The organism is Nonomuraea angiospora, from assembly GCF_014873145.1.
Lineage (GTDB): Bacteria > Actinomycetota > Actinomycetes > Streptosporangiales > Streptosporangiaceae > Nonomuraea > Nonomuraea angiospora.
In genome coordinates, this window is record NZ_JADBEK010000001.1 from 10305441 (window position 1) to 10362851 (window position 57411).

Here is a 57411-nt window from a genome sequence, read left to right on the forward strand (position 1 = left end):
AACTTTGCCTCCCTTCCGGCCAGACCGAGCAGCATCAAAGTTCGCAGAATGTACGGCGACCACCTCACCCCACCCCCTGGCGCAACATCACCATCGCCACCCTCATCTGCGCGGCCGCCGCCTCGACGTCGATCGCCCTCAGAGTTCACGCCCTGACCACCGGCCCAGCAGCCGACTTGGCCAAGAAGAACACCTCCATCAAGGCCCAGATCGCCCTGACGGACGACCCCAAGCGCCGACAACCCAGAAGCGGTCACTTCAACCAAGAGAGCTACGTGACCCCAGCCACCCTGGAGATCATCCAAACGGCCGGCAACCGGCAGGCCGTCAGCGTCCCCATCACCGTTTTCGCCAACGGACACGACTGGAGCGCCCTGCTCCCCAGCCAGCACGTCGAAGTCACCGGCCGCCTGGCCAAGCCAACCCCAGGCGACCTCGTAGCGGCCATCCTCCTGGTGCAAGGTCCACCGCGAGTCCTGACACCCCCGTCCCCGCTCCAAACAGCGGCAGGCAGCCTCAGATCGGGCCTCCGGGCAGCCTCTGCCACCCTGCCGACCGACCAGCAAGGCCTCCTGCCGGGTTTGGTCGTCGGCGACGTCTCACGAATGGATCCCCAGGTCTCGTCCGACCTCAAGGAGGCGGGCCTGAGCCACTTGAACGCGGTAAGCGGAGCAAACCTCGCAATCGTGGCCGGCGCCGCCCTCGCCCTCTCCCGCCTCATCGGGCTCTCCCTCCCGGTGAGGGCCGTCTTCGCTGCCATCGCGATGCTCGCGTTCGCCGTGGTTGCCCGCCCCTCCCCGAGCGTTCTACGCGCCCTCCTGATGGGCCTTGCCGCCGCCATCGCACTGGGCACAGGCCGAGCTAAGGACGGCCTCGCGGCCCTGTCGGCAACGGTCCTCCTCCTGGTGCTGTTCGCCCCAGAACTAGCCCGTTCGTACGGCTTCGCCCTCTCCGTAGCAGCCACCGCCGGGATCCTCATCCTCGCCCCACGCTGGCGCGACCGCCTGTCATCCCCAAAAGCCGAGGACGACACCGACGATCAGAACAACACAAAGGTGCCGTACCGGTTCCCGCGTTGGATGGCTGAGGCTCTTGCTGTGCCGGTGGCCGCCCAGGTGGCGGTGACGCCCATTCTGGTGCTGATGTCGGGGCAGTTGACGCCCGTCGCCGTGATCGCCAACCTGCTCGTCGCCCCAGCGGTGGCCCCCGCGACGTTGCTCGGTTTCGGCGCCGCCCTGGTGGCACCCGTATGGCCCGGCGGTGCGGAGCTTCTCGTCGTCCCGGCCGGATACGCGGTCGGGTGGATCATCATCGTCGCCCGCTGGGCAGTGAACCTGCCTTTCGCCACCGTGCCATGGCCCGGCGGACTTCCGGGATTGGGCTTGCTGCTGCTCGCGGTGGCGGTCGTCGTGCCGATCCTGCGGCGCAGGGCATGGAGAGCCGTGGCGGTGACCGTGGCCGGGGCGGCCTTGGTCGCCGTACTGGTGATCCGGCCGATCGTCGGCTCCTGGCCACCCAAAGGGTGGCTGATGGTGATGTGCGACGTCGGTCAGGGGGACGGGCTCGTCGTGGCGGCCGGACCGGGAAGAGGGATCGTGGTCGACACGGGCCCCGATCCGATCATCATGGATCGGTGCCTACGCAGGCTCGGCGTCGACGACGTACCCCTCCTGATCCTCACCCACCCGCACGCCGACCATGTGAACGGCCTCCCCGGCGTACTCCGCAACCGGCGCGTCGGCGCCGTGGTCGTCAGCCCGCAGCGCACGAGCGCACGAGCCATCGCGCATCTCTCGGCCACGCTGGAACGCCGTGGGATACCGGAATGGACGGCCTCACCCGGAACTCGGTGGCGCTTCGGCCCGTCAGAGCTGACCGTGCTCAGTCCCGACCCCACCTTGGGCGAGATGAACGGGCAAGGAGAGGGCAGCGCCATCAACAACTCCAGCGTGGTCGTCCACGTACGCTGGCGGTCCGGATCCGTTCTGCTCAGTGGTGATCTGGAGACGGAGGCACAGGACGAACTGTTGCGCCGGACAGCGGTACAGGCCGACATCCTCAAGACCCCGCACCATGGATCCAACCGGCAATCCCCGGCCTTTTTGGCGGCTGTCGGCGCACGGGCGGCCTTGATCAGCGTGGGCGCCGACAACGACTACGGCCATCCCGCCTTGTCCACGCTTGCCGCCTTGCGTCGGCTGGGAGCCAGCGTTTACCGGACCGACCAGTCCGGCGACCTCGCCATCGTGGAGCGGGAGGGGCGGATGGCAGTAGTTCCGCGCGGCCCGTAACCCCACACCGTCCGTAGCCCATACCGTCCCGACGCAGCTCCGCAAGTCCCGCCATCCGCACCGCGCACTCCCGCAAAGCCTGCAGCCTCACGGCCTCACGGCCTCACGGCCTCACGGCCTCACGGCCTCACGGCCTCACGGCCTCACGGCCCGCAGTCCGCACACGGCCCGTCCCGACACGGCGGGCAGTGGGCCGTCTAGGGCTGGACCGCAGGGCGCTCAGATGAGCGCGGCCCGTAACCTCACACCGTCCGTAGCCCATACGGTCCCGCAGCAGCTCCGCAAGTCCCGCCATCCGCACCGCGCACTCCTGTACCACACAGAGCCCCACAAAGCCCGCAGCCCGCAGCCCACAGCCACGCAGCCCCGCAGTCCGCACACGGCCGGTCCCGACACGGCCCCGTCCCGACACGGCCCCGTCCCGGCAGGGCGTGCGCTCCGAGTACCGGGTTGTCGGTGACGCATGGCATGCTGCCTGACATGGCGGGAACCGATCCAGCACCTGTGACCCTGGTCCTCGGCGATGAGGAGCTGCTGGCCGAGCGGGCCGTGAGCACTGTCGTCGCGGCGGCGCGGGCCGGCGACCCGCAAGCTGAGGTGCATGACCTCATGGGCGGGAAGGTCGCGGTCGGTGAGCTGACGCAGCTGACCTCTCCGTCGCTCTTCGGCGATCGTTCCGTGGTGGTGATCCGATCGGCCCAGGATCTTTCCAAGGACGTCACCGCCGAGGTCGTCACCTATGCCAAGCAGCCCTCCGACGACACCGTGCTCATTCTGTCGCATCCGGGCGGGGTGAAGGGGAAGGCGCTGGTCGACGGAGTGAAGAAGGCCGGGGCCCAGGTGGTCACGGTCAACAAGGTCACCAAGGCGGGGGAGCGGCTCGACTTCATCAAGGGGGAGTTCAAGCGGGCCGGACGAGGGATCTCCGGGGACGCGGCCCAGGCGTTGCTCGACGCCGTGGGCAACGACCTGCGGGAGCTGGCGGCGGCGTGCAGCCAGCTGGTGTTCGACACGGAGGACAAGACGATCAGCGCGGCCGCCGTGGCCCGCTATCACAAGGGCCGGGCCGAGGTCACCGGGTTCAACGTGGCCGACTCCGCTGTCGAGGGCCGGTTGGCGGACGCGCTGGAGCAACTGCGGTGGGCTCTCGGCACTGGGGTCGCCCCCGTGCTGCTGGTGAGTGCGCTGGCCGGGGGCTTGCGATCGCTGGCCAAGGTCGGCAGCGCACCGCGCAACCTCCGAGGTGGGCAGCTGGCCAGCCATGTCGGCATGCCGCCGTGGAAGGTCGATCGGGTGAAGCGGCAGCTGAACGGGTGGGGGCCTGAAGGGCTGTCCAGGGCGATCCAGGCTGTGGCGAGTGCGGATGAGCAGGTCAAGGGTGGGGGAGCGGACCCGGCGTACGCATTGGAGCACGCGGTGCAGGTGATCGTGGCCAGCCGCACGGGGCGGTAGCCGGCGGTCGACGCCCCGCTAGGGGTGTCGGTTGGCGCCAGGCCGGAGAGGCCCATACGGACTGGCCGTACTGTACCGGGCCGTCGGGCTCGGGCTCGGGCATCGGCTCGGCGTATTGGGTGGTCCGGTGAGCGGCGCTGGTTGGGCATGCGGCCGGTGGTGCAAAGAAGGAGCGGCTTGGGTTGTTGCCCAACCGTCAAGGGCACAAGTGCCTTATCAGGCAACGATTGCCCTGTAGCTTGCGACGCGCCGGTCGGGATCCGTGCTCGGTCGGCGCGTTCTCCATCCCCAGCGCCTCACACCGCAACGCTCTCCCGCGTAGGTGGAGTGGCGCCAGCGACCGCCCAAGCCGCTTCGATCATGCGGAAGATCTCGTCCACCGCGGTTTGCGGGTCGTCCGTTTCGCGGGCGACCGAGAAGGCATCGACCACGAAGCGTGCGATTGCGCTGCAGGTCGGCGTGGTCTGCGGCAAGTCCAGGTCGGTGGCGATGGCCGTTGCCAGCGACCGGGCGTGGCGCTGTCTCATCGACTCCTCGTACTGCCGCAGCGCCGGTGATTCCTCGATCATGCGCCACAGCGGGGCGGCGCCGTCCGCCGTGCAGTGCTGCACCATGGCGTGGATCTCGCGGCGCAGAGCGGGGATGAGCGCCTCGTGCGGCTGCCGGTCGGTGACCGCCCGCATGAGGCGCTGCTCGAAGTCCTCGTCCTGCTCGAAGACCAGGGCTTCCTTCGAGCTGAAGTGGGAGAAGACCGTGGTCACGGCCACGTCGGCCTCGGCGGCTACCTCGCGGATGCCCACCGCATCGTAGCCGCGCTCGGCGAACAGGTGCAGGGCAGTGTCGGCGATCTTCTGGCGGGTTGCGGCCTTTTTGCGCTCGCGGCGTCCGGGCTGCTCGGTCATGGGTTAACACTACCAGGTGTGAAAGCATGACCGTTTCAAAAAACTAACCGTTAGTGTTATGGTCTGCCGCATGAAGAAAGTGAACTTCACCGAGTTCGGCGGTCCGGACGTCCTGCACATCATTGAGGCCGAGGAACCCCACGCGGGCCCCGGCCAGGTACGCATAGCGGTGCGGGCAGCAGGCGTGAACCCCGTCGACTGGAGAATTCGTGAAGGTCAGATTCTGAAGGCCCATCCGATCCGGCTGCCGGCCGGAGTCGGACTGGACGCCTCAGGAGTGGTCGACGAGATCGGGGAGGGCGTCGAAGGGTTCGAAATCGGCGACCGCGTGTTCGGCGAGGGCACTGACACCTACGCCGAGTTCGCCGTGCTCTCGGCCTGGGCTCGGATGCCGGACGGCCTGTCCTTCGAAGAGGCGGCCGGGTATCCCTCCGTGGTCGAGACCGCGCTGCGCATCATCGGCCAGGTCGGCGTCCAGCCCGGGCAGACGCTCCTGGTCAGTGGCGCCTCCGGCGGAGTCGGGTCCGCGGTGCTGCAGATCGCCCGCGACCGTGGCATCACGGTGATCGGCACAGCCGGGGCGGCGAACCAGGACTATCTGCGCAGCCTCGGTGCTCTCGCCACGACATACGGCTCCGGCTGGGTCGACAGAGTGCGCCGGCTCGGTCCCATCGACGCGGCCCTCGATCTCGCCGGCTCCGGCGTGATTCCCGAACTCCTGGAGCTGACCCGGGACCCGCAGAAGGTCGTCTCCATCGCCGACCTCAGCGCGCCGCAGTTCGGCGTCCGATTCTCCGGCGAGGCCGGAAGCGTGCCGGAAGCACTCGCCGAGGCCGCCGCGCTCATCGCGCGGGGGAAGCTCCACATCCCGGTCGACAAGACCTACACGCTGGCCGAAGCCGCAAAGGCGCACATCGACAGCCGCGCCGGCCACACCCGCGGCCGCCGCGTCATCCTCGTCTAGTGCCGCCTCAGGCGACGTTCGCCCTGGTCACGATCTGACGGAGGCGGACGTCGTCTGCATGCCGGTTCCGCCAGGTGATGTAGCGGCGGATCGTGCTGCCCTGTTCTTCGTGGCTGGCATGGTCGGTCCCGTCCAGCGCGAAGTAGCGCAAGGCGGTGAACTGCGCCTTGATGCGGTTGAGCCACGAGGAGTTGGTCAGGGGGTTGGGCGTAGAGGGCGGAAGAACGTCGTCAGCTCCATGTGCATCAGCGCAGGCTCCTCCAGGGCCAGGAAATGGCCCCCGCGGCCGGGTTCACTCCAGTGGCGCAGGTCGGTGCAGGCGCGTTCGGCGATCGAGCGGGGGATGCCGGACATGCATGGTTCGTGGCTGAGGGTGATGGCTGTGGGCACCGTGATGGCTGGGCGGGGGGTGTTGTGGTCCCAGTCGTAGTACTGCCTGAATGACGTGCCGATCGAGCCGGTCGCCCAGTACAGGGTCAGGATCGTGAGCAGGGTGTCGCGGTCGAAGCGGGACTCCAGGTCGCCGTGGCAGTCGCTCCAATCCCGGTATTTGTCGACTATCCAGGCGGCGAGTCCGGCGGGTGAGTCGATCAGGGCGGCTGCGATGGTGTCGGGCCGGGTTCCCATGATGGCGCTGTAGCCGCCGTCGAGCTCGTCGTACGCCTCCTCGGCAGCCACGAACGCCTGCTCGTCCGCCGACATCGGAGGATCGTCGAACGACGCGGGGAACGGGGGATGGATCAGGTGGATGCCGATCACCTCCTCCGGGTAGAGAGCGGCCAGCCATTGGGTGGCCGCCCCGCCGATGTCGCCGCCGAAGGCGGCGTACCGGTCGTAGCCGAGGGTCTCGGTCATCAGCGTGTGAAGCATTCGCGCCATCGCGGCCCGGGTGAGCGGCTCCGGCGGCAGATCGGAGTAGAGGAAGCCCGGCATGGACGGGATGATGACGTCGAACGCGTCGGCGGGGTCGCCGCCGTGGCGGGCGGGATCGGCGAGGCGGGCCGCCAGGGGCAGCATCTCCAGGAAGCTGCTCGGCCATCCGTGGCAGAGGAGGATGGGCATGGGCGCGGGGCCGACTCCGGCGATCCGGACGAAATGCAGGCCCTGCTCGTGGTGGTGCGGCAGCGCGTTGAGCTCGGCCTCCCGGGCGCGGTAGTCGAAGTCCTCCGCCCAGTACGTCACCAGTTCCCGCAGGTACGTGGGGTCGGCGCCGGCCTGCCAGGCCTTGGCGCCGGTGCGGTCCGTGAACCTGGTCGCGCGTAGTCGAGCTCGCAGGTCGTCCAGCACGTCGCCGGGTACCTCGATGCGGAACGGCGGAAGAGTCACGCATGTCTCCGATCAGCTGAAATGTCCCACTGGCCTACCACCGGTCGGCGATCGGAGCAAACCGAGGGCTGAGGGTGGGTCAGGTGAGGGCCGGTTCGTGGATGATGCCGTCGCTGATCTCCAGGACCCGGTCGGCCAGCGTGATCAAGCTGGGGTCGTGGGTGGCGACCAGGGCCGTGACCCCCTCACTCCGTACGAGGGCCCGCAGCAGCTCCATGATCTGCCGCCCGGTCTGCGAGTCCAGTTGCCCCGTGGGCTCGTCGGCCACCAGCAGCCGGGGCCGGTTCGCCAGGGATCTGGCGATGGCCACCCGCTGCCGCTGCCCCCCGGACAGCTCGTACGGCCGCTGGTTGGCATGCTGCTCCAACCCCACCAGCGCCAGCAGGAGACGTACGCGGGCCTCGCGCTCCTCCGCCGGCGTCCGGAGCAGCCGCATCGGCACCCCCACGTTCTCGGCCGCGGACAGCACCGGGATCAGCCCGAACGACTGGAACACGAATCCCACCACGTCGCGGCGCAGGGCCAGCAGGTCGTCCTCGGACATGGCGGTGACCTCGTGCCCGGCGACGACCACCCGGCCGGCGTCCGGTTTGTCCAGGCCGCCGATCTGGTTGAGCAGGGTCGTCTTCCCGGACCCCGAGCGCCCGCGGACCGCGACGAGCTCTCCGGGGAACACCGAGAACGACACGTCCCGCAGCGCCACGACCTCCTTGGGCCCGGTCCGGTAGACCTTGCGCAGCCCTTCCACCACGACCAGGGGCGAGTCAGTCATCAGAGGGCTCCTCCCGGGCGGGCCACACGCCGATGTGGTCGGATTCGAGCTCGAGGCGCACCCGCCGCTCCATCTCGAGCGCGTTCATGAAGTCGCGCGGCAGCTGCAGCCGCCCGACCCGGTCCAGCACGGCGTACTCCTCGGCGACGATCTGCCCCTCGGCGCCCTCGCGCCGCAGCGTCTCGCTGCTGGTACGCCCGTCGCGGATGCCCACCGTACGGTCCACCTGCTCCGACACCAGCGGGTCGTGCGTCACGACGACCACGGTCACCCCCAGCTCCCTGTTGGCCTTGCGCAGCGCGTCGAACACCTGCTCCGAGGTCTCGCTGTCCAGCTCGCCGGTGGGTTCGTCGGCGAGGATGAGCTGCGGGGAGTTGGCGAGCGCGACGGCGATGGCGACCCGCTGCTGCTCGCCGCCCGACATTTCGGGAATCTTGCGGTCTGCGCAGTAGCCGACGCCCAGCAGCTCCAGCAGCTCCAGCGCGCGACCCCCGCGGCGACCTGCCAGCTTCATCGGCAGCTCGACGTTCTCCCTGGCGGACAGGTACGGCAGCAGGTTGCGCGCGGTCTGCTGCCAGATGAAGCCCACCACGGACCGCCGGTACCGCAGCCGGTCGCGGGCGTTCATCGACAGCAGGTCCATCCCCGCCACCCTGGCCACCCCGGCCGTCGGCACGTCCAGCCCGGACAGCACGTTGAGCAGGGTCGACTTGCCCGACCCCGAGGCGCCCACGATGGCCACCAGCTCGCCCTTGTCGATCACCAGGTCGAGCCCCTGCAGCGCGACGACCTCCACGCCCTCGGTCTTGTAGATGCGGACGAGGTTGTCGCACACGATGTGCGCGTCGCCGCCGAACGCGGCCTTCTCCCGCGTGGCCCTGGCTTCCAGCTCGGACAGGGTCGGATTCAAGACAGATCCCCCACTCGAAGGACGGCGCCGAGGTTACGGCGGCGGCTGATGGCGGTGTGCGCGTACGCGCCGAGCACGGCGACGGCGGTGAGCCCGCCCGCCAGCAGCACGGGCACGAACAGGTCGAGCGAGTAGTCGCCGACCGGCAGGCCGCCGGCGTACGACGACAGGTCCACGCCGGCCCCGAGCGCGAACGGCAGGCCGAGGCCCAGGCCGAGCCCGACCAGGGCGGTGACGACGATCATGGGCAGGATCTCCAGCACGGTCAGCCGCTGCGCCTGCCGGTCCGACAGCCCGAGCGTGCGCAGGAACGACAGCGCGCCGGCGCGCTCGGCCGCGCCGATCACCAGCGCCAGCACGACGGCGACGAGCGCGTACGAGCCGAGCGCCACCGTCACCACGACCAGCGTCCGGCGCACGGTGCTGGTGAGCGGGTCGTCCTGGATGGCGCTCAGCGCCCCCTCCTGCGACTCCACGGTCGCGGACGGGACCAGCCGCGCCAGCACCTCGGGGGAGACGTCGCCCTTGATCAGCAGGGTGTTCGGGGCGGGCCGGGTCAGCACGCCCAGCGGCACCACCATGAACTTCCCCGAGGTGAAGAAACTGGGCACCGACTCGACCACGCCCCGCGTGGCGAGCTTCACCCGCGACTGCCACCCGATCTCGAACGTCCCCCGTCCCCGCAGCTCAGGGGAGACCAGCGCGCCGTCGGACACCGGGGGCACGCTGATCGGGGCGCCGTCCAGGATCTGGCGCCACTGCGCCACGTCCACGGCGAGCGCCTCGGCCCGCTCCGCGCCGTACCCGACCTGCACCCGTCCGGTCTGCGCGATCACCACCTGCTCGACCCCGGGCGTCGCCCGTATCCGGTCGATCGAGGCGGCGGGGATCTCGATGTCCGACCTCACCTTGATCGGCGCGCCCACCTGCTGCCAGGACGCCAGCCGCTGCGTGTCCGCGATCCCGCCGGAGATCACCGCGGCGAACACCGACACGCCCAGCGCGGGCAGCAGGATCAGCACGGGCAGCACGCCGGCGGAGCGCGCCCTGGCCGCCCTGGTCAGCCCCAGGAACGGCACGGCCGCCCGGCCGCGCGCGGCCAGCCGTACGAACAGCCGCAAGGGGTACGGATAGCAGCGCAAGGTGATCAACGCCGCAGCCAGCGTCAGCCCGACGGGCACCAGCAGCAGGAACGGGTCCTGCGAGGCGCCACGGGCCCGCAGCAGGTACGCGCCGACCAGCGCGAGCACCACCACCAGCACCTCCAGCGTGACCCGCCGGGCGGAGGGCCGGCCGGCGGACACGTCGTCGCGGCGCTCGTGCAGCGGCGTGCGATGGACCAGGGCCAGCCGCGTCCCGGCGAACCCGACGGCCGCCACGACGACGACCAAGGGCCCCAGGTGCACGATGGGCAGCACGGGACCGGGCACGAGGAACGACAGCCCGTACCCGGCCAGCGCGGCGGGCAGCACCGCGACGCCGGTCAGCAGCGCCCCGGTCCCGGCCACCTGCCGCAGCGACCCGCCCCGCGCCCGCGCCAGGGACAGCGTGTGATCGAGACGGTTGCCCAGCAGCAGCACGACCAGCGCGATCACGCCGAGCGCCACCGCCAGCAGCCCGCCGAGCACCAGGTACATCACGGTCTGCGCGGTGCCCACGGCAGAGAGGAATTCGGCGAGCAGCTTGGACAGCCCGGTGTCCAGACGGTACGGGCTGCCCGTCGACTGGAGCGCGGCCACCCGCCCGAACTCGGCGACCGCAGCCTGGATGTCGGGCGCGGCCAGCGCGCTCGCGCCGCGGGCGTCGATCGGCAGGACCCAGTGGTAGGACAGGTTGCGCCCCTCGCCACTGAGCGCGGTCAGCCCCTCCTCGGGGATCAGCGTCGTGACGTGCTTCTCGAGCTCGTCGCTGCCCGGCGTCTGCGCCTTGATGACCTGGAGGAGGTCGACGTTGTGCGACCAGTAGCGGTCATGGGGGTCCTTGGCCTTGAAGGCGCCGACGATCTTCAGGGCGGCGTAGTCGTTCTCGCCGACCATCTTGGTCTGGCCCACCTCGAAGCCCAGCTCGGGCAGGGCGTCCGCGACGATCCCCACCTCGAAGACCGGGATCGTCGCGCCCTCGTACCGCATGGTCGAGGGCTTGCCGGGCGCCCGCCCCTGGACCCAGTCCACGCGCCGGTCCGCGTCGGAGAGCCAGCCCAGGTTCATGTGGGTGTGGCCGCGGGTCCCGGTCACGGGCGTCAAGGTGGTCTTGGCGCTCATGTGGCCCGCGCCGGTCGCCAGCGGGCGCAGCGCCGGCGGCAGGATCTGGCGCCAGCGGCGGTCGCGGGCGTCGAACTGGCCGCGTTCGTGCAGGTCCTCCTCGGACGAACGCGACTCCACGGACACCGTCAGGTCGGCCTGCACCGCGGGGGCGCTGACCAGCGAACGCCGCAGCGCCTCGTCGAACGACGCCTGCATCGCCCTGGGCAACCCCGCGACCAGCAGGCAGGCGCTCAGCGCCAGCACGAAGAGCACGGCCATCGTGCCCAGGTGCACGCGGGCGAGCAGGGCGATCCTCACCGTTCCTCCACGAGTTGCCCGTGTTGCCCGCGCAGGCGGCGGGCCAGCCCGGCCACGATGGCGAGCAGCACCGCGGCCACCAGCGCCAGCATCGCCGCGGTGGCCGCCCACGGGATGTCGAGCACCACGCCGGGGGTGACGGCCGAGGCCTGCCCGGTCAGCACGATGTGCGGCACCACCAGCACGCCGACGACCACGGCGAGCCCGGTGCCCGCGACGAGCGACAGCCCGATGACGAACGCCTGCTCGACCGCCAGCACCCCGAACATCTGCCTGGAGCTCACCCCGAGCGCCCGCAGGATCGCGAACTCGCCCATGCGCTCCCGGGCCGCGACGGTCGCGTTCACCAGGAACCCGAGCGTCGCGAAGACCAGCGCCGCCGCGAACCCGAGCATCAGCGCCCCCTGCAACCCGCTGGCCAGGGGGTCGTCCCGCAGCTCGGTCGCGAGCCTGCGCTGGTCGAGCGCGGTCACGTCCCACTCGGGCCGCGTCTGGAGCGCCTTCACCGCGGGCGCGGTGTCACCGGCCGCGAGCCACCATTCGGTGGCGGGCCTGGGCAGCTGCCCGGCGGCCAGCTCGTACGTCTGCAGCGTCCCCCAGTCGGCGAGCACCGCCTTCTGCCCCGCGGGGGTGGTCGGCATGCTGTCCACGACCCCCACCACCTTCACCTGGAGCACCCTGCGGTCGATGCTGGCCGCCCCGACCTGGCCGACGGCCAGCTTGAGCGAGGCGGCCAGGTCGGCGGTGAGCACCACCGGCAGCGGCCCCGGCTTCGGCAGCGGCGCGAGGCCGGCGGCCGCGGGCCGCGTCACCTTCATGGACACCGGCGGCGTCGCCACCTCGCGGCCGTCGGCGCTGAGGCCGGTCAGGGTCAGGTTCGCGGGGCTCTGGGGGGCGCCCGCGACGAGGCCGCGCAGCGACAGCGGATAGGTGATCTTCCCGGTACGCCCGGCCAGCGCCCGGAGGTCGACGTCGATCCGGTTCTCACCCTTGCGCAGCACGCCGAGCGACACGTCGCGCCACACGCCGAGCGCGTCGGAGAGCACCAGCCGCAGCGGCAGGTCGCCGTCCGCCTCCGCCCGCAGCGTGAGCGCCGACGGCTGCCCGGGAAGGTCCAGCTTGCCCGCCAGATCTCCCACCAGCGCCCGCGACAGCTCCCCGACCGGCTGCGCGGACAGGTCGGCACGCAGGTGGAACAGCTCGCCGAGCTTGCCCGCGTCCAGGCCGAGCAGCAGCGCGCTCTCGCCGCTCACCTCGGTCTGCCCGCGAAACCCCGGCGAGTACGCCGTGACACCGGGCAGCGCGGTGAACGCCGTCCCGCGCCCGAGCGCCCCCAGCTCCGGCCCGTCAGGGGGACCGGACAGCCGCAGGTCGGCCCCGGCCTGGTGGCGGGCCTGGTCGGCCTGCGAGGCCCGCCAGGTGGAGGCGGTGGCCATGGAGACGATGCCGATCGCGATGGCCATGGTCAGCAGCAGCGCCGGGCCCGCGTACTTGAGCGGCCGCCGGCTCACCTGCCAGGCCCCCAGCGCGGGGGCGAGCGCCGGCCGCCTGGACGTCACCCGCTCGGCCAGCTTCGAGACGCGCGGCACCAGCCGCAGCCCCAGCATGCCGCCCGTGAGCAGGGCCAGGGCCGGCCCGGAGATGATCAGCGGGTCGATGCCGAGCCCGCCGGCGGTCGTGGCGGTCACGGGCGCGCCGTAGCGCTGGAGCTGCCAGATCGCCAGCCCGGCCACGACCAGCAGCGCCAGGTCGGCGCCCGCCCGCTCGATCAGCCCGCGCCCGCCGCGCCCGCGCGCCGCCTGCTCCTCCACGTACGTGCGCCGCGCGCCCGCCAGCGCCGGCAGCACCAGCAGGGCGGCCGCGGCCAGGGCCACGCCGAACGACACGAGGAACGTCCCGAGATCGGCCGAGGGCGCCAGCCGTACCCCTGACGCCCTGATCCAGGGCAGCAGGTTGACCAGCGCGAGCAGCGGCGGGCCCAGGAACGGCGCGACCACCGCGCACGGCACCGCCACCAGCAGCGCCTCGCCGCCCGCCAGCGCGGCCAGCCGCACCGTGCCCGCGCCGCGCGAACGCAGCAGCGCCACCTCCATGCGGCGGTGGTCGGCGAGCAGGCGGGCGGTGAGCATCAGCGCGTACGCGGCCAGCAACAGCAGCTGCAGCACCGGGATCAGCATCGTCGAACGCGCGACCAGGGACGCGGTGTCGAGCTGGGTCAGGATCTCGGGCAGGCGGCTGGCGGCCACGCAACTGCCGCAGCCGTCCGCCTTCAGCCGCGCGCCCAGCTGGTCGATCGCTCCGGCCAGCGGGCGCAGCTGGGCGGGCGTGAGCGCGCGCAGGTCGGGTACGGCGGTCCAGGTCGCGTTCACGCTCGTGGCGAAGCGGGCGACGAACGTCTCGCGCGCCACCATCAGCGGCCCGTACGTGGTGAACTCGCCGCGCTCCACACCCCGGCTGAGCAGCTGCTCACCCGCCCACCGCTCGCCGAAGGGGTCGTTGAGCTGGAACACGCCCACGATGCGGACCGTGACCGGGCGCGGGTCGAGGCGGCCCTTCGTGGTGAACTCCTGCCCCGCCTTGAACCCGGTCGCCGAGGCCGCCGACAGCGAGATCGCGGCCTCCACCCGCTCCCCGCCGGCGTGCGGCCAGGAGCCGGAGACGAGCCTGGCGTGCCGGTCGAGCTCGTCGTAACTGCCGAACCTGAGCAGCTCGGGCCGCTCCTGGGCGTCCTGGCCGGGCATGACGTAGGAGTCGGAGCGGAAGCTGGTGGTGACGGCGGGCGGCCGGGTGTAGGCCCTGGCGAACTCGGCGCGTACCGACCGGTCGAACTTCGGGAACGTCTCGGCCGTCACGGGGGCGCTGACGGTGGCGGCGGTCTGGCGGTAGGAGGCCGTCTCCATCGTCCGGCGGACACCGGCGTCCGCGATGGAGGAGGCGTACATGGTCAGCGCGACCAGCGTGGTCGTGGCCAGGAGGATCGAGCCGAAGGCGGCCAGGAGGAGCAGCGGCTCGCTGAGCGCCCGTTTGACGACCAACGGCCCCCGCATGTGTCCCCCTTCGCCCCGTTTTAGTGCACCTTCTGGCAGGTCTGGGCGGCGGGGCAAGGCGATCTTTGGAACGGTGACGCACCCGATACGGGCATGTGATATCGAAACTGTGACAAAAGGGCGCGAAAACGAGAACGCCGCACCCCCGGAGGGAGTGCGGCGTTTCCTGTGCCAGGCGTTCTGCCCGGCGGCCGGCTTACTTGGCGGCCAGCGCCGCGGCCTGCTTGGCGATCGCGGACTTGCGGTTGGCGGCCTGGTTCTTGTGGATGACGCCCTTGCTGACGGCCTTGTCGAGCTGGCGGGCGGCGGCCCGCTGCAGCACGGCGGCCTGCTCGGTGTCGCCCTGCTCGGCGGCCTCGCGGAACTTGCGGACAGCCGTCTTCAGAGAGGACTTGACCGCCTTGTTGCGCAGGCGAGCCTTCTCGTTCTGCTTGTTGCGCTTGATCTGGGACTTGATGTTCGCCACGAAGAAGCCTCGGTGAAAGTCTGAGTGATGGATGGGGCGCGCGGGCTCGAGAGAGGGCGCGCCACACGCAGTTGAACAGGATACCAATAACTCAGGTCGGCTCTCAAATCAACGCGTAGTTGAGCATCGGCGTTTCGGATGCTCGGCGCTCGCTCGGCGCGGGAACCCTAGGTTAGCCGATCAGCCAGCGTGTGGCGTACTCGTGCCAGTCCTCCTCCGTGGCGGCGAAGTCCACGTAGAGGGCCAGGCCGAAGCGCTCGCGGCGGCCGTGCTCCGACAGCGCGAGCCGGGCGCCCTCGGCGGCCATGGCGACGCTCTCGGCGTTGTCCGCCCAGGCCACGCCGTGGTCGTGGTAGGCCGGGGCGCCGATGTAGAGGGCCTTGGCGGCGGGCACCAGGTCCAGGGCCAGCTCGGCCTGGCGGGCCACGTAGCCGCCGTAGAGGGACTGCAGGGGGGTGAAGGAGTCGTACGTCATGACGGCGACCTGGTCCACGCGGTCCGCGACCTGCTTGAAGTAGCCCTGCGACCAGTACTTGTCGTGCGACAGCAGGGCCCTGGCGGTCAGGCGCAGGCCCGGGTACGGCTCGATCTGCGGGGTGGAGGTGGACAGCAGGCTGGTATGCCGGCGGGTGCGCTCCAGCAGCTCCAGGAACTCGGTGTCGCCGTCGCCGATCGGCTCGAAGTTGTAGTGGATGCCGTCGTAGCCCTGTTTCATGATGGCGGCGACGCCGGACAGGATGTTCTCGCGGGCCTTGGGGTCGTCGAGGTCGAGGCCGTTCTTGACGGCCTGGCCGAGCCAGGCGGAGATGCGGACGGCGGGGAGGCGCTCGCGTAACCACTTCACGAAATTTCCGGCGTTGGGGTATTTGTCGGGACTTAAGGTGCCGTCCCAGTTGAAAGGGCCGGAGTGGACGTACACGTCCTTGATCCCCGTGGCGCGCAGCCGTACCGCCAGCTGCTCGACGTCGCGCTCCGTGCGGCGGCCGTCCACCCACGCGTGGCCCAGCCAGAGCGCGTCGTTGCCCGTGCTCTTCGCCCAGGCCGCCGGTGCACCGGTAAACTGGAGACGGAGCGCGGCGGCGAGGAGGCCGACCAGCGCGAGCACGATGGCCAAGGCAAGCGTGAGCAGGCGCAGGCCGTGGCGGATGACGGTTCGGGCATTCACCCGGGCATGTCACCATGAAAGACTGCTCGACCTCAACCCTGTCGAAACGGACTTCGGTGCGCACTCAGCCTGGCCAGACCGACCCCGCGTTGATCCGCAACTTCTGCATCATCGCGCACATCGACCATGGCAAGTCGACCCTTGCCGACCGGATGCTGCAGATCACCGGCGTGGTCGACGACCGCTCCATGCGTGCCCAATACCTCGACAGGATGGACATCGAGCGCGAACGGGGCATCACGATCAAGTCGCAGGCCGTGCGGCTGCCGTGGGACGGTCACGTGCTCAACATGATCGACACGCCCGGCCACGTCGACTTCACCTACGAGGTGTCCAGGTCGCTGCAGGCGTGCGAGGGCGCGATCCTGCTGGTCGACGCGGCCCAGGGCATCGAGGCGCAGACGCTGGCCAACCTCTACCTGGCCATGAACGCCGACCTGCACATCATCCCCGTCCTCAACAAGATCGACCTGCCGGCGGCGCAGCCGGAGAAGTTCGCCGAGGAGCTGGCGGGGCTGATCGGCTGCGACCCGTCCGACGTGCTCAGGGTGTCCGGCAAGACCGGCGAGGGCGTGCGCGAGCTGCTCGACCACGTGGTCCGGGAGATCCCCGCCCCCGTGGGCGACGCCGACGCGGCGGCCCGGGCGCTGATCTTCGACTCCGTCTACGACACCTACCGTGGCGTCGTCACGTACGTGCGAGTCGTGGACGGCCACCTGAGCAAGCGCGAGCGCATCCTCATGATGTCCACCGCCGCCACCCACGAGACGCTCGAGATCGGCGTCATCTCGCCCGAGCCCAAGGTCTCCGAGCGGGGGCTGGGCGTCGGTGAGGTGGGCTACCTGATCACCGGCGTCAAGGACGTGCGCCAGTCGCGCGTGGGTGACACGGTCACCTCGTCGGCCAAGCCGGCCAAGGAGATGCTGGCGGGCTACGAGCACCCCAAGCCGATGGTGTTCTCCGGGCTCTATCCGATCGACGGCGACGAATACCCCGAGCTGCGCGAGGCCCTCGACAAGCTGCAGCTCAACGACGCGGCGCTGGTCTACGAGCCGGAGACGTCGGCGGCGCTCGGGTTCGGGTTCCGGGTCGGGTTCCTGGGGCTGCTGCACATGGAGATCGTGCGGGAGCGGCTGGAGCGCGAGTTCGGCCTGTCGCTGATCTCCACGGCGCCCAACGTGGTCTACCGCGTGGTCATGGAGGACGGCAAGGAGCTCACGGTCACCAACCCGTCGGAGTTCCCCACGGGCGGGAAGATCGGGCAGGTCTTCGAGCCGGTCACCAAGTCGACGATCCTGGCGCCGTCCGAGTTCATCGGGGCGATCATGGAGATCTGCCAGGGGCGGCGCGGCCAGCTCCTCGGCATGGACTACCTGTCGGAGGACCGGGTCGAGATCCGCTACACGCTGCCGCTGGGCGAGATCATCTTCGACTTCTTCGACCAGCTCAAGTCGCGCACCCGCGGCTACGCCTCGCTCGACTACGAGCCCGCCGGCGAGCAGGAGGCCGAGCTGGTCAAGGTGGACATCCTGCTGCAGGGTGAGCCGGTCGACGCGTTCAGCGCCATCGTCCACAAGGACAAGGCCTACACCTACGGCGTCGACATGGCGAAGAAGCTGCGCGAACTGATCCCCAGGCAGCAGTTCGAGGTGCCGATCCAGGCCGCCATCGGGGCCCGGGTCATCGCCCGCGAGAACATCCGCGCCATCCGCAAGGACGTCCTGGCCAAGTGCTACGGCGGTGACATCTCCCGTAAGCGGAAGCTGCTGGAGAAGCAGAAGGAAGGCAAGAAGCGGATGAAGATGGTCGGGCGCGTGGAGGTGCCCCAGGAGGCCTTCGTCGCCGCGCTGTCCACCGAGTCGTCCGCCGACAAGAAGAAGTAGGGCTTTCGGGGTAGGCGACTACCCTGAAAGCATGGAAGTGGTGCAAACCGCGCGCATGGTCCTTTCTCGGGTCACGCTCGACGATCTGACCGCTGTCCATGAGCTTCACTCCGACCCCCGTACGAATGTGTACAACCCCGGGGGCCCCAGCGTCGACCTGGTGTCCAGCCGCGCCATGCTGGACCTGTGGCTCGCCGACTGGGCCGAGCGCGGCATCGGCTACTGGGCCGCGCGGGCGATCGGCGGATCGGAGGTGCTCGGGTTCGGGGGGCTGCGCCGCGCGATGGTCGGCGGGGACGAGGTGCTCAACCTTTACTACCGGTTCCGGCCGTCCGCCTGGGGTCACGGGTACGCGGGGGAGCTCGTGGAGGCGGCGCTGCGGGTCGGCAAGGGGCTCGGGACCGTCGTCGCGGTCATCCGGCCCGACAACCTGGCGTCGCTGAAGGTCGCGGAGCGGGCGGGCATGCGCAGGGATCGGACGATCCCGTACGGGGGCGTCGAGAGCTTCGTGTACGTGGCCTGAGCGCCCTACCCGCGGTTGCGGACCACGTACCCCACCAGCACCAGAGCGCCCGCGGCGGCCTGCGCGGCCAGGAAACCGCCCAGCGGGCCCGCCGGGGACAGCAGCGCGGCGACGGCGGGCAGGCACCCGAGCAGGGCCAGGTCCACCCCGGTGAGCGCCCAGCGCAGCGGCCCGGTCGGGATCGCGCCGCCCGGGGTGTCGATGATCGGCATGGAGTGGTCGACCGGACCCCTCCTGGCCATCCGCAGCGCGGCCGCGGCCAGCGCGGGGGCCGCCGGCGGCCCGAACAGCCACCACGCCCCCGGCAGCGCGCCGCTCGCGCTCAGGGCGGCCAGCCCCAGGGTCGCCCACGCGCCGCTCAGCAGCATGGGCAGCACCGCGCGGGCCGCGAGCGCCTGGCGACGGTCCACGCCGAGCAGCCTGGACAGCGCCGGATTGTCGCCGTCCCTGCGCGCCCCCGACACGCTCACCGCCGCCACGGCCAGCGAACCCGCCAGCACGGCCGCTCCGAGCGCCACCGGAGCACCGCCCGCCTGCGCCAGCACGGCCGGCAACGCGGACATCGCGAACATGGCCCCCAGCCGCCCCGGCCTGCGGCCCACCCGGCGCCAGTCGTGCCAGGCCAGCGCCAGGGGCGCGGGCAGCGACGGCCACCGCCGCGAGCTGAGCTTCCTGGCCCGCCAGTGGTTGTCCTCCGCGATCCAGGTGAGCGCGTCGGGGTCGAGGCCGAGGGCCGCGTTCGCGACGTGGCCCGCCCTCGTCGAGGCGGTGACGAGGGTACGGGTGGGGATCCGGTCGAGCGACGCCCACGCGTGGCGTACCAGCAGGGCGGAGGACGCCGCCGCGACGGCCGCGGCGACGGCCACCGCCGACAGCGGAGCGCTCGCGGCGACGGCGAGCACCGTGCGCAGCTGCCCGCTGACGGTCACGACGGCGATCACCAGCAGCGCGACCGTCGCGGCCGTCAGCCAGACCTGCCACGACTGGGACGCCTGACCGAGCACGGCCAGGGCCATCCCGCCCGCGCTCGCCGAGACGCCCACCACCAGCGCGCCGAGCAGGCGCCACACGAGCTGGTCGGGGGCGCCCAGCACGGCGACCAGCCCCAGCCCGAGCAGCAGCCCGGCCGCCACCGCCACCGCGAACAGCACCCTGGCGGTGCGTCCGAGCAGGTGCCGCCGGTTCAGCGGCGAGGGCAGCAGCCAGGAGGCGTCGGCGGCGGGCAGCATCACGGGTCCCGCCGCGCGGGCTGCGGCCAGGAAACCGGCCAGCGCCAGCGCGAGCAGGGCCGCTCCCGCGCTCACGCGAGCGGGGTCGGCGGCTCCGGCCAGCCCCTGGAGCACGGTGGTGAGCGGGTGGCCGAGCACGGCGGCCAGCATCGCCAGCCCGAACCCGGCGACGTACCGATCGAGCAGGCTTCCGCGGGCGGGGCCACGTGAGCGGAGATACGCCCGCACCACCCGCACACTGCCTCCGGCCCCGCTCGCGTCTCCACTCCCGGCCCCGCTCACGCCTCCGCCCCCGGCCCCGCTCATGCGGTCACCCCCGATCCCGCTCATGCGGTCACCCCCGATCCCGCTCATGCGGTCACCTCCGGCGGCGGGACCAGGTCGGGTACGCCGGCTCGGCTCATGCGTCCACCCCAGACGGTGAGACCTGGCGGGCGCGGCCGGCCAGGCCGTGATCGTGCGTGGCCATCACCACGGTGCCTCCCTCGCCCGCGTACTCCTCGAGCAGATCGGCCAGCCGGGCACGGAAACCGGCGTCCAGACCGCGTTCCGGCTCGTCGAGCAGCAGCAACGTGCTCGGCCTGAGCAGCGCGGAGGCCAGGGAGAGGCGTTGGCGCTGCCCGGTGGACAGGTTCAGCGGCGGCGCGTCCGCCCGCTCCACCAGCGCGAACACCTCCAGCGCCGCCTCCACCTCCATCCGGGCCTCGGCGTGCACGGCGCCCATCAGCTCCAGGTGTTCGCGGGCGGTGAGCCCCGGGTACCAGGTGGGCTCGTCGCCCAGCATCGCCACCCGGCGCCAGAAGGCGGCGTCGTCAGCCGGCGGCTCCCCGAACACCCGGACCTGGCCGGAGGTGGCGGGCTGGAGCCCGGCCAGGCAGCGCAGGAGGGTCGACTTGCCGCTCCCGTTCGGGCCGACGACCGCCACGATCTCGCCCGGTGACACGGTCAGCTCCATGTCCCGCAGCACGGGATTGCCGCCGAGTTCGACCGTGAGGTCGTGAACGCTGATGATCGAGTCGTACACGGAGTCGAGCCTAGCCAGCCGAGCGCGCGGATGATCGCGGCGATTTTCTGTCGGTGCCATCGCCTACCTTCTATTCCGAACACCAGTGCGACTGGAGGGTGACGTGATTGCTTCTGAGCGATTCGAGCGTGCCGCCGTGTTGGGGGTGGCTGTGGCTGAGGAGACTCGACGGCTGCTGAGGCTCCACCTGGTTCCGGGGGAGGAGGCAGCCGACGGCACCGCGCTCGTCGACGTGCCCTATCCCGACGCGGCCGTGGTGGCGGCGCTGCTCGACGTGGCGGCGGAGTGTTTCGGCGAACGGGGTGACTCGGTCGAGGAGAGCAGGCAGGCGGCGTTGGAGACGTTGTTACAACTGGCCGGATTCGACGGCGAGTCCCAGCTCAGGCGTTCCTGATCAGGTGTTTCTGATCGGCCGGCTCGCTGCTCAGGCGTTCCTGATCGGCCGGCTCACTGAGGGTGCGCCACCCCGTGCCGGAAGGCGTAGGAGACCGCCTGGGCGCGGTCCCGCAGCCCCGCCTTGGCGAAGAGGTTGTTGATGTGGGTCTTGACGGTGGCCTCCGAGATGTAGAGGCGGGCGGCGATCTCGGTGTTCGAGAGGCCGTCGGCGATGAGCGCCAGCACCTCGCCCTCGCGCGGGGTCAGCCCGTCGGGGAGCCGGTCGGGGAGCCCGTCACGGACGATTTCAGGAGGAGGAGGGGTGTTTCCGGTTGTGGCCGTGGTCTGCCTCATGGGCGCCGACATGGTGTCCAGGAGGCGCCGTTGGACGGTGGGGTCGAGTTGGGCGTCGCCGCGCTTCACCGTGGCGATGGCCTTGGAGATGTCGTCGGCGTCCGCGTCCTTGGTGAGGAAGCCGCGCGCGCCCGCTCTCAGCGCCGCGAAGACGGACTCGTCGTCGGAGTACGTGGTGAGCACCACGACCTGCGTGTCCGGAAACTCGGCGCGGATGCGGCCGCTGGCCTCCACGCCGTCCATGCGGGGCATGCGCAGGTCCATGAGCACCACGTCGGGCCGCCGTTCCTCGACCAGCCGCAGCGCCGCCTCGCCGTCGCCGGCCGAGCCGACCACCTCGATGTCCGGCAGCAGCCCGAGGAGCAGCACCAGGCCCTCGCGCACCACGGCCTGGTCGTCCACCACGATGACCCTGGTCATCCGGGCGCCCTCGGTCATGCCGGCACCTTCAGGTGCACCTGGAAGCCGCCGTCGCGTTCGCCTGCCGACAGCGTCCCGCCGAGCAGCTCGGCCCGTTCGCGCATGCCCACGAGCCCGTAGCCGCCCCCGGGCGAGCCCTTCTCGGCGGAGGCCGGGTTGGTGATGCGCAACTGGCACCAGAGCCGGTCAAACTCGAGCTCGACCGTGGCGGGGCTGCCGGGGGCGTGGCGGCGTACGTTCGTGAGGGCTTCCTGGGCGGTGCGCACCAGGGCGAGCTCCGTCTCCGGCGGCAGGCGGTGCTCGGGGCCGGAGACGCGCAGCGTACAGGCCTGGTGGGCGGTGCTCTCGAAGTCGTCCGCCAGCGTGCGCAGCGCCACGGGGAGCGCGGGCGGGTCCTCGCGCAGCGCCTGCACCGCGCGCCTGGCCTCGTCGAGCCCCGACTTGGCCAGGTCGCGGGCCTGGGTGACCCGGTCGAGCGCGTCGGCCGTGCGCTCGGCGCGCAGCAGCAGCTTGGCGCCCTCCAGGTGGACGAGCTGGGCCGAGAGGGAGTGGGCGAGGATGTCGTGGATCTCCCTGGCGATCCTGGCCCGTTCCGCGAGCACGGCCTCTCGCGCCTCGGCGGCCCTGGTGGCCTTGCGCTGCCTGGCCGCATATGAGAGCAGGAAGATCAGGCAGGTGCTGAGGACGAGGGGGAGGTCCCGAGCCGGGTTGCCGACGCTCGCACCGGCCACGACCAGCCCCCCGACGGCCAGCAGGCCGATGGGCAGCGCCTGGCGCAGGGTGAAGCGGGTCGCGGCCAGGCTGATGCAGATGAGCAGAGCCCCGATCGCGGCGCCGCCGTCGGTCAGGGTGCTGAGGACGATGGAGAGGATCACGGCCAGGGCGAGGGCGATCAGCGCGACAGGCACCCCGAAGACCTGTACGGCCCGCAACTCCCCCAACCTCGCCCCCGCCGGCTCACCACCCGGCATCCACCGGCTCCTCGACACCGCCGACCCCGGCTGCATCGGGCCACCGGGCGCCGACGACGCTAGGCCGCCGGGTGCCGCTGCCCCTGAGGGGGTCGGGGTGACGGGTTTCGGTGATCCCGGTGGTGTCGCCCCGCCGGTTGCTGTCGGCCCTGACGGCGTCGGGCTGCCTGGTGCCTGGGGCTCTGGCTGCGGTTGGTTGCCCGGCATCGAGGGCTCCGGCTGTCGTTGGTTGCTCGGTACCGGCGGTGCTGACTGCGGTGGGCCGCTTGGCGCCAGTGCTTCCAGTCGCGGTCGGTTGCCTGGCGCCGGTGCTTCCGGTTGCGGTCGGTTGCCTGGTTCCGGTGCTCGTGGGGCCGTCCGGCTGTCTGGCGCGGATGGCTGCGGTGAACTGCCCGGCACCGGCACCGGCACCGGCACCGACATCGGCACTGGCGCTTCTGGCTGCGGTGGGCTGGCCGGCGCCGCTGGCTGTGCCGGCGAGCTGCCCGGCACCCGCGCTGGCGCCGGCACTGGCGCTTCTGGCTGCGATGGGCTGGCCGCCGCCGACGGCTGCGCTGGTGAGCCTCCCGCCCGTCGAGTCTCCGCATGGCCCGCCGCATGGCCCGCCGGCCGGACCTCCCACTGGCCCGCCGGCCGGACCTCCCACTGGCCGTTCGGCCGGACCTCCCATCGGCCCTCGGGTTGCGCCTCCTGCCGGGCCACCCGTGAGACCTTTCGTGGGGCCTCCAGCGGGGCCTCCCGTCGGGCTTCTGTCTGGGCTGCCCACGGGGTTTCCCGTGGGGCCGCTCCCTGGGTCTCCAAAGGGACCTCCTGCCGGGCCTCCCGTGGGACGTTCCGCTGGTCCTTCCCTTGGGCATCCGTTGGGACCTTGGGTTGGGGCTCCCGTGGGACCTCTCGCTGGGTGGGGTGGGGCTGGGCACGGCGGTCGTGGAGGGACAGGAACAGGGTGGTGAGCAGGGCGAGGCCCAGTCCGGCGGTCAGGAGGGTGATCGCCAGTCCGGTGCCGGTCAGGCCCGGCGCGGGGGTCGCTCCCGCTTGGGCCGCGATCAGCAGCGCGATCACCCCGAGCTGCAGCGGGAGGGCGATTCCGTACGGCGCACGCATCACCCCACGACGGTATCCGGTCGCCTGTCCATGCTGGAAAGCGCACGCCCCCGACGGGCGACGACGTATGCCTGGGCGCCGATGGTGAGGCCGACGAACAGCAGGATCCCGCCGGTGGAGAGTTCGAGGCCGAGGGCGCCTCCGGCGAAGTACAGGCCGACGCGGATGGCGATCGAGGCGAGCCACACGAGCATGGTCCAGGCCGTGGCCCTCGACCAGGAGACGCCGGAGTCGTCCAGCCACACCCGTACGGTCGTCGCCCGCCACACGCCCAGGGCGACGGCGATGACGGCCTCCACCAGGACCAGGCAGAGGCTGAGCGCGAGGTGCCGGGGATCGACGGCCCCGCCTGACGCGATGCCGACGACGATCATGGCGGTGGCGGTGAAGAGGATGCCCCGCTTGGCTGTGGGACGGCGCTGCATCTGGCGGTAGACGACGAACACTACGGCGATGATGATCAGGGGAGAGATCAGTATGGGTTCCACGGGTTTGACCGTAGGGATCGGCGGGGCGTACCGGATCGGCCCGAGGGTTGAGTGCGCGGATCTCCACCCTGGGGTGGAGACCGAGGTGAGAGGTGACCGGGTCGCTGGGGAGCGGGCTCTCGGTTACCGTCCAGGCATGGGCGTTATCTCCGTGAATGTGGGCAAGTCGGTCGAAGCTGAGTGGGCGGGGAAGCTGGGGCGTACGGCGATCGACAAGCGGGCGGTCACGCACCGGGTGGCCGTACTGGCCAACGGGCTCGCGGGGGACGAGCGGGCCGACCAGAAGCACCACGGCTCGCCCGACCAAGCCGTCTACTCCTACGCCCGGGCGGACTACGACTGGTGGGAAGGGGAGCTCGGGCGGGAGCTGCGTAACGGGCAGTTCGGCGAGAACCTCACCACGTCCGGCCTCGACGTCACGGGGGCCGTGATCGGCGAGCGGTGGCGGGTGGGCAGCGCCTTGCTGGAGGTGAGCGGGCCCCGGATCCCGTGCGTGGTGTTCCGCAACTGGATGGACGAGCCCGGGTGGCTCAAGCGATTCACGGCGGCGGGGCGGCCCGGGGCCTACCTGCGGGTGGTCTCACTCGGGGAGCTTGGGGTGGGGGATGAGGTGGAGGTCGTCTCGCGGCCCGAGATCGGGGTGACGGTGGGGGACTGGTTCCGGGCTCGGCACGGGGACGAGGAGGCGCTGCGCCGCATCCTGGCCGTTCCCGGGCACGACGCCGAGTGGGACCGCATGGCCGAGCGCCTTTTCAGGGGCCAACGATCTTAGGCACGCCCCGGGCTGGTGGGTGTGGAGGGGCTGGGAGGCCAGGGGCAGCGGTGCACGTCCGCCCGGGCCGGTGGACGTGGAGGTGCTCGAAGGCCGGTCGGCAGCGGTGCGCGCCCGGCCCGGGCTGATGGGCGTGGAGGTATTGGAAGGCCGGGCGGTACCCAGCGACGCGCACAGGGCCGGGGCTGGTGGGGGTGGAGGGGCTGAGGGTAGTGCTGCGCGCCCGGTCATGGTTGGTGGCGGTGGAGAGGCTGGAAGGCCTGAGGGTGCGCGCCCGGTCATGGCTGGTGGGGGTGAGGGCTGGAAGTACGGGCGGCCGGGCGCGCCCGCCTCGGGCCGGTGGGCCTGGAGGTGCCGGAAGGCCTGAGGGCAGCGGTGCGCGCCCGGTCATGGCTGGTGGGGGTGGAGAGGTTGGAAGGCCGGGCGGTGCGTGCCCGGCCAGGGCGAGGGTGATGGGCCCGGAGCGGGATGGCTATCCGGGGATCAGGGTCAGCGGAGGACGGAGTACAGGGCCGAGGTCAGGGAGGCGCGGGAGTCGTCCTGGTCGATGGACCACATCATCGAGCCGCCGAGCCCCTTGAGGCGGATGTACGCCGCCTTCTGCAGGAGCACCGCCGGATCGTCGTACGACCAGAACTCGTTCCCGTCATACAGCCACAGCGCCCCGGTCCGCAGGTCCCGGTAGCGCTTGCCGGGCTTGGTGGCCAGGTCCTTGTAGTCCTCGGTCCCGGGCCCCCACTTGCCGGCGGCGGGGCCGGTGGCCGGCTTGTAGAGGCCGTCTCCGCCGCCGGTGACCCCCGTCCAGCCCTGGCCGTACGCGGGTACGCCGACCACGAGCTTGCGGCCGGGTGCCCCGCGGGACAGGTAGTCGCGTACGGTCTGGTCCACGCTGTACCGCACCGGGTTCGGATCCCGCCGATCGGTGAGGAGGTTGCCGTTGTGTCCGGTCTGCGCCTCCCAGGTCCCGTGCAGGTCATATCCCTGGACGGTGGCGAAGTCGAGCGCCCTGAACACCCGCCGCACCTCGAACCCGGCGTCGATCTTGGCGGTCGCGGCCGGGAGGAAGGCCGTGAGCTGCGCGCTCGAGGAGAAGGCGGTGAGCTGCGCCCGCAGTTCCTCCACGAACAGCGTGAAGTTCCGCCTGTCCTCCGGCCGCACGACGTTCCCCTCGGCGCCGGAGGAGCCCGGCCACTCCCAGTCCAGGTCGATCCCGTCGAACACCCCGGCTCCTGTGCCCGCGGGGAGGTCCGGCAGGTTGCCGCGCAGCCACAGGTCGATGCACGAGCGGGCCAGCGCGGCACGGGACTCGGCGGTGAGGACCGCGTCGGAGAAGTACTTGGACCCGGTCCAGCCGCCCAGCGAGATCATCACCTTGAGCCCCGGGTGCTTGGCCTTGAGCTTGCGGAGCTGGTTGAGGTTGCCGTTCAGGGCCTGGCCGGGCGCGTCGGCGACGCCGTCCACGCTCTGCTCCGCGGGCACGGGCCGCTGCCAGTCCGCCCACGGGTCGGCCGAATAGCAGGCGCCCTCGGCGTTCACGAACCCGAACGCGTAGTTCAGGTGCGTGAGCTTGGCCGCGGCGCCCGTGGCGTCCACGTCCTTGACGTGATAGTCGCGCCCGTAGACGCCCCACTGGATGAAGTACGCGACCCGTTTGAAGCCGGTGCGGGCCTCGGCGGGGACGGAGATCGCCGTACAACCGAGTAAGAGCGAGAGTGCGAGGAGGATCGTCTTCTTCACGGGGCGACTCCCGGGGAATGCACTTATAGGAAACTTTCCTAAAAGTAGGGCGACGGCCCGCCGCCGTCAATGATCCGCGCCACCTCCTCGGGGCTCGAGATCACCGCCCACGCGTACGCCGGGTTCGCGAACAGGCCGAGGACCAGATCCGCCACGTCCTGCCTGGTCGTGGCCGCCAGCAGCAGGGCCACGACGTGCGCGGCCGGTGGCCGCAGGAACGCGTTGGTCCAGCCGGTGACCGGCGCCGCCGCCTCCCACATCCGCTCCGCCGTGGCGTGGCCGAAGGCGGCGTCGTAGGGGCCGCCCGCCGCGATGGCGTCGGCCGCGATCCAGGCGCAGGCCGAACCCAGGTTCGCGCCCTGGCCGGTCAGCGGGTCGTTGGTGATCCAGGCGTCGCCGACGGCCAGCGCGATCCGCCCGCCGGACAGCTCGGCCACCGCCTCGCGAACGACCGGCGTGATCGCCCCCTGCAGCAGGTCGTCCTCGCCCAGCAGCTCGAAGCCTCCATCGACCCGCTCGGCCAGCCGCGGCGCGTGCTCGGCGAGCAGCCCGGCCAGCCCTCCGGCGACCTCGGCCGCGGGCATGCGCGAGAGCGGCTCCAGCGGCCCGCCGGGAACCGCCTCGACCAGCACGCCGGAGACCACGCCGTGCCTGGTCATCATCGGCATGCGGAGGATCTCCCCACACCCTGGCGAGACGTTGTAGCTGAACATGGGGCCGAGGTCGAGACCGCCGTACAACCCGGCCGTCAGGACGCGCTGCGGCCGGTCGAACGGCGAGCGCGCCGGGTCGCGCGGGAACAGCTCCGCCACCGAGCGCCGCCCGGCCGTCACCACCATCAGCTCGTGCCTGCGGGACCAGCGGTCCACCCGCGCCGCGTCCGCCGGCGCGCCGGTGACGACGACCTCGCCGCCCCGGCCGGTGAAGTCGTCCAGGTACGCCGGCAGCAGCAGCCGGAAGTCGACCGCGTGGAACGGCTCGGCGATCCTGGCCAGGAACTCCAGCGGCGGATCCCCCTTGATCGAGAGCTCGGCGGATCCCATCAGGCATCCGGGATCCCGGTAGTGCTCGCTGCCCAGCTCCCGCTCCAGGGTGTGCCCCATCCTGCTCACCGTGTTGGGCAGCCGCCCCGAGCGCAGGGAAGCGGGGTCCTGCTCGCTGTAGAGCGTGGCCTCGACTCCGAGCTGCTGCAGGCGCAGGGCGAGGGTCAGCCCCGAGATCCCCGCGCCCACGATGCCGATGCCTGCCATGTGACCTCTCAGGGGTTGCGGTTCGATAGCACCTCGAACACCCGGCAAACTGAAAGGGTGCCATCCACCCTGCCTGACGGCGACCCCGTGCCCACTTCGGGCGAGCTGCCCGACAGCGCCCTGAGGGGCCTCGGCGAGCGGCCGTTCGGCTTCTACGTGCACGTGCCGTTCTGCGTGACCCGCTGCGGCTACTGCGACTTCAACACCTACACCGCCAGCGAGCTGGGTCCCGGCGCCTCGCACCGGGACTACGCGGACACGGTCGTCGAGGAGATCCGCCTCGCGCGCCGCGTCCTGGGTTCGGCCGAGCTGCCGGTGGAGACGGTGTTCTTCGGCGGCGGCACGCCCACGCTGCTCCCCCCGGAAGACCTGGCCAGGATCCTGGCCGCGATCGGCTCGGAGTTCGGGCTGAGCGCGGGGGCCGAGGTGACCACGGAGGCCAACCCCGAGTCCGTCGACCCGGCCTACCTCGACAAGCTCCGCCAGGGCGGCTTCAACCGGGTCAGCTTCGGCATGCAGAGTGTGGCCGAGCACGTGCTCCAGGTGCTCGACCGCCGCCACACCCCCGGCAGGGCGGCCGTGGCCGTCAAGGAGGCGAGGCAGGCCGGGTTCGAGCACGTCAACCTCGACCTGATCTACAGCACGCCCGGCGAGTCCGACGACGACTGGCGGGCCTCGCTGACCGCCGCGATCGAGGCCGGGCCCGACCACGTGTCGGCGTACTCGCTGATCGTCGAGGAGGGCACCAGGCTGGCGGCCAGGATCAGGCGCGGCGAGCTGCCCATGCCCGACGACGACGTGGCCGCCGACCGCTACCTGATCGCCGACGAGCTGCTGTCGCAGGCCGGGTTCGACTGGTACGAGGTGTCCAACTGGGCCACGTCCGACCAGGCCCGCTGCCGCCACAACCTGCTCTACTGGACCGGCGGCGACTGGTGGGCCGCCGGGCCCGGCGCCCACAGCCACGTCGGCGGCACCCGCTGGTGGAACGTCAAGCACCCGGCCGCCTACGCCCAGCGGCTGGCCGCGGGCACGTCGCCCGCCCACGCGCGCGAGGTGCTCGGCGACGACGACCGGGCGGCCGAGCGGCTGATGCTGGAGCTGCGGCTGTCGTCCGGCTACCCGCTGGCCGAGGTGGCCCCGGACGCGCGCCCGGCCGTGGCGAGCGCGCTGGCGCGCGGCCTGCTGGAGCCCGGGCCGTTCAGGTCGGGCCTCATGGTGCTCACGCTCCAGGGGCGGCTGCTGGCCGACGCGCTGATCAGGGACCTGCTGGTCTAGGTGATCAGGCGGACGGCGAACGGGTAGCGGTACGGCTCGCCCTTGTTGGTGGCTACGGCGGCCTGGATGTGGAAGATCAGGGACAGGATCCAGACGGCCGGCAGCAGGAGCAGGCCGATGAAGACGATCGTCAGGATGCCCGAGATGACGTAGCCGATGAACATCGTGATCTGGAAGTTGAGCGCCTCCGCCGCCTGATCCCTGACGTAGGGGGACTCGTCCTTCTTCATCAGGTAGATGATCAGCGGGCCGACCCAGGAGACCACCAGGCCGAGCACGTGAGAGAGCATCGCCATGGTGGTGTCGTCGGTGCCGGGGCGGGGGCCGAACCTGCCGGGGACGTACGGCTCGCCGGGCGCGCCGTACCCGTACCCGTGGCCGGGATGCTGCGGCGCGGAGCCGTAACCGGGCGGGGGAGGGCCGTAACCCTGGGACTGCGGCCCATAGCCGGGCTGGCCGTAGCCGGGCTGTCCAGAGCCTGGGTGTCCATAGCCGGGCTGGCCGTAGCCGGGTTGCCCGTACGTCGGCTGGCCGTAGCCGGGCTGGGACCCTGGCTGCTGGCCGTACCCCGGCTGGCCGTAATGGGGCTCGGAGCCGGGCTGCTGCCCGTAGACGCCGGGCTGCTGACCGTACGAGCCGGGCTGCCGGCCGTATCCCGGCTGCTGGGAGCCGGAGCCCTGGCCGGGCGGGATGCCCTGGCCGGGCGGGATGCTCGATGGGGGGACGAAGCGGGTGGCGTCGTCGTCCGGCGGCGGTTGCGGCGGGTCCTGGCTCATGATGCCTCCGTAACGAAGTCGATCAGTTCCTCGACCCGGCCGAGCAGTTCGGGCTCCAGGTCTGTGTACGTGGAGACGGCCCCGAGGATCCGCCGCCACGCCTCCGCGGGCTCCATGCGCCAGCCCAGGGCGGCGATGACCCCCTCTTTCCACGGCACCCCGCGCGGCACCGCGGGCCAGGCGGGGATGCGCAGGACGGACGGCTTGACCGCCTGCCAGATGTCGATGTACGGATGCCCCACGACGAGCACGTCCGGCGAGGTGATCTCGGCGGCGATCCTGCTCTCCTTGGAGCCGGGCACGAGGTGGTCCACCAGCACCCCCAGCCGGCGCCCCGGCTCGGGGCCGAACTCCGCCACGATGGCCGGCAGATGGTCCACGCCCTCCAGGTATTCGACCACGACCCCCTCGACCCGTAGGTCATGGCCCCAGATCTTCTCCACCAGGGCGGCGTCGTGCACGCCCTCCACGTAGATGCGACTCTCCCGGGCGACCCTCGCCCGCAGTCCCTCCACGGCGATCGAACCCGACGCGCTGCGCCTGGGCGCCGCCGGGGCCGCCGACGGGCGTACCAGCGTCACGGGCTTGCCCTCCAGCAGGAACGCGGCGGGCGCGAGCGGGAACAGCCGGCGCTTGCCGAACCGGTCTTCGAGCGTGACGGCCTCCTTGTCACAGGCCACCACCGCGCCGCAGAAGCCGCTGTCGGCGTCCTCCACGACGAGGTCCGGCTCGGCCGGCACCTTCGGGATCTTGCCCTTGCCCGGCCGCCGCCAATTCCCCGCCAGCACATCGCCCTCGTACACACGGGGACCGTAGCAAATCACCCGCCGACCGCAAGGCGCTTGCGCGCGCCGCTGCGGCGGACCAGCACGATGATGGTGCCGGCGATGGCGACCAGCAGTCCCGCCCCGGGGAGCAGGATGAGCGCCATCACCCCGCCGGCGATGCCGCCCGCGGCCGAGGTCAGCTCGCGGCCCACGCCGTAACGCACGTCGGCCTGCTCCTGGGTGGTGCAGGACAGCTGGTAGTCGCCCCTGGCGGGCGCGTTGATCACGAGGATCTGCTCCCACTTGACGGACCCGGACGTGACCGTCTGCGTGCCCGTGGTCTTGGCGAGCCTGGCCCCGTTCGTGATCTGGCACTCGTAGTGGACGGCGGTGTCGCTGGAGAGGTAGACGGCGGGTTTGTTCGCCGGGTCGATGGGCACCGTCACGGTTTCGCCGGACGCGAACGTCTTGGCGGGCGCTATGTCGCTGACGCTGCTGACGATGCCGCCGGTGAACAGCGCGACGCCCGCGATGGTGCAGACCACGGCGATGCCCCAGACGAGCGCGATCCACCAAAGTCGCGGTTTGATGGCTTTCGAGTCGATTCGCTCGGGGAATTGGGGTTGTTGGCCGTACTGTCCGTACTGAGGAGGTGGGCCGTATGCGGGCGGCGGGCCGTACTGAGGCGGAGGCCCGTACTGCGGCGGCGGCCCGTACTGGGGCGGCGGCTGGCCGTAACCGGGTTGAGAACCAGGCTGTGGGCCGTAGCCGGGCTGGGCCCCGGGCTGAGGGCCGTACCCGGGCTGGGCCCCGGGCTGAGGGCCGTACCCAGGCTGGGAGCCCGGCTGGGGCCCGTACGGCGGACGCGGGGAGTTGTCGCTCATGTCGGCAAGTGTGGTACTTGCCCCTTGTAAGAAGCTAGGAGCCGGGTTGCGACCTTGTGTTATCGCACCTTGCGGATGAGAGCCGTACACTTGGCACTCAGGAACACAGAGTGCTAGATGGTTGCGTTCCTCGGATGTCAGAGGCAGGAGGTGAGCACGTGCTCGACGATCGGAAGCTGGCGGTGCTCCGCGCCATTGTCGAAGACTACGTGTCCACCAACGAACCGGTGGGCTCCAAGGCGCTCGCTGAGCGCCACAACCTGAAAGTCTCCCCGGCGACGGTCCGGAACGACATGGCCGCGCTGGAGGAGGAGGGCTACATCACCCAACCCCACACCAGCGCGGGCCGCGTGCCGACCGACAAGGGCTATCGGCTGTTCGTCGATCGGCTCTCGCAGGTCAAGCCCCTGTCCGGGGCCGAGCGCCGGGCCATCGAGACGTTCCTGGCCGGCGCGGTCGACCTCGACGACGTGGTCACCCGCACGGTCCGGCTGCTCGCGCAGCTGACCAGGCAGGTGGCGGTGGTGCAATACCCGACGCTGACGCGCTCGACGGTCAGGCACGTCGAGCTGGTCCCGCTGAACGACCGGCGGGTCATGCTCGTGCTGATCACCAACACCGGCCGCGTCGAGCAGCGCGTCATCGAGCTGCCCGAGGTGATCGAGGACACTCGCATCGCCCACCTGCGCGCGGTGCTCAACGCCTGCCTCGACGGCTGCGGCCTGAGCAACGTGCCCGAGCAGGTCGCCGACCTGCCCGAGCGGCTCCCTCTCGAAGACCGCCCGGTGGTGGCCACGATCCTGTCGGTGCTGCTGGAGACGCTGGTCGAGCGGCACGACGAGAAGATCGTGTTCGCCGGCGCGGCCAACCTCGCGGGCGCCGACTTCTCGGTCGGCCTGCGCGACGTGCTCGAGGCGCTGGAGGAGCAGGTCGTGCTCATGAGGCTGCTCGGTGAGACATCCGCAGACACACCGTCCGCGCTCACCGTGCGCATCGGCTCCGAAAACCCCTATCTGCGGGGGACATCCATAGTCGCGACCGGATACGGTTCAGGCGACAACCAACTGGCCCGGCTCGGGGTGTTGGGGCCCACGAGGATGGACTACCCAGTGACGATGGGCGCCGTGCGCGCGGTGGCACGCTACGTCAGCCAGATCCTGGCTGCATCATAAGAGGTCGATAAGTGGCAAACAGCGACTATTACGCCACCCTCGGGGTGCGCCGTGACGCCAGTCAGGACGAGATCAAGAAGGCCTACCGCCGACTTGCCCGCGAGCTGCATCCCGACGTGAACCCCGATCCTGAGACCCAGGAGCGGTTCAAGGAGATCACGCAGGCCTACGAGGTGCTGTCCGACCCGAACAAGCGCCAGATGTACGACCTGGGTGGCGACCCCTTCGGCGGCGCCGGAGCGGGCGCGGGCGCCGGCGGCTTCGGAGCGGGCTTCCCCTTCAGCGACATCATGGACGCCTTCTTCGGCACCGCGACCGGCGCCAGGGGGCCGCGCTCGCGTGCCCGCAGGGGACGCAACGCCACCATCCGGGTCGAGCTCGACCTGCGCGAGACGGCGTTCGGCACCACTCGTGAGCTGGTCGTCGACACGGCCGTGCTCTGCGAGGTCTGCCACGGGGCCGGCACGGCGCCCGGCACCCACCCCGACACCTGCGACATGTGCAACGGGCGCGGCGAGATCTCCCAGGTCACCCGCTCGTTCCTGGGCCAGGTCATGACCTCGCGGCCGTGCCCGCAGTGCGGTGGTTTCGGCACCATCATCCGCCACCCCTGCCAGGAGTGCTCCGGCGACGGCCGGGTGCGCACCCGCCGTACGATCAAGGTCCGCATCCCCGCGGGCGTCGAGGACGGCACCCACATCCAGCTCGCCGGCGAGGGCGAGATCGGCCCCGGCGGCGGCGCGCCCGGAGATCTGTTCCTGGAGATCGTCGAGCGCGCCCACGAGATCTTCGAACGCCGCGGCGACGACCTCCACTGCACCGTGCAGATCCCGATGACGGCCGCCGCGCTCGGCACCATCCTGGCGGTCGAGACGCTCGACGGCCCGGAGGAGGTCGACGTCCGCCCCGGCACGCAGTCGGGCCAGGTCATCACCATGTTCGGGCGGGGCGTGCAGCGGCTCAACGAGTCGGGCCGCGGCGACCTGCTGATCCACGTCAACGTCGAGACCCCGACCCGCCTCGACCCCGCGCAGGAGGAGCTGCTGCGCGAGCTGGCCAAGCAGCGGGGCGAGGAGCGGCCGCCGGGCAAGTTCGCCCCCGGCCAGCAGGGCTTCTTCTCGCGGCTGCGCGACGCCTTCAACGGCAGGTGACGTGACCGTCCCGGTGTTCCTGTCGCAGGAGCTGGACGGGCCCGAGCTGGCGCTCGGCGGCCCTGAGGGGCGCCACGCGGCCTCCGTGCGGCGCCTGCGGGCCGGCGAGCGGATCGATCTGACCGACGGCGCCGGCGCGGTCGCCGAGTGCGTCGTACGCGAGGTCCTCAAGGACGCGCTGAGGCTCGACGTGCTGCGCCGCTACGAGGTCGAGCCGCCCCGGCCGCGGCTGGTCGTCGTTCAGGGGCTGCCCAAGGGCGACCGGGGCGAGCTGGCCGTCGAGATGATGACCGAGGCCGGCGTGGACGTCATCGTGCCCTGGTCGGCCGCGCGCAGCATCACCCAGTGGAAGGGCGACAAGGTCGCCAAGGGGCTGCACAAGTGGCGCTCGACGGCTCGCGAGGCGGGCAAGCAGGCCCGCAGGTTCCACCTTCCCGAGGTGACGGAGCCCGCCACCACCGCGCAGGTCGGCAAGCTGCTGGCGGGCGCGGCGCTGGGGCTGGTGCTGCACGAGGAGTCGGCCGAGCCGCTGTCCGGCGTGGCGCTGCCGGCGTCGGGCGACATCGTGGTGGTCGTGGGGCCCGAGGGGGGCGTCTCGGACGACGAGCTCGCCGGGTTCCGCGCGGCGGGGGCGGTGCCCGTGCTGCTGGGGCCCACGGTGCTGCGTACGTCCACGGCAGGGGTGGCGGCGGCCTCCGTGCTGCTCACGCGTACCGGACGCTGGTAGGAGCCTTTCAGGGCGTCGTGTGAGAGGCGTCCACCAACGGGCTGGCCGCGCCGGTCGGATCGTCGGTGATGTCGTCGGGCGGGCACTCGTCGACCGGGCACGTCGTGGGCTGCAGGGTCTCCGCCACCGATGCCGACGGCGACGGGGTCGGCGAGACCGTGGGGCAGTCGGACGGCGGCTCGGCCTGCTCGGCCAGGGGTGACGGGCACTCGGTCGCCGTGGAAGTGGGCGTCGGCGAGGGCCTGCTGGTCGATTCGGCCCGCTTCGTGGGCCGGGGCGTCGGGCTCTTGGAGGGGATCTCCGGGATCCCGACCGGGTGCTCCTCGTGGCTGGTCGGCTGCCTGGGCGGCGGCTCCTGGGAGCGGGTGGTGGAGGAGTTGGAGGGGACCTTGGAGGTCGACTCGCTGTCCACCCCTATGACGGGCTGGTTGATGATCTGCTGGCGCAGGCTGGGGACGGCCATCACGATCGTTCCCGCCACCAGGAGGGCGCTGGCGGCGGCCGCGCCCGCTCGCCACCAGAACAGATTGCGGACGCCGCGCCGCTCGATGCGGGCGCGGATGATCTCCAGTCCGTCCGGCGAGGGCACGACCGCGTCCGCCTCCGCGCGGAGCGCACGGCGCAGGAGATCTCCGTGCTCGTCGGGGGGCTGGGTCATGACATTTTCTCCAGAACGGATCGCAAGGCGGCCATGCCACGTGCGGTGTGGCTCTTGACCGCGCCCTTGCTGATGCCCATCGCGTGGGCTATCTCAGCTTCGGACAGATCACCGTAGTACCGCAGAACCAGTGCTTCTCTCTGTCGGGTCGGCAGGGCCCGTAACGCCTCGATGACAGCGGAGCGTTCCAGTTCGCCGATCGCGCCGTTCTCGGCGCTCGGAGCGTCCGGCAGACCCTTGGGAGCGTACTTCTCGACGACCGCGCGGTGACGCAGCACGGAACGGGACCGGTTGACGACGGATTGACGGAGGTAGGCGAGTGCTTTGTCGGGGTCGCGCAGCCTGCGCCAGGCGCCGTGAATGGCGACGAACGCATCCTGCACGACTTCCTCAGCTGTTGCTGTGTCCCGCACCAGCAACACGGCAAGACGCACCAACGACCGAAAATGTGCGCTGTAGAGCGCGGTCACGGCCATGTCGGCATCCCACCCGACCGGCACCGCCCCCATCGACCTGTCGGCCAGAAGGGTTTCGGTGGTCACATCAGTGGGACGCGCGGCCTTCCCAGAGGGTTTACGCTCTTCCGGTTCTTGAGGTTTCCCCGGTTCCTTAGGGTGCATTACCCAGTCGTGTCCTCGCCAGGTGGCGCTCGCCCGACCCTGAATCGTCTCTTTTTTTGCTGAAGTGTCGCACACTTACCCTAACCGTGTGGATCTTCCTGCGCACGACACAGCTGATTACCGATTCGCAACGGGTTCCGTACGTCGGGGGTCTCGATAGGGTGGCCGGGTGAGCGATTGCCTCTTCTGTCAAATCGTCGCCAAGGAGATTCCCGCCGAGATCGTTTACGAAACCGGCAGGACGCTGGCGTTCCGCGACCGCAACCCGCAGGCCCCGACCCACGTGCTGGTCATTCCGAAGCAGCACCACCGCGACGCCGCCGAGCTCGCCGGGGCCGACGACGGGCTGGCCGACGACGTGCTCAAGACCGCCCACGCCGTGGCCGTGCAGGAGGGCGTGGCCGAGGACGGCTACCGCGTGGTGTTCAACACCGGGCCCGGCGCCGGTCAGACGGTCTTCCACGTGCACGCCCACGTCCTGGGCGGGCGCGGCCTCACCTGGCCTCCCGGATGACATCGGCCGGATGATAGTGGCCGGCTGATATTGGGGAGAGCAATCGGGCTGCTCCCGGATACCATGGGCTCAGAAGAACAACGCAAGAGACCTGGAGGCATCAGGCCGCGGGCCTGCCCATGTCCGAACTACACGAATCCCGACGAACGGCACCTCCCTCGCGCACTCAAGCCAAGGTGCTGATTCCGGACGAATACTCGATGGTCAGCCTCCTGGGCTCCCGCGACGAGCTGCTACGCGTCATCGAGGGTGCCTTCAGGGCCGACATCCACGTACGGGGTAATGAGATCACCGTCACCGGCAGCCCCGACGAGAGCGGCACCGTGGTGCGGCTCTTCGAGGAGCTGGTCGAGGTCCTGCGCAGCGGTGGCGAGCTCACCCCCGACGCGGTCGAGCGGAGCATCGCCATGCTCCGCATGACCTCCGACCGTCCCGCCGAGGTGCTGTCGCTCGACATCCTCTCCTCACGCGGGCGCACGATCCGGCCGAAGACGGTCAACCAGAAGCGCTATGTCGACGCGATCGACAAGCACACGGTCGTGTTCGGCATCGGCCCCGCCGGCACCGGCAAGACCTATCTGGCGATGGCCAAGGCCGTGCGGGCGCTGCAGGAGAAGCGGGTCAACCGGATCATCCTGACCCGCCCGGCCGTCGAGGCCGGCGAGCGGCTGGGCTTCCTGCCCGGCACCCTGTACGAGAAGATCGACCCCTACCTGCGGCCGCTCTACGACGCCCTGCACGACATGGTCGACCCCGACTCGATCCCCAAGCTGATGGCCGCGGGCACGATCGAGGTCGCGCCGCTGGCGTACATGCGCGGTCGCACGCTCAACGACGCGTTCATCATCCTCGACGAGGCGCAAAACTCCTCGGCCGAGCAGATGAAGATGTTCCTCACCCGGCTCGGGTTCAACTCCAAGATCGTGGTGACCGGTGACGTGACGCAGGTCGACCTGCCCGCCGGCACGGTGAGCGGGCTGCGGGTGGTCCAGGAGATCCTCGACGGCATCCCCGACATCCACTTCGCCCGCCTGTCCAGCGCCGACGTGGTCCGCCACAAGCTGGTCAGCGAGATCGTGGACGCGTACGGGCGCTACGACGCCACGCAGGCCGCGCAGGAGCCCAAGAGCATCCAGCACCGGGGGAAGCGGCGACCATGAGCATCGAGATCAACAACGAGTCCGGCGTAGAGGTCGACGAGGAGAAGCTCGCCGCCCTGGCCGCTCACGTGCTCGGCGAGATGGGCATCAACCCGCTCGCCGAGCTGTCCATCGTGGTGGTCGACGAGGACGCCATGGCCGAGCTCCACGAGAAGTGGATGGGCGAGCCGGGCCCGACCGACGTGCTGGCGTTCCCGATGGACGAGCTGCGTCCCGGCGGCGGGGCGCGCGGCGACTCGGAGAGCCCGGCCGACCCGGCGCTCCTCGGCGACGTCGTGCTCTGCCCGCACGTCGCCGCCCGGCAGGCCAAGGAGGCGGGCCACAGCGCGGCCGACGAGCTGGAGCTGCTGTGCACCCACGGCATCCTCCACCTGCTCGGCTACGACCACGCCGAGCCCGAGGAGCACAAGGAGATGTTCGGCCTGCAGGCCCGGCTCCTGGAGTCGTGGCAGGAGGTGCGCAACCCGCGGTGAACGCCTGGTTGCTGTCGGCCATCGCGCTCGTGATCATCGGTGGCCTGATCGCCAGCGCGGAGACGGCACTGACGCGCATCTCCAGGGTGCGCACCGAGGAATACGTGCGTGAGGGCCGGCGGGGCGCGAAGCGCCTGCAGGCCATCGTCGACGACCCGCCGCGCTACCTCAACCTGCTCCTGCTGCTCAGGCTGAGCTGCGAGCTGGTGGCCACGGTCATCGCGACCCTGCTGTTCATCGACCTCATGCACGATCAGGGCTGGGCGTACGTCTGGGCCGCGGTTGTGATGATCGTGGTCAGCTACGTCGTGGTCGGCGTCATGCCGCGTACGCTGGGCCGCCAGCACGCCGAGCCGGTCGCGCTGGCCAGCGCCCCCATCGTCTACGGCCTGACCCGCATCTTCGGCCCGCTGCCCAAGCTGCTCATCCTGCTCGGCAACGCCCTGACCCCCGGCAAGGGGTTCCGCGACGGGCCGTTCACCTCGGAGGCCGAGCTGCGCGAGCTGGTCGACCTGGCCGAGGAGCGCCGGGTGATCGAGCCGGACGAGCGCGAGATGATCCACTCGGTCTTCGAGCTGGGCGACACGCTGGTGCGCGAGGTCATGGTGCCGCGCACCGACATGGTCTACATCGAACGCGGCAAGACGATCAGCCAGGCCCTGTCGCTGGCGCTGCGCAGCGGGTTCTCCCGCATCCCCGTCGTGGGCGAGAACGAGGACGACGTCGTCGGCATCGCCTACCTCAAGGACATCGCCCGCAAGATCCACGAGTCCGGCGAGGGCGGGGGCGAGGACACGGTCGAGTCGATCATGCGGCCGGCCGCGTACGTGCCCGAGAGCAAGCCCATCGACCAGCTCATGCGGGAGATGCAGGCGCGCCAGATCCACATCGCCATCGTCATCGACGAGTACGGCGGCACCGCCGGGCTGGTCACGATCGAGGACGTGCTGGAGGAGATCGTCGGCGAGATCACCGACGAGTACGACCAGGAGGCGCCCCGCGTCGAGCCCATGTCCGACGGCGGGATGCGGGTGACGGCCCGGATGCCGGTCGACGAGCTGGGCGAGCTGTTCGACACGGAGATCGAGGTCGACGACGTGGAGACCGTGGGCGGGCTGCTCGCCCACGCTCTGGGCCGGGTGCCCATCGCCGGCTCGCAGGCCGAGGTGGCCGGGCTCATGCTCACCGCCGAGAGCCTGGCGGGCCGCCGCAACCGCATCAGCACGGTGGTGGTCCGCCGCGCCAAGCCCCCGGAGGACGAGGTCGAACCGGTCGGCGCCGAGCACGACTGACCTGCCTCAGGGCGGGTGAGGACGAAGCCGGATGAAGGTCGCAAGCGTTCTACAAGTCTTCTGCAAGCCGGGCCGGGCACTCTCTAACCACGGCATCCAGTGCGGTGGGTGTCAGAGGGGAAGGCATCCGAACGCCGGGTGGGGTTCGCGGCGAGAGGATGCGCCTGGGGGGACGACAGTGTCCCGGCCGGCTGCCCAGCCGGTTGGGACGCAGGTCGGCGTAAAGGGTGTTCTCGTCCGGAAAACCGGGTGAGGGCACCCTTTTTGCGCATTGGTGGAAGCTCCGGTGGATTGCCGCATTCGTCGGTGGGGGAGGCTGCGATCCAGGGGGAATCATGAAACGCGAGATCATCGCCTGTGTCCTGCTGGCCGGCGCTCTGGGGGGTTGCGCCGGCGGCGGGACGGGGAGCGCTCTCGACGCGCAGGCCACCGCGCACCTGCGCGAGGTGCTCAGCAAGGAGCCGCCGTTGCCCGACGGGTTCACGGCCCGGCCCGAGCAGGCGTGGCGGATGCCGTTCGCGCAGGCCGACAGCAACTGCAAGGCCGTGCTGGAGCCCGTCGGAGGGCTGGCGCCGCGGCAGGCGCTGACGGCCGAGGCCGCGGTCAGCTACCGCGGCGACGGGCTGGGGGAGCAGGCCGGGGTGGGGCTGGCCCGGTACGCGGACGGAGAGGCCGAGGAGCACCTCGACGCGCTGGCCGAGGCCCTGGAGTCGTGCCGGGAGGTACGCACGTCCTCCGGCACCGAGCTGCGCTCGCAGGAGCTCCCGGTCGAGAACGCGGCCGACGAGACCGTGGGCGCGCGGCTGAGCGGGCGCCTGAACGGCTATCCGTACGCGATGGACGTCGTGCTGTCACGGGTGGGCGACACGCTGGTCTCGGTCGTGCACACGGGCATGAACGACGTGGACGCCGCCCGCACCAGCGAGGTGGTCGACGCGGTGATCTCCATGGCCGGGACCCACTGACCACCACCCTGCCCTCCTGCCAGGCCTGGTCGAGGCGGCGGCGGCGATCCGCTCGGCGGATTTCTCGTTAGCCTTGTTCCCGTGACACTCGATCCTGAAGACAGCAAGATCATCACTCTGGCCCGGGCCGCGAGGGCGCGTAACGAGTCCGCGGAGGGGGCCGCCGTACGCGACGAGACCGGCCGTACGTACTCGGCGACCGACGTGGCGCTGGACGCGCTCACGCTGTCGGCGGTGCAGGTGGCCGTGGCCATGGCGGTCTCCAGCGGCGCGCGGTCACTGGAGGCCGTGGCGCTGGTGAGCGAGGGCGCGCCGAGCGCCGCCGACGAGGCCGTGGCCGCGGAGCTGGGCGTCAAGGCGCTGCTCGTGGCCGGTCCCGACGGGAAACTGCGGGGCTGACCATGCCGATGTCGCCATTTTTGGCGAAATTGCGGGAAAAGGTGGGCTCCGAGCTGCTCATGCTGCCGTCGGCGGCGGGCTTCGTGTTCGACGACGCCGGCAGGCTCCTGGCGGCCCGCCACGGTGACGGGGACCTCTGGGCGGCGCCCGGCGGCGGCATCGACCCGGACGAGCGGCCCGAGGACGCCGTCGTCAGGGAGCTGCGCGAGGAGCTCGGCGTCGACATCGACGTACGTGGCCTGATCGGCGTGTTCGGCGGCCCCGAGTTCCGCACCGTCTACCCGAACGGCCACCAGGTCGGCTACGTCATCGCCGCCTACGCCTGCGCGATCGCCCCCGATTCCGCCGCGCCGGAGCCGGACGGCGTCGAGATCACCGACTACCGATGGGTGACCGAGCGGGAGTTCTCGGAGCTGCCGACGACGCCCTGGACCCCCATCGCCGCGCCTCAGGCATTCGCCTGGTGGCGTGCCCATGCCCGCTGATAGGCCAGAATGCAGAATGTGACTTCGCCAGACAACCATCGCGCCGGATTCGCCTGCTTCGTGGGGAGGCCGAACGTCGGCAAGTCCACGCTCATGAACGCCCTGGTCGGCAGCAAGGTGGCGATCACCTCGTCCAAGCCCCAGACGACCAGGCGCACCATCAGGGGCATCGTGCACCGGCCCGACGCCCAGCTCGTGATCGTCGACACCCCTGGCCTGCACCGGCCGCGCACGCTGCTCGGCGAGCGGCTCGACAGCCTGGTGCTGTCCACGCTGACCGAGGTCGACGTGATCGGCTTCTGCGTGCCCGCCAACGAGCCGATCGGCAAGGGCGACCGCTTCATCGCCGACAAGCTCGCCGCGGTGAAGAAGACGCCCGTCGTGGCGGTCGTGACCAAGTGCGACCTGGCGTCCAAGGAGCAGATCGCGGAGCAGCTGCTGGCGGTCTCGCAGGTGGGGGAGTTCGCCGCGATCGTGCCGGTGTCGGGGCAGTCGGGCGAGCAGCTCGACGTGCTGGCCGACGTGCTGATCGAGCACCTGCCCGAGTCGCCGCCCCTCTACGAGGACGGCCGGCTCACCGACGAGCCCGAGCAGGTGCTGGTGGGCGAGCTGATCAGAGAGGCGGCGCTGGAGGGCGTACGCGACGAGCTGCCCCACTCGATCGCCGTGGTCGTCGACGAGATGATGCCCCGGGAGGGGCGTGACGACCTGCTGGACATCTACGCGCACCTGTTCGTGGAGCGGCCCTCGCAGAAGGCGATCGTCATCGGGCACAAGGGCGAGCGGCTGCGCGAGGTGGGCACCAAGGCCCGCAAGCAGATCGAGGCCCTGCTCGGCACCCGCGTCTACCTGGACCTGCGGATCAGCGTGGCCAAGGACTGGCAGCGCGACCCCAAGCAGCTGCGGCGCCTGGGCTTCTACGACTGATCCGCTCAGGGCGGCGGGTCAGCGCCAGGACGGCCGGCACGACGACCGCTGATCAGCGGCGGCGGACCAGCGCCAGGACCGACAGCACGACGACCGCCACCGCGCAGCCCATGGCCGCGAACCAGCCGAACTTGATCACCGGCCCGACCGACAGCACCTGCCCCAGGTCGAAGGAGAGCCGGTCGCGGACGCCGCTCCCGTCGGTCATGAAGAGCACCAGCACCGCCACCGCCGCCACCCCCGGGACGGCGGCCAGGGCGGCGATCCCGGGGCGGGTGAGCAGCCCGGCGACGCCGCAGCACAGCGCGGCCAGGCCCGCCACCAGCGTGTAGACGCCGAACGTGTCGTCGATGCCGCGGATGTCGTTGACCAGCCCGCCGCCGATCAGCTCGCTGCGCACCTCGAGCCCGGCCCACGGGAGGACGGCACAGAACACCAGCAGCGCTCCGGCCACCACGACGGCCAGGGCGTAGCCGCGGCGGGCCGCCGGTTTGGCGGGGGCGGGCTGGAGGTAATCGGCCACACGATCACTGTAAGCCGGACCCGCGTCTCCCACCACCGTACGCAACGGGGTCGTCACCATCACCCCGGGCGTGCCGGGCGAGGGGGAAGTGGCACGGCCACCCCGTCATCGCCCAGGCCCCGACGACCAACGGCGGCGCCCGATAGCGACGGCCGGCGGACGGCGGTCGACGGCGGGCGGCGATGGATGGTGACGGGTGGCGGTCGGCGACGTCCGACGGTCGCGGTGGCGTGGCGCTCGGCGGCGGCCGGGCGGCGTTGGCGGCATCCGTGCCAGCTATCCCTCCCTCGCTCTAATAGGTCCGCCAGGAGAGGGCGGTCAGGGCGCCGGAGCGAGGGTGGTGCGTTCGCCCCATTCGAGGCGGGAGCGGAGCTGGACGGCGTCCGCGGCCAGGGCGGACACGAGCGTGCCCGGACCCGCCAGGGGCAGGACGGCGACGCCTTCGGCCACCACGGGCTCCTTGGCGGACGTCGTGAGGAACGTGGTGCCGACGCAGCGGGCAGAGCCGTAGACGGCAGGGGAGGTGTCCACGGCGGGGTCGCCCACGGTGAACTCCTGCCGGAGCACCGGCCGGCCGTCGCACGTCGCGTCGAAGCGGGCGTGACAGCGCCCCGAGACCTCGCCGTGGCGCCCGAAGACGATCTCCTCGCGCCACAGCACCTCGGCGTCCGCCGCCAGCTCGAGGCGTACCAGGAGCCGGTGCTCGCACCCGGCGGCGAGCACCGTGGGCTCCGGGGTGAAGCGGAGTGTGGCGCCCGCCCCCACCCGGGCCGTGACCAGCATCTCGGACGCGCCGTCCCCCGGCAGGACCAGGGTGCTGGCGACCGAGCCCAGCTCCAGGGTGGTACGCGGGGCGACGTCCAGGTCCAGGCAGAGCCGGTCGCCGCCGAGCGGGCCCGCCGCCGTGGAGATGAGATGCACGGTGTACGGCCCCGTCTGGCGCAGCGTCAGCGGGGGCGCCGAGGCGAGCCGGCGGATGAGGGTCCGGCCATCCGGGGACGAGGCCGTCGCGACGGCGGCGCTCGCCCTCATCCCGCGGCGGCCGGGCCGGGCGCTGGCGGGCATCAGGAGACGGGTGCCGCGTGGGCGTGGGACCAGGCCGTCACCTGCTCGGACACCCAGGCGGCGACCGTGGCGGCGGTGGGCTCCTGCCTGATCGAGGTGAACAGCACCGGCCTGTCACCGCGTACGGCCGCCGCGTCGCGGTCCATCACGCCCAGGTCGGCGCCCACCATCGGGGCCAGGTCCGTCTTGTTGACGACCAGCAGGTCCGCCGTCGTCACCCCCGGACCGCCCTTGCGCGGCACCTTGTCGCCGCCCGACACGTCCAGGACGAAGATCTGCCTGTCCGCCAGCCCCCGGCTGAACGTGGCCGTCAGGTTGTCGCCGCCGCTCTCCACGATCACCAGGTCCAGCGGGCCGAAGCGGTGTTCCAGGGTCTCCACGGCGTCGAGGTTCGCGGCGATGTCGTCGCGGATGGCGGTGTGGGGGCAGCAACCGGTCTCGACGGCGAGGATGCGCTCGGGGTCGAGCACGCCCGCCCGGCGCAGGAAGTCGGCGTCCTCGGTGGTGTAGATGTCGTTCGTCACCACCCCTAGGGACAGTGACGGGCCCAGCGTCCTGCACAGCGCGGCCACCAGGGCCGTCTTGCCGCTCCCTACCGGGCCGCCCACCCCGAGCCGCAGCGCCCGGCCGCGGCCGTCGGGGGCGTGGTGGTGGTCGTCGTGATTGGCACCCATGTCTGGGGTTCCTTCCTTAGGAGACGAACAACCTGACCTCGGCGCGAGCGTGCTGCTCGGCCAGGAGGTCAAGGGCTGGGGACGAGTACGCGGGCAGCGCCGCCAACCAGGGGAGCGGGTCCGCGGGGTCCGAGGGATGGAGCGTGAGGCCGGGGTGGGCGGTGGAGGCGGGATTCGCCGCGGTGGAGCGGGCGTTCGTCACGGTGAGGTGGGCGGTGGAGCGGGCGTTCGTCACGGTGAGGTGGGCTTCGGTGGCTATGGCCGTGAGGTCGGGGGTGAGGTCGGCCAGGAGCCCGTGCACGGCCACCGGGTCGAGGCCCAGGAGCCGCACCGCCGCCGTGGCCGGGCCGCTGATCGCGTGGTACGCCGCCGCCATGGCCGCCTCCTCGGCCGTGGCGCCCGCCGCATGTGCCACCGCACCGAGGGCGATCGGGTGATGGGGGCTCGGTACGGCCCGCGCCAGCTCCTCCAGCACCGGAGACGGCCACACGCGGCGGGCGACCCTGACGAGGAGCCTGCCCTGGGTCCTGGACGCCTCCCGCTGGGCGGGGGCGGCGGTCCTGGCATCGACCTCGGCGTCGAGCAGCACCCACGGCGACCCTGGCGTTGGGCCGTTGGGCGCTGGGGAGGTGGATGGTGACGTGACTGGCGATGCGGTGACCGGTGGGGACGCGGTGGTGGTGGCCTGGGTGTGGGCGGCGGCTGTGAGGGTGGCGGCGAGGGCGCCGGTGGTGTGGAGGCGGCCCCGCAGGAAGCGGGCCAGTGACGGCACGTCGGAGACCGCCCCCGACGTGATGGCCTGTTCGGTGCCGCCCGAGTGGGCGTGGCCGCCGGCCGGGAGGCGGGAGTCGGCGAGGAGGAGCAGCGCTGGGTTCATGGCGTCAGAAGAGGAAGTAGCGCTGGGCCATGGGAAGGCGGGTGGCGGGGGCCGGTTCGACGAGGTCGCCGTCGATGCGGACCTCGAACGTGTCGGGCGCCACCTCGATCCGGGGCATGGCGTCGTTGAGCGGCATCGAGGACTTGCTGCGCCGCCGTACGTCCGCCACCGGAGCCAGGCGGCGGCGTACGGACAGCCGGTCCGCGAGCCCGGACTCCAGGGCCGCCGGCGCGACGAAGTGGAGCGAGGTGGCGGCGGCGGTCACCGGTGAGGCGCCGAACATGGGACGGGGCAGCACCGGCTGCGGCGTCGGGATGGAGGCGTTGGCGTCGCCCATCTGCGCCCAGGCGACCACGCCGCCCTTGAGCACGAGGTCGGGCTTGACCCCGAAGAACGCCGGGTCCCAGAGGACGAGGTCGGCGAGCTTGCCGCGTTCGACGGAGCCGATCTCGCCGTCCAGCCCGTGGGCGATAGCAGGACAAATCGTATATTTCGCGATGTAGCGGCGGGCTCGCAGGTTGTCCGCGGGACCACCGAGCGACCCCCGGCGGCCCTTCATGACGTGAGCCGTCTGCCACGTACGGATGATCGTCTCCCCGATCCGCCCCATCGCCTGCGAGTCCGAGCCGATCATCGAGATCGCCCCCAGATCGTGCAGCACGTCCTCGGCGGCCATCGTCGCCGGCCTGATGCGCGACTCGGCGAACGCCAGGTCCTCCGGGATCGACGGGTTGAGGTGATGGCACACCATGAGCATGTCGAGGTGCTCGTCCAGCGTGTTGACGGTGTGCGGCCGGGTGGGGTTGGTGGAGGAGGGCAGGACGTTGGGGTAGCCGGCGACGCGGATGATGTCGGGGGCGTGCCCGCCGCCCGCCCCTTCGGTGTGGTACGCGTGGATCATCCGATCCCCGATGGCCTTCAGCGTCGACTCCACGAACCCCGCCTCGTTCAGTGTGTCCGTGTGCAGCGTCACCTGCACCCCCGACGCGTCCGCCACGCTCAGGCAGGCGTCGATGGCGGCCGGCGTCGAGCCCCAGTCCTCGTGCAGCTTGAAGCCGGAGGCCCCGGCCTCGAGCTGCTCCACCAGGCCGTCGGCGGAGACCGTGTTGCCCTTGCCGAGCAGCGCGAAGTTCAGCGGGTAGGCGTCCAGCGACTCCAGCATCCGGCCCAGGTACCAGGTCCCGGTGACGGTCGTCGCCTTGGTGCCCTCGACGGGCCCGGTGCCGCCGCCGACGATCGTGGTGACCCCGGACGCGATCGCCTCGTCGAGGACCTGCGGGCAGATCAGGTGGACGTGCGAGTCGACGCCCCCGGCGGTGAGGATCTTGCCGTTGCCCGCGAGCACCTCCGTGGACGGCCCGATGACCAGGTCGACGCCGTCCATCGTGTCGGGGTTGCCGGCCTTGCCGATGGCGTAGATGCGGCCGTCGCGGATGCCGACGTCGGCCTTGACCACGCCCCAGTGGTCGAGGATCACCGCGCCCGTGATGACCAGGTCGGCCGCGCCCTGCGCCCGGGTGGTCCGCGCCTGCCCCATGGACTCGCGGATGACCTTGCCGCCGCCGAACACCGCCTCGTCGCCCGGCCCGGCGGGCCCGATCGACAGGTCCTCGGTGACCTCGATGAACAGGTCGGTGTCGGCCAGCCGGATCTGGTCGCCGACCGTGGGGCCGTAGAGCGCCGCGTACCGGGCGCGCGAGATCTCAGTCATCGAGCGGCCCCGCCCACTCCGGCCGCAGCCCGGGCACGACCCGGTTGCCCGCCAGCGGCACGAGCGTCACGTCGCGCTCGACGCCCGGTTCGAACCTGATCGCCGTCCCCGCCGGCACGTCCAGCCGCATGCCCCAGGCCGCCTTCCTGTCGAACTCCAGCCCCGGGTTGGCGGCCGCGAAGTGGTAGTGCGAGCCCACCTGCACCGGCCGGTCCGCCGTGTTCACCACCCGCAGCGTGCGGCGCTCGCGCCCGGGGTTGAGGGTGTGGGCGCCCTCGGGGTGCACGTACTCGCCCGGGATCACGGGATGGGCCTGTGTACGGTGACCAGCTTCGTGCCGTCGGGGAAGGTCGCCTCGATCTGCACGCTCTCCAGCATCTCCGGCACGCCTTCCATGACGTCGGCCCGGCCGAGCACCGACCGGCCGGCCTCCATGAGGTCGGCCACGGGGCGCCCGTCCCTGGCCCCCTCCATGAGGAACGACGCGATGATGGCGGTAGCCTCGGGGTGGTTCAGGCGCAGGCCCCTGGCCTGCCGCTCGCGCGCCACCCCGGCGGCGACGTGGATGAGCAGCCGTTCCTGCTCGTGTGAGGTAAGCCGCATGGCCGGACCATAGGAACCGGCGGTTTCGTGGCTGTTGCCGGGGCATGTCGTGTTGGTTTCGCGCTGTGAGTGAACCCCCTTATTTCGGATTAAGTGCATTTGTGAATTTTTGGCAATTGCCTATTAACAAACGGGATCTTCGCGAGAAATGTCCTGGAGTCACCTTTCTGGCAGTACCGGTCGGCAGGAAGGAACGGCTGTGCGCATCTCCCGTCCGATTGTCTCCGCCACCTTGGTGTTAGCTCTCGCGGCCTGCGGTGCCGACGCCAAGCCCGCCGCCGACTCCAAGGAGATCAAGGTGGGCCTCCTCCACTCGCTCAGCGGCACGATGGCGATCAGCGAGGTCACCGTCCGCGACGCCGAACTGCTGGCCATCGAAGAGATCAACAAGGCCGGCGGCGTGCTCGGCAAGCAGATCGTCCCCGTGGTGGAGGACGGCGCCTCCGACTGGCCCACGTTCGCGGAGAAGGCCACCAAGCTGATCAGGCAGGACAAGGTCGCCACCGTCTTCGGCGGCTGGACCTCGGCCAGCAGGAAGGCCATGCTGCCGGTCTTCGAGCGCAACAAGGCCCTGCTCTGGTATCCGGTGCAGTACGAGGGGCTGGAGAGCTCCCCGTACATCTTCTACACGGGCGCCACCACCAACCAGCAGATCATCCCCGGCCTCGACTACCTGAAGGAGCAGGGCAAGAAGAAGCTGTTCCTGGTGGGCAGCGACTACGTCTTCCCGCGGACCGCGAACAAGATCATCAAGGCGTACGCGGCGGCGAACGGGATGGAGATCCTCGGCGAGGAGTACACGCCGCTCGGTCACACCGAATACTCCACGCTGGTCAACAAGGTCCTGCAGGCCAAGCCGGACGCCGTCTTCAACACCCTGAACGGCGACAGCAACGTGGCCTTCTTCAAGCAGCTCAAGAGCGCGGGCTCGTCCGCCGACAGCATGCCGGTGCTGTCGGTGAGCATCGCCGAGGAGGAGGTCACCGGCATCGGCGTGGACAACATCGCAGGCCAGCCGGTCGCCTGGAACTACTACCAGACCACCGACACCCCGGCCAACGACGCGTTCGTCAAGGCGTACAAGGCCAAGTACGGGCAGAACAAGGTCACCTCCGACCCCATGGAAGCCGGCTACAACGCGGTCTACCTGTGGGCCGAGGCGGTCAAGAAGGCGGGCAGCACCGAGGTCGAGGCGGTCAAGAAGGCCGCGCCCGGCATCTCGCTCGAACGCCCCGAGGGCCTGGTCACCATCGACGGCGAGAACCAGCACATGTACAAGACCGCCCGCATCGGCATCATCCAGCCCGACGGCCTGATCAAGCAGGTGTGGGACTCCGGCAAGCCGATCAAGCCGGACCCGTACCTCAAGGGCTACTCCTGGGCCTCCGGCCTGGCGGCGGGACAGTGATGCCGGCCTTCCTCAACCAGCTCCCCATCGGCCTGTCCATCGGGGCGGTGCTGCTGCTCATCGCGCTCGGGCTGACGTTCACGTTCGGGCAGATGGGCGTGATCAACATGGCGCACGGCGAGTTCATCATGGCGGGCGCCTACACCGCGTTCCTGCTGCAGGACCTGGTGCTCGCGCTGCCCGCGGCGTTCCTGGTGGCGGGGCTCATGGGGCTGATCCTGGAGCGGGCCGCCATCAGGCACTTCTACGGCCGCCCGCTGGACACGCTGCTGCTCACCTGGGGCGTCAGCCTGGTGCTGCAGCAGCTCGCCCGCGACCTGTTCGGCGCGCCGAACGTGCAGGTGCCCGCCCCCTCCTGGCTCGCGGGCGGGGTGGGCATCCTGCCCTACAACCGGCTGTTCATCATGGGGCTCGCGATCGCCGGAGTGGTGGCGGTCTGGCTGTACCTCAACCGCACCGGGCTCGGCCGCCGGACCCAGGCCGTCGTGCAGAACCGGCAGCTCGCCGCGACCAGCGGCATCGACACCGGCCGGGTGGACATGCTGACGTTCTTCATCGGGTCCGGGCTGGCGGGCGTGGCCGGGGTGGCGCTGACGCTGATCGGGCCCGTCGGGCCGGCGCTCGGCACGTACTACATCGTGGACGCGTTCCTCGTGGTCGTGGCGGGCGGGCTCGGGCAGCTGCGCGGCGCCGTGCTGGCCGCGGTCGGGCTGGGGCTGCTGAACTCCTACGCCGAGTTCTGGTCGGACGCCTCCCTGGCGAAGGTCATCGTGTTCGCCGTGATCATCGCGTTCCTGCAGGTGCGCCCGCAGGGCATGTTCGTGCTGCGGTCGAGGGTGCTCACATGATCAAAATAAGGAGAAGCCTGCCTTTCGCGACCGTGTTCGCGATCGTGGCCGTGATCGCCCTGGTGGCGGCCCCGCTGCTGCTGGAGCCGTTCCGGCTGGGGCTGCTGGCGAAATACCTCTGCTACGCGATCGTCGCGCTCGGGATCGGGCTGGCCTGGGGGCAGGGCGGCATGCTCACCCTCGGCCAGGGCGTCTTCTTCGGGCTCGGCGGCTACGCCATGGCGATGTACCTCAAGCTCACCGAGGCCGGTGGCGGGCTGCCCGACTTCATGGTGTGGAGCGGGGTCGAGCGGCTGCCCGCGCTGTGGGCGCCGTTCGCCAACCCGATATTCGCCCTCGCCATGGCCGTGCTCGGGCCCGTGGTGATCGCGCTGCTCCTGGGCGCGCTGGTGTTCCGGCAGCGGGTACGGGGCGCGTACTTCGCGATCCTCACCCAGGCGCTGGCCGCCGCCCTGGTCATCCTGCTCGTCGGCCAGCAGGGCCTGACCGGCGGCACCAACGGCATGACGAACTTCTTCGAGCTGTTCGGCCAGGACCTGGCCGAGGACTCCACGCAGCGGACGCTCTACCTCGTGGTGGCGGTCGTCCTCGGGATCCTCTACCTCGCCACCCGCCAGCTCGTGAACAGCCGCTACGGCCGGCTCCTCGTCGCGGTCAGGGACGGCGAGGACCGGGTGCGCTTCCTCGGCTACGACCCGGCGCTGGTCAAGACCGTCACCTTCGCCGCCTCGGCGGGCATGGCGGGGCTGGCGGGCGCGCTGTTCGTGCCGGTGGTCGGCATCATCTCGCCCGCGCTGCTCGGCGTCGTGCCCTCGCTGGAGCTGGTCGTCGCGGTGGCGGTCGGCGGGCGGCACGCGCTGGCCGGCGCCGTGCTCGGCGCGGTCCTCATGGGCTACGCCAAGACGGTGTTCAGCGAGCAGTTCGCCGACGGCTGGCTCTACCTGCAGGGCGCGCTGTTCATCCTGGTCATGACGCTCGCCCCGAAGGGGATCGTGGGCCTGCTGGGGAGGTGGCGGCGTGCTCGAACTACGTGACGTCCAGGTCGTGTTCGACGGCTTCCGGGCGCTCGACGGCGTGGACCTGACCGTGCCCGAGGGCGAGCTGCGCTTCCTGATCGGACCCAACGGCGCGGGCAAGACCACGCTGATCGACGTGATCACCGGCCTCACCAGGCCGGCGGCGGGCAGCGTGCGGTTCGGTGAGCACGACCTGGTCGGCAGGAAGGAGCACCAGATCGTCCGCCTGGGCGTCGGCCGCACGTTCCAGACGTCGGTCGTGTTCGAGGAGCTGAGCGTGGTCGAGAACCTCGACCTCGCGGCCAGCTTCCGCATGCCGCTGTGGTCGCTGGCCAGGCGGCGCAAGGGCGTGTCGGAGGCCGTCGAGGAGGCGCTGGCCAGGACCGGACTCGAAGATCTCGCCGAACGTTCGGCCGGTGTTCTCTCGCACGGCCAGCGCCAGTGGCTGGAGATCGGCATGCTGCTGGCGCAGCGCCCCCGGCTGCTGCTCCTGGACGAGCCGGTGGCGGGCATGTCCAGGGACGAACGGGAGCGCACGGGAGAGCTGCTCACCCGGATCGCCGACGACCACACGGTGATCGTGGTGGAGCACGACATGGAGTTCCTTCGGCGGCACGCCTCGGCGGTGACCGTGCTGCACGAGGGCAGGGTGCTCGTGGAAGGGTCGGTCGACGAGGTCAGCGCCGACCCCCGCGTCCAGGAGGTCTACCTGGGGAGGAGGGCCAGCGATGCTGTCGGTGACCGGCCTTGAGTCGGGCTACGGAAGGGCACGCGTACTGTTCGGGGTCTCGCTGGAGGTCGGGCCGGGACAGCTCGTGTGCGTCATGGGGCGCAACGGCGTCGGCAAGACGACGCTGCTCAACACCGTCATGGGCGTGCTCCCGGCGACTGCCGGCACGGTCACGTTCGACGGCCGCGACGTCACCAGGCTGAAACCGCACGAGCGGGTCAGGCTCGGCATGGGGTACGTCCCCCAGGGCCACCAGTGCTTCCCCCAGCTCTCGGTCCTGGGCAACCTGCTGGTCACCATGGAGGCCGCCAAGGTGACCAGGGAGGCCATCGACGAGGCCCTGGACGTGTTCCCCGCGCTCAAGCCGCTGCTCAAACGGAGTGCCGGTCACCTGTCGGGCGGCCAGCAGCAGCAGCTCGCCATGGCCCGCGCCCTGGTCACCAGGCCCAGGATGCTCATACTCGACGAGCCGACCGAGGGCATCCAGCCGTCGATCATCCTGGAGATCGAGGCGGCGATCGAGCGGCTGCACGCCTCCGGGCTGGCCGTGCTGCTCGTGGAGCAGTACCTGGACATCGCGCTGCGGCTGGCCGACACGTTCGTCATCCTCGACGGCGGGCACGTCGTGCGCACCGGGGCCGCCGAGGAGCTGCACCGGGAGGACGTCCGCCGCCTGCTCGCGGTCTAACCCTGGGCCAGCAGCGCGCGGGCGTTGGCGGCGCCCTGGCGGTCGCCGGTCCGCTCGAACACCTCCAGCGCCGCCCCGGCCAGCTCCCGCGCCCGCCCCGCCGCGCCCTCGGCCCGGTTCACCCTGGCCAGGGCCAGCAGGGCGTGCGCGTCCAGCAGCCGGTCGCCCAGGCGTACGGCGATGCCCCTCGCCTGCTCGGCGGCGGCCCTGGCGTCCGATTTGGCGGCCTGCGCCAGGTGCGTCGCGGACAGGTCGAGCAGCGTGTCGGCCTGCCGGTGCCGGTCGCCCAGCTCCTCCAGGTGCCGGACGGCGGCCCTCAGACGTTCGGCGGCCTCGTCGAGCCGCCCCGCGCGGCGCAGCACGATGCCGAGCACGCGCTCGGCGTCGGCGGCGTCCCGCTGGTTGCCCGCGCCGTCCAAGCAGGTGCGCAGGGCCCGCTCGGCGTCCTCCAGCCGCCCCTGTTCCAGGTGGACGCGGCCGAGCCGGCGCCTGGTGTGGTTCACCTCGCGGGTCCGGCCCTGCCGCAGGAACATGCCCAGCGCCAGCCGCAGCCGCTGGTGCGCGAGATCCCACTCCCGCTCGGCCAGGTGGAGGTCGCCCTGGTCCAGCAGGACCAGCGCCTCGCCGCGGTCGTCGCCCGAGCGCCGCGCCGACTCCAGCGCCCGCGCGGCCACCGCCCGCCAGTCGTCCAGGAACCTGTGGCGCTCCAGGTAGGGGGCCAGCAGGTGCGCCAGCCGCCAGCAGCCGTCGTCGAGCCCCGCCGCGTGCAGGTCGGCGACCAGGCTCACCAGGAACGCCCGCTCGGCCGCCAGCCACTCGACCGACTCCCTGATGTCCCTGGTGGCCACGGCCGTGGCCGGATCGCCCGACACCAGCGAGAACCGCGAGGCCCGCACCCTGGCCAGCACCACCTCCGACAGTCGCCTCAGCACGCCCGGCACGGGCTGCTCGCGGGCGAAGAGCCTGGTCAGGTCGTGCAGCCGGTAGCGGACCTGGCCCGCCACGTCCACGCCGTGCGTCTCCAGCAGGCCCGCGTCCACCAGCGCCTCGGCCTGCCCGCCGAGCTGCTCGGTCACCCAGTCGGCGAAGTCGGGGGCCGACAGCGCGCCGAGCCCCCGCAGCGTCAGCCGGGCGGCCTCGGGCAGCCCGTCGAAGCCGATCGCGAACGCACTGCGCACCGCCTGGTCGCCCGCGTGCAGCCGGTCGAGCCGCTCGTGCTCGTCCTCCAGCAGGCCCACCAGGTAGTCGACCGTCCACTCCGGCCGGGCCGCCAGCCGGGAGCCGGCGATGCGCAGCGCGATCGGCAGGCCGCCGCAGAAGCGGGCCAGCCGGGTCATGGCGTCGTCGGCCGGCCGGCCCGAGCTGCTCACCAGCAGGTCGATCGACTCGCCGGCGCCGAGCACGCCCACCGACAGCCGCCGCGCTCCCGTCAGGCCGCCGAGCGAGGAGCGGCTGGTCACGATCGTCGGGCACGAGGTCAGCAGCGGCCGCACCTGCGCCTCGCCCGAGGCGTTGTCGAGCAGCACCAGCAGCCGGCGGTTGGCCGTGTAGGTGCGGAACAGCCTTTCCCGCTGCTCCGGCGACGCCGGGATCGCCTGGGCCGGGCAGCCGAGCCAGCGCAGGAAGTCCTCCAGCACGGCCGACGGGGTCGTCGTCTCGCGCAGGTCGGCGTACAGGATGCCGTCGGGGAAGCTCTCCCGCTCCCGCCAGGCCGCGTGCACGGCCAGCGCCGACTTGCCCGCGCCCGCCTGCCCGTGCACCACGACGTGGCCGCCCACCACCTCGTCGAGCAGCTCGCCCCGGCCGGTGAAGCCGGTCACGTCGGGCGGCAGCAGCACCGGCGGGCCCGCCGAGACGTGCAGCGACACGTCGTCGTGCAGCATGCGGTGGTAGAGCAGCTGCAGCTCGGAGTCGGGCTCGATCGCGTGCCCGCCGTCGAGCTGGTCACGCAGCACCGCGTACGCGGCCAGCGCGTCCACCCGGCGGCCGCTGCGGTAGAGGGCCAGCATGTACTGGCCGCGGAAGCGCTGCCACGTCGGATGCTGCCTGGTCAGCCGGCGCAGCTCGACGAGCAGTTCGCGGTGCCTGCCGGCGTCCAGGTCGGCCTGCACCCGGCGCTCCAGCGCCAGTAGTCGCAGCTCCTCCAGCTCCTCGCGCAGCCGGCGCGTCTCGACCCACCGCTCGCCCTCGGGGTCGACGTCCTCCAGGACCTCGCCCCGCCACAGGCTCAGCGCCTCCTCGTAGGCCCCCTTGTCCACCAGCAGCCTGAACCGGTCGACGTCGAGCTGCCCGTCGCCCAGCACCAGCGCGTACGAGCCCGCAACGGTCATGATCACGTCTTTCCCGACGAGCTGGCGGAGCTGGCCGACGTAGCCGCGCACCAGCGAGTCGGAGCGCTCGCCGTCCTCGCGCGGCCACAGCAGCCTGCGCAGCCGCTCGACCTTCAGCGGGCGCCCGGCGTTCAGCAGGAACATCGCCAGCAGGTCGCGGTGCTTCGGCACGGTGGGAGTGCGGTCCTGCCCGTCGCCGTCGAGCACCTCGAGCGGCCCCATGATGCGAAATTCCACGCGACCTTCCTTGGAGGAGGAGACGTCGATCAGAATGACACAACTGATGACTGCTCTCACTCCCACCGACCCCCACCGGCTGGGCCGCTACTGGCTGGCCGGGCGGCTCGGCGCCGGTGGCCAGGGCGTGGTGTACGAGGCGTACGGGCAGGGTGGCGAGCGGGTCGCGGTCAAGGTGCCCAGGTTCGACAGCGCCGAGGCCAGGGCCAGGCTGGCCAAGGAGGCGGCGGCGGCCCGGCGGGTGGCCTCGTTCTGCACGGCCAGGGTGATCGAGGCGCAGGTGGACGTGCCGACCCCGTACATCGTGAGCGAGTTCGTCCCGGGGCCCAGCCTGCGGCAGGTGGTCGCGGAGTCGGGGCCGTACGAGGGCGACCGGCTGCGCCGGCTGGCCGTCGGGGTGGCGACCGCGCTGACGGCCATCCACCAGGTCGGGATCGTCCACCGGGACCTGAAGCCGGACAACATCATCCTCGGCCCCGACGGGCCACGCGTGATCGACTTCGGGGTGGCCCGCGAGGTCGGGCCGACCACCTCCGGGCCCATCATGGGGACGCCGCAGTACATGTCGCCCGAGGTGTTCCAGGGGCGCGCGGCGACGGCGGCGGCCGACCTGTGGGCGTGGGGGATGGTGGTGCTGTTCGCGGCCCGGGGGAGCGACGCCGTCGAGGCGGGCGATCCGGTGGCGGTCGTCACGCGAGTGCTGAGGTTCAGCCCGGACCCGGGCGGGCTGCCCGAACCGCTCGGGTCGCTCGTCTTAGCGGCCCTGTCCCAGGCGCCCGCCGACCGCCCGTCGGCGAAGGCGGTGCTCCTGCGGCTGCTGGGCGAGCCGGACGGGGACGCGCCGGCCGAGGGCGGGGCGCCGGCCGCGGACGCGCTGGCCGCGGGAGGAGCGCTGGCCGGGGAGCTCAGAAGCGCCGCCGCGGAGCCCGATCTCGGGGCCGTCGCCGAGGAGCTCTACGCCGAGCTGACCGAGGCCGAGCGGGCGAGCGTCCCCGAGGTCCTGCTGCGGATGATCGACGGCGAGGAGCTGCGGCCGGTCGGCCGCGACGAGCTCCCGGACACCGAGGCCGTGGACGCCCTGCTCGACGTCTTCGCCGCCGCGGGCCTCGTCACGAGGAGCGGCACCGTGTTCGAGCTGGCCCGGCCGGGGCTTGTCCAGGCCTGGCCCCGGCTGCGCGACTGGGTGGCCGCCAACAGCGAGGGCCTGCCCGTGCACCGCCGCCTCGCCGACGCGGCCGCCCAGTGGGACAGCCAGGGCAGGAAGCCCGCCGACCTGCTGCACGGCTCCAATCTCGACCGGGCGCTGCGGTGGGCGGCCTCCGAGCGCAGGGACCTCACGCTGGCCAGACGGGAGAGCGAGTTCCTCGACGCGGCGGCCAGGCAGACCAGGCAGCAGTCCAGGAGGCGGGGCCTGCTGGCGGCGGCCCTGGCCGTGCTGCTGGCGGTCGCGCTCGGCGGGCTCGGGCTGGCCGAATATCTGCGCAGGCAGACCGTGCGCCAGCGCGACGACGCCCTGGCCAGGGAGCTCGCCCTGCGGGCCGCCGACCTGCGGCAGACCGAGCCGCCGCTGGCGCGGCTGCTCACCGTGGCGGCCTGGCGGCTGAGCCCGTCGCTGCCGGAGACGCGCGGGGCGCTCTACGACTCGCTCTCCCAGCCCGTGACCGACGTCTTCACCGACCCGTACCACGGCTCCGACTCCGTGTACGGGCTCGGCCAGGACGGGCGGGCGCTCGTCGCCGTACAGGCCGGTCTGGCCAGGATCTGGGACGTGCCGGCGCACCGGCTGCTCCGGGAGATCGCCGGGGTGGGCACCGGGGTGCGCAAGGCGGCGATCGACCCCGGCGGGCGCACCCTCGCCCTCCAGGACGACCGGGGAGTGCGGCTCTGGGACGCCGCCACGGGCCGTCCGCTCGGCGACCGGTTCGGCGTGGCCGCGGGCGAGATGGGCGAGCTGGAGTTCGACGCGGCGGGACGGCTGCTGTCCGTGCCCGTGGGACCGGCCGCCGTCGAGCGCTGGTGGGACCTCGGCACCCGCAGGCCGCTCACCACGCCCGGGGGCGCGGGGCTGGACGCGGTGAGCCCGGACGGCCGCCTCGGCGTCGTGGCCAGCAGCGTCACCGGCCGCGCCCAGCTCTGGGACCTGCGCGCCGGCAGGCGCCTGGCCGCCCCGCGGCTGCCGCGCCGGTCCGATCTCCTGGAGGCGGAGTTCAGCGCGGACGGCCGGGCGCTGGCGGTCACCGCGAACCGGGCGTCCGGCGAGTCCGGCGTGACGGTCTACGGCCTCCCCGGGGGCGAGGTGCGGATGAGCGACGTGTCGGGGGACGCGGTCGAGTTCGCGTTCGGCGACAGGTTCGTCGCCACCTGGGCGTGGGGCAAGGAGCTGGTGATCCACCGGTGGCCCGGCGGAGACGTCGTGCTGCGGCGGCAGCCGCCCGCCCCCGTCCTCGACCTGCGCTTCGACGGCGAC

Annotated in this window: 53 protein-coding genes (1 of these 53 cut by a window edge); 25 read left to right on the forward strand and 28 right to left on the reverse strand. The window is 71.6% G+C overall.

Features of this window, described 5'->3' with window-relative positions; all coding sequences use genetic code 11:
• Window positions 1-176: 176 nt before the first annotated feature.
• Both H4W80_RS47565 and holA read left to right on the forward strand, forming a co-directional pair.
• Window positions 177-2291: a ComEC/Rec2 family competence protein gene (locus H4W80_RS47565; protein ID WP_225964057.1), complete on the forward strand. Its 2115-nt coding sequence runs from the start codon at window positions 177-179 to the stop codon at window positions 2289-2291.
• Window positions 2292-2771: 480 nt separating this feature from the next.
• Window positions 2772-3743, forward strand: a complete 972-nt coding sequence (holA, locus tag H4W80_RS47570; RefSeq protein ID WP_225964058.1) for a DNA polymerase III subunit delta — start codon at window positions 2772-2774, stop codon at window positions 3741-3743.
• Between the two features lie 296 nt (window positions 3744-4039).
• On the opposite strand, the gene H4W80_RS47575 is transcribed toward holA, so the two are convergent.
• The gene (locus H4W80_RS47575) at window positions 4040-4645 is read right to left on the reverse strand and encodes a TetR/AcrR family transcriptional regulator (RefSeq protein ID WP_192791080.1); all 606 of its coding nucleotides are present in this window, start codon (window positions 4643-4645) and stop codon (window positions 4040-4042) included.
• A gap of 70 nt (window positions 4646-4715) precedes the next feature.
• Between H4W80_RS47575 and H4W80_RS47580 the strand changes: the two genes are divergently transcribed.
• Window positions 4716-5609 (forward strand): NADP-dependent oxidoreductase, encoded by an 894-nt coding sequence (locus tag H4W80_RS47580; protein WP_192791081.1) that lies wholly within the window; start codon window positions 4716-4718, stop codon window positions 5607-5609.
• A gap of 195 nt (window positions 5610-5804) precedes the next feature.
• On the opposite strand, the gene H4W80_RS47585 is transcribed toward H4W80_RS47580, so the two are convergent.
• The 7 genes from H4W80_RS47585 to H4W80_RS47615 all read right to left on the reverse strand — a co-directional run bounded on the left by H4W80_RS47585 (window position 5805) and on the right by H4W80_RS47615 (window position 15856).
• Complete coding sequence (locus H4W80_RS47585) at window positions 5805-6935, reverse strand: epoxide hydrolase family protein (protein ID WP_192791082.1); 1131 nt, start codon at window positions 6933-6935, stop codon at window positions 5805-5807.
• A gap of 79 nt (window positions 6936-7014) precedes the next feature.
• Window positions 7015-7707, reverse strand: coding sequence for an ABC transporter ATP-binding protein (locus H4W80_RS47590; protein WP_192791083.1), 693 nt, complete (start codon window positions 7705-7707; stop codon window positions 7015-7017).
• Window positions 7700-8617 carry an ABC transporter ATP-binding protein gene (locus H4W80_RS47595; RefSeq protein ID WP_192791084.1) on the reverse strand — a complete coding sequence of 306 codons (918 nt, stop codon included), beginning with the start codon at window positions 8615-8617 and terminating at the stop codon, window positions 7700-7702. Before H4W80_RS47595 ends, H4W80_RS47590 begins: the two co-directional genes overlap by 8 nt.
• Complete coding sequence (locus H4W80_RS47600; RefSeq protein WP_192791085.1) at window positions 8614-11178, reverse strand: FtsX-like permease family protein; 2565 nt, start codon at window positions 11176-11178, stop codon at window positions 8614-8616. Before H4W80_RS47600 ends, H4W80_RS47595 begins: the two co-directional genes overlap by 4 nt.
• Window positions 11175-14225, reverse strand: a complete 3051-nt coding sequence (locus H4W80_RS47605; protein ID WP_192791086.1) for an FtsX-like permease family protein — start codon at window positions 14223-14225, stop codon at window positions 11175-11177. The genes H4W80_RS47600 and H4W80_RS47605 overlap by 4 nt, the downstream gene beginning before the upstream one ends.
• Before the next feature lie 196 nt (window positions 14226-14421).
• A complete protein-coding gene (rpsT, locus tag H4W80_RS47610; RefSeq protein ID WP_192791087.1) occupies window positions 14422-14691 on the reverse strand; it encodes a 30S ribosomal protein S20 in 270 nt (89 codons plus the stop codon).
• A gap of 172 nt (window positions 14692-14863) precedes the next feature.
• On the reverse strand, window positions 14864-15856 hold the full coding sequence (locus tag H4W80_RS47615; protein ID WP_192791088.1) for a glycoside hydrolase family 18 protein: 993 nt from the start codon (window positions 15854-15856) through the stop codon (window positions 14864-14866).
• Window positions 15857-15912: 56 nt separating this feature from the next.
• Here H4W80_RS47615 and lepA point away from each other — a divergent pair, with 56 nt between their 5' ends.
• Together lepA and H4W80_RS47625 are read left to right on the forward strand one after the other, a co-directional pair.
• Window positions 15913-17739, forward strand: coding sequence for a translation elongation factor 4 (gene lepA / locus H4W80_RS47620; protein WP_192791089.1), 1827 nt, complete (start codon window positions 15913-15915; stop codon window positions 17737-17739).
• 31 nt (window positions 17740-17770) lie between these two features.
• Complete coding sequence (locus H4W80_RS47625) at window positions 17771-18262, forward strand: GNAT family N-acetyltransferase (RefSeq protein ID WP_225964059.1); 492 nt, start codon at window positions 17771-17773, stop codon at window positions 18260-18262.
• Between the two features lie 5 nt (window positions 18263-18267).
• On the opposite strand, the gene H4W80_RS47630 is transcribed toward H4W80_RS47625, so the two are convergent.
• Together H4W80_RS47630 and ccmA are read right to left on the reverse strand one after the other, a co-directional pair.
• Complete coding sequence (locus H4W80_RS47630) at window positions 18268-19845, reverse strand: DUF6297 family protein (RefSeq protein WP_225964060.1); 1578 nt, start codon at window positions 19843-19845, stop codon at window positions 18268-18270.
• 46 nt (window positions 19846-19891) lie between these two features.
• Complete coding sequence (gene ccmA / locus H4W80_RS47635; protein ID WP_318787390.1) at window positions 19892-20515, reverse strand: heme ABC exporter ATP-binding protein CcmA; 624 nt, start codon at window positions 20513-20515, stop codon at window positions 19892-19894.
• Window positions 20516-20666: 151 nt separating this feature from the next.
• Between ccmA and H4W80_RS47640 the strand changes: the two genes are divergently transcribed.
• On the forward strand, window positions 20667-20909 hold the full coding sequence (locus H4W80_RS47640) for a hypothetical protein (RefSeq protein ID WP_192791091.1): 243 nt from the start codon (window positions 20667-20669) through the stop codon (window positions 20907-20909).
• A 53-nt stretch (window positions 20910-20962) separates the two neighbouring features.
• Here H4W80_RS47640 and H4W80_RS47645 read toward each other — a convergent pair whose 3' ends face one another.
• The 3 genes from H4W80_RS47645 to H4W80_RS47655 all read right to left on the reverse strand — a co-directional run bounded on the left by H4W80_RS47645 (window position 20963) and on the right by H4W80_RS47655 (window position 24227).
• Window positions 20963-21682, reverse strand: coding sequence for a response regulator (locus H4W80_RS47645; RefSeq protein ID WP_192791092.1), 720 nt, complete (start codon window positions 21680-21682; stop codon window positions 20963-20965).
• Window positions 21679-22635 carry a sensor histidine kinase gene (locus tag H4W80_RS47650; RefSeq protein ID WP_192791093.1) on the reverse strand — a complete coding sequence of 319 codons (957 nt, stop codon included), beginning with the start codon at window positions 22633-22635 and terminating at the stop codon, window positions 21679-21681. The genes H4W80_RS47645 and H4W80_RS47650 overlap by 4 nt, the downstream gene beginning before the upstream one ends.
• Before the next feature lie 1103 nt (window positions 22636-23738).
• Window positions 23739-24227 carry a hypothetical protein gene (locus tag H4W80_RS47655; RefSeq protein WP_192791094.1) on the reverse strand — a complete coding sequence of 163 codons (489 nt, stop codon included), beginning with the start codon at window positions 24225-24227 and terminating at the stop codon, window positions 23739-23741.
• A gap of 136 nt (window positions 24228-24363) precedes the next feature.
• Between H4W80_RS47655 and H4W80_RS47660 the strand changes: the two genes are divergently transcribed.
• On the forward strand, window positions 24364-24999 hold the full coding sequence (locus H4W80_RS47660) for an MOSC domain-containing protein (RefSeq protein ID WP_192791095.1): 636 nt from the start codon (window positions 24364-24366) through the stop codon (window positions 24997-24999).
• A gap of 489 nt (window positions 25000-25488) precedes the next feature.
• On the opposite strand, the gene H4W80_RS47665 is transcribed toward H4W80_RS47660, so the two are convergent.
• Window positions 25489-26736: a glycoside hydrolase family 18 protein gene (locus H4W80_RS47665; RefSeq protein ID WP_192791096.1), complete on the reverse strand. Its 1248-nt coding sequence runs from the start codon at window positions 26734-26736 to the stop codon at window positions 25489-25491.
• Between the two features lie 38 nt (window positions 26737-26774).
• The gene (locus tag H4W80_RS47670; RefSeq protein ID WP_192791097.1) at window positions 26775-27986 is read right to left on the reverse strand and encodes a styrene monooxygenase/indole monooxygenase family protein; all 1212 of its coding nucleotides are present in this window, start codon (window positions 27984-27986) and stop codon (window positions 26775-26777) included.
• A gap of 57 nt (window positions 27987-28043) precedes the next feature.
• Between H4W80_RS47670 and hemW the strand changes: the two genes are divergently transcribed.
• Window positions 28044-29264 carry a radical SAM family heme chaperone HemW gene (gene hemW / locus H4W80_RS47675; RefSeq protein WP_192791098.1) on the forward strand — a complete coding sequence of 407 codons (1221 nt, stop codon included), beginning with the start codon at window positions 28044-28046 and terminating at the stop codon, window positions 29262-29264.
• Here the strand turns inward: hemW and H4W80_RS47680 are convergent.
• Genes H4W80_RS47680 through H4W80_RS61865 form a run of 3 tightly spaced genes read right to left on the reverse strand, consistent with a single transcriptional unit; the run spans window position 29261 to window position 31691 of the window.
• Window positions 29261-30040, reverse strand: coding sequence for a DUF4870 domain-containing protein (locus tag H4W80_RS47680; RefSeq protein ID WP_192791099.1), 780 nt, complete (start codon window positions 30038-30040; stop codon window positions 29261-29263). The two genes, hemW and H4W80_RS47680, sit on opposite strands and share 4 nt — an antisense overlap.
• Window positions 30037-30843 carry a DUF3097 domain-containing protein gene (locus H4W80_RS47685; protein ID WP_192791100.1) on the reverse strand — a complete coding sequence of 269 codons (807 nt, stop codon included), beginning with the start codon at window positions 30841-30843 and terminating at the stop codon, window positions 30037-30039. Before H4W80_RS47685 ends, H4W80_RS47680 begins: the two co-directional genes overlap by 4 nt.
• A gap of 17 nt (window positions 30844-30860) precedes the next feature.
• Complete coding sequence (locus H4W80_RS61865; RefSeq protein ID WP_225964061.1) at window positions 30861-31691, reverse strand: hypothetical protein; 831 nt, start codon at window positions 31689-31691, stop codon at window positions 30861-30863.
• 158 nt (window positions 31692-31849) lie between these two features.
• Between H4W80_RS61865 and hrcA the strand changes: the two genes are divergently transcribed.
• The 3 genes from hrcA to H4W80_RS47705 are packed head-to-tail and all read left to right on the forward strand — an operon-like array spanning window position 31850 to window position 34741.
• Window positions 31850-32863 (forward strand): heat-inducible transcriptional repressor HrcA, encoded by a 1014-nt coding sequence (hrcA, locus tag H4W80_RS47695; protein WP_192791101.1) that lies wholly within the window; start codon window positions 31850-31852, stop codon window positions 32861-32863.
• A gap of 11 nt (window positions 32864-32874) precedes the next feature.
• Entirely contained in the window at window positions 32875-34014 is a 1140-nt protein-coding gene (gene dnaJ / locus H4W80_RS47700) for a molecular chaperone DnaJ (protein WP_192791102.1), read from the forward strand.
• 1 nt (window position 34015) lies between these two features.
• Window positions 34016-34741 (forward strand): 16S rRNA (uracil(1498)-N(3))-methyltransferase, encoded by a 726-nt coding sequence (locus H4W80_RS47705; protein WP_192791103.1) that lies wholly within the window; start codon window positions 34016-34018, stop codon window positions 34739-34741.
• Between the two features lie 7 nt (window positions 34742-34748).
• On the opposite strand, the gene H4W80_RS47710 is transcribed toward H4W80_RS47705, so the two are convergent.
• Window positions 34749-35399, reverse strand: coding sequence for a hypothetical protein (locus tag H4W80_RS47710; protein ID WP_192791104.1), 651 nt, complete (start codon window positions 35397-35399; stop codon window positions 34749-34751).
• Window positions 35396-35908 (reverse strand): SigE family RNA polymerase sigma factor, encoded by a 513-nt coding sequence (locus H4W80_RS47715; protein ID WP_138671480.1) that lies wholly within the window; start codon window positions 35906-35908, stop codon window positions 35396-35398. The genes H4W80_RS47710 and H4W80_RS47715 overlap by 4 nt, the downstream gene beginning before the upstream one ends.
• 280 nt (window positions 35909-36188) lie before the next feature.
• Here H4W80_RS47715 and H4W80_RS47720 point away from each other — a divergent pair, with 280 nt between their 5' ends.
• From H4W80_RS47720 to era, 8 genes are all read left to right on the forward strand, one after another.
• Window positions 36189-36533 (forward strand): histidine triad nucleotide-binding protein, encoded by a 345-nt coding sequence (locus H4W80_RS47720; RefSeq protein ID WP_192791105.1) that lies wholly within the window; start codon window positions 36189-36191, stop codon window positions 36531-36533.
• Window positions 36534-36652: 119 nt separating this feature from the next.
• Window positions 36653-37693: a PhoH family protein gene (locus H4W80_RS47725; RefSeq protein WP_192791106.1), complete on the forward strand. Its 1041-nt coding sequence runs from the start codon at window positions 36653-36655 to the stop codon at window positions 37691-37693.
• Window positions 37690-38166, forward strand: coding sequence for an rRNA maturation RNase YbeY (ybeY, locus tag H4W80_RS47730; RefSeq protein WP_192791107.1), 477 nt, complete (start codon window positions 37690-37692; stop codon window positions 38164-38166). Before H4W80_RS47725 ends, ybeY begins: the two co-directional genes overlap by 4 nt.
• Window positions 38163-39458: a hemolysin family protein gene (locus H4W80_RS47735; RefSeq protein WP_192791108.1), complete on the forward strand. Its 1296-nt coding sequence runs from the start codon at window positions 38163-38165 to the stop codon at window positions 39456-39458. Before ybeY ends, H4W80_RS47735 begins: the two co-directional genes overlap by 4 nt.
• A gap of 335 nt (window positions 39459-39793) precedes the next feature.
• Window positions 39794-40423 (forward strand): hypothetical protein, encoded by a 630-nt coding sequence (locus tag H4W80_RS47740; protein ID WP_192791109.1) that lies wholly within the window; start codon window positions 39794-39796, stop codon window positions 40421-40423.
• Window positions 40424-40504: 81 nt separating this feature from the next.
• Window positions 40505-40822, forward strand: coding sequence for a cytidine/deoxycytidylate deaminase family protein (locus H4W80_RS47745; protein ID WP_192791110.1), 318 nt, complete (start codon window positions 40505-40507; stop codon window positions 40820-40822).
• Between the two features lie 29 nt (window positions 40823-40851).
• A complete protein-coding gene (locus tag H4W80_RS47750; protein WP_192791111.1) occupies window positions 40852-41307 on the forward strand; it encodes an NUDIX domain-containing protein in 456 nt (151 codons plus the stop codon).
• 18 nt (window positions 41308-41325) lie between these two features.
• Window positions 41326-42234, forward strand: coding sequence for a GTPase Era (era, locus tag H4W80_RS47755; RefSeq protein ID WP_378525773.1), 909 nt, complete (start codon window positions 41326-41328; stop codon window positions 42232-42234).
• Window positions 42235-42286: 52 nt separating this feature from the next.
• On the opposite strand, the gene H4W80_RS47760 is transcribed toward era, so the two are convergent.
• The 7 genes from H4W80_RS47760 to H4W80_RS47790 all read right to left on the reverse strand — a co-directional run bounded on the left by H4W80_RS47760 (window position 42287) and on the right by H4W80_RS47790 (window position 47687).
• The gene (locus tag H4W80_RS47760; protein WP_192791113.1) at window positions 42287-42757 is read right to left on the reverse strand and encodes a hypothetical protein; all 471 of its coding nucleotides are present in this window, start codon (window positions 42755-42757) and stop codon (window positions 42287-42289) included.
• A gap of 318 nt (window positions 42758-43075) precedes the next feature.
• Window positions 43076-43822, reverse strand: a complete 747-nt coding sequence (locus H4W80_RS47765) for an urease accessory protein UreD (protein ID WP_225964063.1) — start codon at window positions 43820-43822, stop codon at window positions 43076-43078.
• The gene (gene ureG / locus H4W80_RS47770; RefSeq protein ID WP_192791114.1) at window positions 43822-44496 is read right to left on the reverse strand and encodes an urease accessory protein UreG; all 675 of its coding nucleotides are present in this window, start codon (window positions 44494-44496) and stop codon (window positions 43822-43824) included. The genes H4W80_RS47765 and ureG overlap by 1 nt, the downstream gene beginning before the upstream one ends.
• 16 nt (window positions 44497-44512) lie before the next feature.
• Window positions 44513-45373 (reverse strand): urease accessory protein UreF, encoded by an 861-nt coding sequence (locus tag H4W80_RS47775; RefSeq protein ID WP_192791115.1) that lies wholly within the window; start codon window positions 45371-45373, stop codon window positions 44513-44515.
• Between the two features lie 4 nt (window positions 45374-45377).
• On the reverse strand, window positions 45378-47084 hold the full coding sequence (locus H4W80_RS47780; RefSeq protein ID WP_192791116.1) for an urease subunit alpha: 1707 nt from the start codon (window positions 47082-47084) through the stop codon (window positions 45378-45380).
• A complete protein-coding gene (locus H4W80_RS47785) occupies window positions 47077-47388 on the reverse strand; it encodes an urease subunit beta (protein WP_192791117.1) in 312 nt (103 codons plus the stop codon). Before H4W80_RS47785 ends, H4W80_RS47780 begins: the two co-directional genes overlap by 8 nt.
• A complete protein-coding gene (locus H4W80_RS47790; protein ID WP_192791118.1) occupies window positions 47385-47687 on the reverse strand; it encodes an urease subunit gamma in 303 nt (100 codons plus the stop codon). Before H4W80_RS47790 ends, H4W80_RS47785 begins: the two co-directional genes overlap by 4 nt.
• A gap of 199 nt (window positions 47688-47886) precedes the next feature.
• Between H4W80_RS47790 and urtA the strand changes: the two genes are divergently transcribed.
• Genes urtA through urtE form a run of 5 tightly spaced genes read left to right on the forward strand, consistent with a single transcriptional unit; the run spans window position 47887 to window position 52377 of the window.
• Window positions 47887-49095 (forward strand): urea ABC transporter substrate-binding protein, encoded by a 1209-nt coding sequence (gene urtA, locus H4W80_RS47795; protein WP_192791119.1) that lies wholly within the window; start codon window positions 47887-47889, stop codon window positions 49093-49095.
• A complete protein-coding gene (gene urtB / locus H4W80_RS47800) occupies window positions 49095-49943 on the forward strand; it encodes an urea ABC transporter permease subunit UrtB (protein ID WP_192791120.1) in 849 nt (282 codons plus the stop codon). The genes urtA and urtB overlap by 1 nt, the downstream gene beginning before the upstream one ends.
• The gene (gene urtC, locus H4W80_RS47805; protein WP_192791121.1) at window positions 49940-50977 is read left to right on the forward strand and encodes an urea ABC transporter permease subunit UrtC; all 1038 of its coding nucleotides are present in this window, start codon (window positions 49940-49942) and stop codon (window positions 50975-50977) included. Before urtB ends, urtC begins: the two co-directional genes overlap by 4 nt.
• Complete coding sequence (gene urtD / locus H4W80_RS47810; RefSeq protein WP_192791122.1) at window positions 50961-51710, forward strand: urea ABC transporter ATP-binding protein UrtD; 750 nt, start codon at window positions 50961-50963, stop codon at window positions 51708-51710. The genes urtC and urtD overlap by 17 nt, the downstream gene beginning before the upstream one ends.
• Entirely contained in the window at window positions 51688-52377 is a 690-nt protein-coding gene (gene urtE, locus H4W80_RS47815; protein WP_192791123.1) for an urea ABC transporter ATP-binding subunit UrtE, read from the forward strand. The genes urtD and urtE overlap by 23 nt, the downstream gene beginning before the upstream one ends.
• On the opposite strand, the gene H4W80_RS47820 is transcribed toward urtE, so the two are convergent.
• Entirely contained in the window at window positions 52374-54944 is a 2571-nt protein-coding gene (locus tag H4W80_RS47820; protein WP_192791124.1) for an AfsR/SARP family transcriptional regulator, read from the reverse strand. The two genes, urtE and H4W80_RS47820, sit on opposite strands and share 4 nt — an antisense overlap.
• Window positions 54945-54990: 46 nt before the next feature.
• Here H4W80_RS47820 and H4W80_RS47825 point away from each other — a divergent pair, with 46 nt between their 5' ends.
• On the forward strand, window positions 54991-57411 hold the 5' portion of the coding sequence (locus tag H4W80_RS47825) for a WD40 repeat domain-containing serine/threonine protein kinase (RefSeq protein WP_192791125.1). Its footprint extends 1053 nt past the window's final position; the window shows 2421 of its 3474 coding nt (coding positions 1-2421); it begins with the start codon at window positions 54991-54993; its stop codon lies off the right edge, out of view.

Coding starts and splice junctions, on each gene's coding strand:
- holA (WP_225964058.1), top strand. CDS start 2,772: ATGGCGGGAACCGATCCAGCACCTGTGACCCTGGTCCTCGGCGATGAG.
- H4W80_RS47575 (WP_192791080.1), bottom strand. CDS start 4,645: ATGACCGAGCAGCCCGGACGCCGCGAGCGCAAAAAGGCCGCAACCCGC.
- H4W80_RS47580 (WP_192791081.1), top strand. CDS start 4,716: ATGAAGAAAGTGAACTTCACCGAGTTCGGCGGTCCGGACGTCCTGCAC.
- H4W80_RS47590 (WP_192791083.1), bottom strand. CDS start 7,707: ATGACTGACTCGCCCCTGGTCGTGGTGGAAGGGCTGCGCAAGGTCTAC.
- H4W80_RS47605 (WP_192791086.1), bottom strand. CDS start 14,225: ATGCGGGGGCCGTTGGTCGTCAAACGGGCGCTCAGCGAGCCGCTGCTC.
- H4W80_RS47625 (WP_225964059.1), top strand. CDS start 17,771: ATGGAAGTGGTGCAAACCGCGCGCATGGTCCTTTCTCGGGTCACGCTC.
- H4W80_RS47630 (WP_225964060.1), bottom strand. CDS start 19,845: ATGAGCGGGATCGGGGGTGACCGCATGAGCGGGATCGGGGGTGACCGC.
- H4W80_RS47645 (WP_192791092.1), bottom strand. CDS start 21,682: ATGACCGAGGGCGCCCGGATGACCAGGGTCATCGTGGTGGACGACCAG.
- H4W80_RS47650 (WP_192791093.1), bottom strand. CDS start 22,635: ATGCCGGGTGGTGAGCCGGCGGGGGCGAGGTTGGGGGAGTTGCGGGCC.
- H4W80_RS47660 (WP_192791095.1), top strand. CDS start 24,364: ATGGGCGTTATCTCCGTGAATGTGGGCAAGTCGGTCGAAGCTGAGTGG.
- H4W80_RS47670 (WP_192791097.1), bottom strand. CDS start 27,986: ATGGCAGGCATCGGCATCGTGGGCGCGGGGATCTCGGGGCTGACCCTC.
- H4W80_RS47680 (WP_192791099.1), bottom strand. CDS start 30,040: ATGAGCCAGGACCCGCCGCAACCGCCGCCGGACGACGACGCCACCCGC.
- H4W80_RS61865 (WP_225964061.1), bottom strand. CDS start 31,691: ATGAGCGACAACTCCCCGCGTCCGCCGTACGGGCCCCAGCCGGGCTCC.
- H4W80_RS47710 (WP_192791104.1), bottom strand. CDS start 35,399: ATGACCCAGCCCCCCGACGAGCACGGAGATCTCCTGCGCCGTGCGCTC.
- H4W80_RS47715 (WP_138671480.1), bottom strand. CDS start 35,908: ATGGGGGCGGTGCCGGTCGGGTGGGATGCCGACATGGCCGTGACCGCG.
- H4W80_RS47725 (WP_192791106.1), top strand. CDS start 36,653: ATGTCCGAACTACACGAATCCCGACGAACGGCACCTCCCTCGCGCACT.
- ybeY (WP_192791107.1), top strand. CDS start 37,690: ATGAGCATCGAGATCAACAACGAGTCCGGCGTAGAGGTCGACGAGGAG.
- H4W80_RS47740 (WP_192791109.1), top strand. CDS start 39,794: ATGAAACGCGAGATCATCGCCTGTGTCCTGCTGGCCGGCGCTCTGGGG.
- H4W80_RS47765 (WP_225964063.1), bottom strand. CDS start 43,822: ATGCCCGCCAGCGCCCGGCCCGGCCGCCGCGGGATGAGGGCGAGCGCC.
- ureG (WP_192791114.1), bottom strand. CDS start 44,496: ATGGGTGCCAATCACGACGACCACCACCACGCCCCCGACGGCCGCGGC.
- H4W80_RS47775 (WP_192791115.1), bottom strand. CDS start 45,373: ATGAACCCAGCGCTGCTCCTCCTCGCCGACTCCCGCCTCCCGGCCGGC.
- H4W80_RS47780 (WP_192791116.1), bottom strand. CDS start 47,084: ATGACTGAGATCTCGCGCGCCCGGTACGCGGCGCTCTACGGCCCCACG.
- H4W80_RS47790 (WP_192791118.1), bottom strand. CDS start 47,687: ATGCGGCTTACCTCACACGAGCAGGAACGGCTGCTCATCCACGTCGCC.
- urtB (WP_192791120.1), top strand. CDS start 49,095: ATGCCGGCCTTCCTCAACCAGCTCCCCATCGGCCTGTCCATCGGGGCG.
- urtC (WP_192791121.1), top strand. CDS start 49,940: ATGATCAAAATAAGGAGAAGCCTGCCTTTCGCGACCGTGTTCGCGATC.
- urtE (WP_192791123.1), top strand. CDS start 51,688: ATGCTGTCGGTGACCGGCCTTGAGTCGGGCTACGGAAGGGCACGCGTA.